The organism is Cohnella soli (assembly GCF_042655525.1).
In the GTDB taxonomy this organism is placed as follows: domain Bacteria; phylum Bacillota; class Bacilli; order Paenibacillales; family Paenibacillaceae; genus Cohnella; species Cohnella soli.
On sequence record NZ_JBHSMI010000068.1, the window covers coordinates 1 to 54,601 of the forward strand.

Here is a 54,601-nt window from a genome sequence, read left to right on the forward strand (position 1 = left end):
GGAGAAGAGTTGGAGATCAGATGAAGGATAACATTCACGTTGTTTTCGGCTTCGATATGGAAACGGACGTGGGCAGCTTTACGCCGTATTATGACGGCGTCAAGAACGGTACCGCGCCGCTTGTCGAGCTGTTCGATAAGAAGGGAATCAAGGGAACTTTCTATTATACGGGGGATGCGGCCCGCCGCAATCCCGAGAGCGTCGAGATCGTCAAGCTGAGCGGCAACGAGGTTGGCTGTCACTCCCTGTTCCATGAGACGGTAGGGGATGAGCTGTTTCCGATTCCGGGCGTCGTGCCGTTGTTGCCGGAGGAAGTTCCGTTGCGCATCGAGAAAGCGACGGAATGGGTGCAGCAGGTGCTCGGCCATCAACCGGTATCGTTCCGCGCGCCTCGTCTTTGGGGATCGACTGCATTATTGAATGCGCTGGAACGGCTCAACTATGTATCGGACGCTTCTTATCCGATGTACTTCTATCGGGAAAGATTCGTTCCTTACCACCCGAGCAAGGCCGATTGGACGAAGGAAGGCGACATGAACATCGTCGAAATTCCGAACTTCGCCGACATGGTCATGCAGAGCAACGACCCGGGCCTGGAGCGGGATCGCGACCAATGGCCGCTATTCCGGACGAAGAGCGCGGACGAACTGATGAAGCGCATTGACGGATTCGTGAAGTTTCTGCAGGAGCGGAATTTGCCGGTCGTGCTGTGCTTCTACTTTCACCCATGGGAGTTTATTCCGATCCAGGAAAGCTACCATTACGGCGAAGCGACGGTAACGCCGGATCGTTTCTTGACGCTTGGCTGCGGGCAGAAGGCGATGAGCGAATTTTCGATTCTGATCGACCGGCTTAAGGATAAAGGCGCGGTATTCCACCGTGCGGACGATTTCGCCGGATTGTGGCGCAAGCAAACCATTCGTCAATAGGATAAGGAGACATGCGATATGACAGCCAGGGTATATATTCCGGATCACGAGTATAAGGAAAGAATTCAGAGGGCGGCCAAACTCGTTGCGGAACGCGGCTTGGACGTCATGATCGTCAATTCCAACGAAGCGGACTATGCGAACGCACGTTACTTCAGCGGCTTCTGGCCGCTGTTCGAACGCGCGGGCGTAGCGATTACGCCAGCGGGCGATGCGGCGCTGATGGTCGGCCCGGAAAGCTCGGTGTACGCGCGCGACTTCGGCAAAATCGACAAGCAGTTCACGCTAATGGAATACCGCGAATCCGCCAACCCGAGCTATCCTGAACTGAAGCCGAACACCTATCGCGAAGTGTTCAAGGCGCTTGGCATTACGGGCTCGAAGCTGAAAATCGGAGTAGCGAGCTTACTCGACACGAGCGTCGTCATGATGGAAGGATTGAAGAATAACTTCCCGGAGGCGGAAATCGTCGGCGCGGACGAAATTATGGTCGCGCTGCGCAGCATCAAGTCGGAGAACGAGATCGCGTGCATGCGCGAAGGGTTCCGCATTACCGAGCTGGCGACGCAGGAAGTGATCCGCACGATCCGCCCTGGCGTGACGGAAACGCAAATGGTCGGTGTCGCGCAGCGAGTGATCTACGAGAACGGTGCGGAGTACGAGGGCTTGCCGATGTACATCTTCAGCGAAAAGTCGACCCGTCATGCGATTTCCCGTTCTTCCCACCGCGTCATCAACAAAGGCGACATCGTGCAACTGAATCTGTCGGCCAAGGTAGACGGCTACTCGCCGAGCATCGGCATGCCGATCAGCCTCGGCAAGCTGACGCCGGAGCGTCGAGCGGTCATCGAGTTCGGGTTGAAGGCGCACGAATGGACGCAGGCGAACTTAAAGGCGGGCGTGCTGGCGAGCGAAGTAGCGAAAGGCTTCCTGCAATTTTTCAAAGATAACGGCTACGAGAAAAACTATCTGTACGGGCCATGTCATGGCACAGGGATGATCGAAGTCGAAGCGCCGTGGATGGAAACGTCGTCGAACTACTTGCTGGAGCCGAATATGACGTTTCAGATCGATACGTTCGTTACGACGGACACGTTCGGCATCCGCTGGGAGAAGGGCGCAGTTATTCGCGAAGGCGGCTGCGAATTGCTGTGCAATCCGATCGGCACGATTCACGAGCTGGAGTTTTAATTTAGGTCGCGAATAAGAAACAGGCACCCTCCAGATGGGTGCCTGTTTGGCTTGCAATCACTTCAGTGTAATAGAAGAAATGCTGCCGTTTGTTTTGAAGTCTTTCGTGAAAACGACAGTCGCTTTCGCGGTAACGATGCCGTTAGGGCCCTTGATCGTTACGGTTGGAGTCGATGAATAGCCCGACCCGGGATTGGTCACGGTTACGCCGGTTACGACGCCGTCCTTGATGATCGGGGTTGCGGTCGCCAACGTTCTTTTCCAGATGCCCCCGTTTTTCCCGTTGTAGCGATAGTAGTTGGATACTTCGTCCAAGCGGTCATTCGTAATCCCGTAGGGAGAGAGAACTTTCATCAGAGCCGCCTTGTTGCTTTGGGCTTCCTCGACGGTCGGCCCTCGGTCCAAACCTGCGGGAGTTACGCCGCTGAATGCTTTCCTGAATACTTCCGTTGGCACTCCCAAGGCTGAGGCAATAAGTACGACTGGCCTTCCGTGATCTTGAGGATCGGTTTCGAATCCTCCGGAAATGAGGACGGTGTAGGCGCCTTGTACAGTTTCGCTAGTGTTAGTGCTAGTGTTATTCCCGGCATTCCCTGCCTTAGGCGCCGGATTGGCGGAGCCGCATTTTCCGTCTTGTTGGGGAGGCTGCTTCGACGATTTCGATACGTCTCCTGGCCACGGAGAGTCCATTGCAATCGGAGCTGCCGCTGTCTCGTTGCTGTGGATCAACGCAACCAGTCCGCCTCCTACCATGACGGTTGCCAGCATGCCGGCGATGACGACTTTTTTCATATTCATCTTCCTTTCGTAAGGGGAGTCTGTTATTTCTTGAAGTCATCGTACTTGAGTTTGGTGAAAAAACGGTGAAAGAGTGGGACGTATCGAATATACTGATGTCAACAATAGGTAAAATGGGAATGAGGCTGCGTAATGAAAATATTGCTGGCCGAGGACGACGTCCGCCTGGGTGAACTGACCGCCCATATGCTGAGGAAAAAAACAGGCGGCGTCGTAGAATGGGTGACGACGGGCAACAGTGCGTTCGATTATGCGACCGCTTCCAGTTACGACGTCGTGGTGCTTGACTGGATGATGCCGGAAGGAGACGGCCGAACAACGTGCGTAAAGCTTCGCAAGGCCGGCTATCTCGGTGCGATTCTGATGCTAACGGCAAAGGATGCGTTGCAGGATCGGGTCGAAGGTCTCGATGCGGGGGCTGACGATTATTTGGTGAAGCCGTTCGAGATGGACGAGCTGCTTGCGCGTTTGCGGGCGCTCATGCGCAGGAATTTCGTTCCCCTGCAGGATGATATCGTCCGGATCGGAGATCTGGAACTGCAGCGGACGAATCAGATCGTGATGCAAGGCGGCCGGGAAGTTCAGCTGTCGCCGCGCGAATATCAAATCCTGGATTTGCTGCTGCAGAATAAGGGGCGCACGTTGTCCCGCGAAGTCATTTTGGACAAAGTATGGGGCCTGGATGCCGACGTAAACCTGAAGGCCATCGACGCCATTGTCAAACTCATTCGCAAAAAGCTGGAGCCTTCCGCTTCGCGGGAGCTTATTCAAAGCGTGAGAGGCATAGGGTACAAAATCGATGCCTAACGGAAGCCCGCCCACTCTGTTCGACCGGATGCGCCTCAAGCTGACGCTGCAATACAGCGGTGTGCTGATGGTATTCCTGACGTTGTTCGTCGTGATCGTCTACGTGCTGCTGTATTTGTTTATTTGGAACGATCAACGTTCCCGTCTGACCAAGCTGGCCGACAGCGAGATTCATATTTTGCAAGACTGGGCGGATCATGACGACAATCCGAACCGGCTGCCTCCACGGGAGATTGAGGACGCCTTCTCGATCAGTACGGACCAGTCGTTCTATTATTTGATTGCGGAGAACGGGAACATGCAGCTGGGAGACGAGACGCAGTCGAAGCTCCGTGCCCAAGTCATGGAGCTCATTGCCAAAGGCCATTTCCAGAAGAAACGAATCGAAAAAGTAACGCTGCAAACATTCGACGATCCGTCCGCGAATGGGTTGGTTGGCACGATAAGCGGAGACAACGCGAAGTTTCTTGTGGTCGACCGCGATTTAATGTGGAACGGGAAACGGATCGGCAAGCTGTATGTGGGAAAGGAAGTAACGTTCCAGCACAACTTGTTCCGATATTTGCTCATTCTGTTGGTCGGGTTGGCATTGGTGTTTTTCGCGCTGGCCTTGTGGCTTAGTCATTACATGTCACGCAAAGCGACCATCCCTGTGGCCAACGCGTACGACAGGCAGCGAGAATTCGTAGCGGACGCTTCCCATGAGCTGCGCACGCCGCTGAGCGTATTGATGACCTCGATTGAGGCGTTGCAATTAGAGACGGGGACGGAGAGCGACCCCTTTGTCACTCGGGTGCTGGACGGCATGAAAGAAGAAGTTCAATTAATCACGAAGCTGACCGGGAATCTGATGCACCTGGCGCGCTCCGATTCGGGCGATTCCGTTCTCGAGTATCTCCCGTTTGATTTAAGGGAAGCGGCCATAAGCGTCGTTGATAAGCTGCAGCCATTGGCCCGGGCTAAAGAAATTAACATGGAGATGCATGTGCCTGATGAGCTGCGGGTGATTTGGGATGCGGAAAAAATGATGCAGTTGCTCGTGCTGCTCATCGAAAACGCGATAAAATATACGCCCACTGGCGGGGCGGTCGTTGTCACGCTGGCAGATATCACGGTAAAAGGGGAAAGATCGCTAACCATCGAGGTCAGGGACAACGGGATCGGCATTTCCCCTGAGGCTCTTCCGCGCATTTTCGACCGTTTTTACCGCCAAGATAAGGCTAGAACGCGGCAAACCGGCGGCCATGGTCTTGGTCTGGCGATCGCCAAAAACATCGTGGAAATGGGCCGGGGCACGATCCGGGTGGACAGCAAGGAGGGCGAGGGCAGCACTTTCACGGTGCGGCTTCCGCTGGCGGGGGAGTGAGGGGGCCACTTAAGGTTCCATTGAAAGAATACCTCACATCTTGGAAAAACTTTTGGTACAATAACAATTGACGAAGGCGCCGCCCAATCTTTATCCGTCGGCGTTCCACAAAACGCGAGGAGGATCCTTACAAATGGAGACAGGAAATAAAGTAACCATTACAGTTGAGACCGTCGTCAACGTACCGGTCGGCGAGGTGTGGAAGTATTGGACAGAGCCGCAGCATATTACGAAATGGAGTTTTGCTTCCGAAGATTGGCACGCGCCGAAAGCCGAAAATGATTTAAGGGCCGGCGGGAGCTTCCTGACAAGAATGGAGGCCAAAGATGGCAGTTTTGGCTTCGATTTTGGCGGAGTTTATGATGAAGTGAAAACGAATGAGCTGATTTCCTATACATTGGGCGATGGAAGAAAAGTTAGAATTGATTTTATTAGCCAAGAAAACGGTACTAAGATCATTGAAGCTTTCGAAGCGGAATCGACCAATCCTGTTGAAATGCAAGAAGCGGGTTGGCAGGCATTTCTGGGTAATTTCAAAAAATATAGCGAGGCTTCCAACGAAGAGTAGGGGCTTGCGCATGAAGAAAGGGCCATCCGACCAAGGATGGCCCTTTCTTGCTGTTGCAGACAGCGATAAGGCAGCATTCCTGCAAATGTGCAGGTTTTTCGGCTAGATCTGGCTAAAATGATCAAAATGCCTGCGAATGTGCAGGAATGTGATAGGAATGTGCCAATAATCGACCCTGGCATGAAAAAAGCCTGCATTTTCGCAGGCGTTGGACGAACAAGGACGAATAGCGATGAAAAAAACTGCAGATTCGCAGGTTTCTTTACCGCGCACCCGCAGGGTGAGGTGCTAAGGCGGCTTTCTTACATTTCGTAAGCGATGGCCCTTACACTTGCCGAGACGGTAGGTTAAGCGTTCCAAGTCCGGCAGCGCCTGGAGGATCGACCGCGGAAGTAGCCTTGTCCGACGCTGGCGTCAAGCGTGTAGAACGTGAAGAACCCAAGCTAAATCCAAGTGATGGCCGACCGGTTGAATTTGTTTATTTTTCTCGGGCTCGTTAACTCATCGGCCGTCTGGCGGATGATCCGGATGCCGTCAGCGATCTCTTGTTCATTTGTGCGAATAATGCTGAGGCGCAAGCTGTTCGCGCTTTCCACACTGGGAAGGTAGCAATGCATCGTAGGGAAAACATACACGTCCTTCTGACGAAGGGCAGCGGCCAGTTCCTCTGCAGGCAGATGACTGGGGAGCTCGAGCTGAGCAAATATTCCGCCGGTTGACTGGCTGAGCCGAAAGCCCTCGTTTAAGTAGGTGCTGCATGCTTCCTGCAGAGCTTTCATTCGAATGCTATAGCGATCCTTCATCATGGCGGCGTGGCGCTGAAACAAACCGCTGTCCAGGTGGATTTCCAAAGCGGCTTGCGAGAGGGCGGCCGTGCTTAAATCGCTTGACGACTTGTACTTTCGAAATAAGGTAATGAACGCTTCGGGAAGTACAGCGACGCCGAGTCGCAGGCCGGGTAGCATGATTTTGGAAAAGCTTCGGATGTAGATGACGTGCCCCGAATGATCGTAGCTGTAGATGGGATCGGATTTGCTGTCCGTTTCCAAGTCTGCGAGATAGTCGTCCTCCACGATATACACATCATATTTCTCCGCCATTGCTGCGATTGCTTCCTTCTCCCGACGTGACAGGCTCGTTCCCATCGGGTTGTGGTACCTGGGGACCGTGTAAAAAAATTTAATGGAATTGTTCCGAAAATGCCGTTCCAGCTCATCCAGATCAACACCTGATTCCGTTCGAGAAATTCCGATTGCGGTTACCCCGAGGAGGCTTAGCAGATTTAACATTCCGGCATAGCAGGGCTGTTCCACCAGAATTGCCGATTTCCCATTCGGGAACGGCATGGAGGCAAGCAGGTGAAGCGCTTGTTGGGCACCGGAGACGACGCAGATCCGTTCGGGTCCGGCGAAAATTTGGGAGGCTACCAAATGCCGGGATATCGCCTCGCGTAGAGAGGGGAATCCAAGCGGATCGCCGTATGTGAAGAGACGATCCCCGTATAACTGAATTGCTCGGTTTAATCCGTGCTGAATTTCTTCATAGGGGATAACCCCCGTATCCGGAGCGGCCGCGGCAAAATCAATCCGCCCTTCCGACCGATCCTCAGACTGGGAGGAGCGAACAATGACGTAGTAGCCACTCTTAGGCACCGAGTAAATCAGGTGTTCTTTTTCCAATTCATCGATCGCTCGGATCACGGTGTTTTTGCTGCATTCCCATTGTTCGCTAAGCTCTCGAATGGACGGCAATTTGCCGCCCGGCTTGATCGCCCCGCTGTTAATCTGTTGCTTCAGAAAGTCCTTCACATTCTCGTATTTCATGAACTTCCACCCCGAATTTGTATGGGTATAGATGAAGAATAATTCATTATCCACTTCCGTCTGTCCCCATTATACTAAACACATGATGTAACGTGAACTATGGGAGGTATACAGATGGAGTGGATTCATGACAGTCTGCCTTACAGAATCAGTGACAGTGTGGATGAGCTGCAGCCGGATGTGATTATCGCTTTATTGAAAGGCAGTTATTGGGCCTCGGAACGGTCGGAAGAAACGATCAGGGCAAGCTGGAAAGAATCGCATTGTTTCGGAGTGTATAACACAGATGGGCTTCAAGTCGGCTTCATGCGGGTTGTAACGGATGGAGCAACCTTTTCGTGGCTGTGCGACGTGATCGTCGACACCGGACATCGCGGAAATGGACTCGGCAAGTGGATGATGGCTGTGTTGGTCGACCATCCTCGCATTCGCCATACATCTATTTGTCTCAATACACGAGATGCGCATGGACTCTATGAGAAGTACGGCTTCGTACGAGTGGAAACGATGGGTCGCCGTGCAACTCAATAATAAAGATAGAGGAGAATAGAAATTTTCACCGAACTAGTCAACATAAGTTAGATTTCTCCCGCGAATGGTGTCAGATCAAGTAGGGGCCGAATTATACGGGACGGGGAGAGCAGGGCTGAAGATGTTGGAGCGGCGGATAAGCGATGAGTGTAACGAGAACGATTGGCGGGGCGAGATGACAGCACCGAGATCGTCCGAGGGTGAATTGGTCGAACAAGCGCGGGCTGGAAATCGTGAAGCATTCGACGAGCTTGTCCGAAAGCATCGGGCGGCAGCGCTTGGGATCGCGAATCGAATGGTTCGAGATGCCCATATGGCTGAAGACGTCGTGCAGGATGCGATCATCCGTGCGTTTATGCACCTGGGGACGCTTATGGACGCAGGCAAATTCACGCAGTGGTTGAGCCGCATCGTAAGGAACCAGGCTTTGCTGAAACTCCGGCGCGGAGGTCCGTATGCGAAAGAACGGCCATTCTCCGGCTTAGCGCCAGGAAGAGGCTCATCGCACGGACCAATGACACGGGACGCGTTCTACGATGCGGATGGCGAAACGGATTGGACGGATATTGACCGTATCCTGTTCCGGTTGCAGTCGGCGGCGACGGAAGAGTCGAGGCGTCTCGCCGACCCGTCTGAATGCTTGGCTCGCAGAGAGATGCTTGAAGGATTGCGATCGTTACTTCATGTGCTGAACAAGCGCGAACGTAGTATATTCGAAGCGCATTTCTTCGGTGAATTGCCGCCCGCGGAAATCGCCAAGCTGCTTGGGACCACGTCCGCCAGTGTGTACAACAGCCTTTCGCGAGCCAGAGTTAAGGTGCGTCAAGAACGCACGCGCGTTACCCTCTCACTTTATGTAAAACGTAGAGCCGAGCTAGGTTTGCCGCGGCGCAAAGTACTCTCCCCGCCTTTGTAACTCAGTGCCCCACCTTTAATGAGGAGGAATGAGGATGTCAGCAATCAAACGCAAGGATAACTGGAACGAAACATGGACATCTGCCGGTTTCGCCCTTCATGGCGCCGTCAGCTATACCGACAAGAAATACTTATCGATGGTGGATGTCATGGGGCTGACAGGGCACGCTTTCCGCATGAACATTGATCCGCAGAAAGTCGATATTGCAGGACCGACTTCGTTTCCTGGCGGCTATATTTTCAGAAGAAATCTGGCCAACCTGGGTTTCATCAGCAACATGGGGGAAGCCGCTGCCCCGCCGACACCGGAACTGCTCGAAAAGACGATGGCGTTAGTTCAGGAGACGATCGATAAGGGAGTTCCCGCTATTGCCGTAGATTTGTTTACTCCAGAGTTCGGGTTAATCTACGGGTATGACGATGATCAGCAGCTATTTTACGCCAAAGAAGCCTCTCGGGACGGTACGATTACCTACGAGAAGTTCGCAAATCCGAAAATCTTCGTGCTTTTCCTCATAACGATCAGCGAAAGCTTGCCGCACTCCAAATACGAGATGCTGCGGATGGCATTGGATATGATTGTGGACCATGCGAGGGGAAGGGAATGGAATCATGCGGAGTTTTTCAACAATCGGTTTGCCATGGGGCTTGCCGGTTACGAGGCCTGGATCAAAGCTATGGAGAATCGGTCGGCGGATGAATTGGGGAACGCGTATAACGTGGAGGTCATTGCCGACGCTCGCGAGTTCGCGGCGCAGTTCCTGCGAGAGCTTGTCATCAAGTGGGACGGAACCAATTTCGTCGAACGCAAAGTTCGGGAGTATGCCGCTGCAGCCGAGGTCCATTACGAAGCAGTCGCCGCCGCGTTCGCGGAGCTGCGCATGATGTTCCCGTTCCCTCAAGGGGGGACGCCGAAGGACCCGGAAACCGCCGATCGGGCGATTGCATTACTGGCGGCAGCTAGAGAAGAAGAAACAAAAGGCGTTGTCATGTTGGAACATTTCCTCGATTTCATGAAGGCCTATCATTCAGAGAAATGGGTGATTTAATGATGAAGATGATCGAATTGAAAGGAATGATGTTAGTCGGGATTCGCATTGTTTGCCCCAGTGATCAATATGCGATTGAAATTCCGAAAGCGGCGATTCAGCTCAAAAACAGGTTGAATGAGATCACGGGGATCGTGAATTGCGATGGCTTCATTGGAGCGTTCGTTGTGGAGGAATTGTCTGAAGCGGACGACGGTTATTGGGTGTGCGTTGAGGTAGACATGTTCGGAGAAATTCCCGCAGGTATGGTCACGCTCACAATTCCCGCACAGAAATATGCGATGATTCGGCATTCTGGGCCGAATACTTCCATTCATGACACCTATGAATCGTTACATCGATGGGAAGCGGAGCAGGGATTAGAACGGCTCAAGGGTGCATGGCACTTGGAAATTTCGCGGAAGTGGTACGAGGCGAATTCGGACGAGATCGAGATCGATCTATACGATACCGTCCGATAACCGAATCGGAACCATATGGGGCGGATGGCCGAAAGAGGAGGCAAGAACATGACTGAACTGATGTTTGAACAGTCACATCCTCAGGAAGACGAAGGTTCGGGGAACGCGATGGACTTCTTATGGTACGGCGGTTTTATTATGGCTCCAAGCGATCGATTTGACGAAGTCATCGAGTGGTATTGCTCCCATATGGGATGGGACTGTAAAGCGAACTTTGAAAATGCCGGACGGATGGCTTTTTTGAAGTTTCCCGGCAAGGGGCAGGTCGTCCTGAAATCGTATGAAAGCCAATACCCGCAGTTTCGTCATGAAGAGGCGCCGGAAAGCCGTAGTCGTCTATGTTTTAGCGTAGAGAACAAAGATAAGGCTGTCGCTTATTTTACGACTCACGGAATAGGTACCTCCAATTTTCAAGTGTTGCCGGACGGTCGGGAAACGTTTGAGATCCACGCTTTTGCCGGAACGATTTTGACCGCTGTCACAACAAAGGACGGCAAATCCAAATATCCAAATTCAAGAATTGCGGGATACTCCGACAACGTGATGCAAATCAGAACGAGAAACTTAACGGATATGATTTCGTTTTATGAAAATGTGGTGGGAATGAAGCGGCTTGAATACGAGGGGCCGGAAGGGTACGCCCGGCTTGGTGCGAAGGATGCCCGCGGCGAGCAGCTTGATCTTGTATGGCTTATCCCTGCGGAAGCGGATCATTCGCCTACGACAAATCAATCTACCCAATCGCACTTTTGGATAGGTCCGGAGAAGAAAGACTTTGTTAAAGCGTGGCAACAGCTGAAGGCTGCAGGACATTCAGTATCCGATCTTTCAGGAAACCCGGAAACATGGGCTGCATTTTATCTGCTCGATCCGGAAGGTAATCGTGTTAATGTTTGGAATTGCAAGTAAGGCATGCAGAGAGGGATGTAACAAGCAGCCGGGAGGCAGCCTGTTACCATCCCTCTTTAGCGTTCTAACTTGTTTTCATCATTCACCCGACGGGGGTAACCAGTCTACTCAATTCGGACTGTAATTGCCGTTGGAGTTCCTCAACGATCGAATAATTCGTAGCTGCAACGTAGATGGCCTTAATGAGAGAATCGATGGCCTCGGCTTCCGCCAAAAGAGAAGTGGCTTCTTTCATTTTGGCGGAATAGCGTTCTTTAATTGCGGCAATTTCGGCTGCATACGCTTCATCTGTACCAGGAGCCGTAGTAAGCATATACATATCAAGGATTTCATCCCCGTCCCGGTCGGGAAAGTATTCATGCGGGGCGGTACTGTCGAAGATAGCCGTTCTGAGCGTCGGGAATATCAACATATCCAGGCTGTTTGGATCAAAACCGCAATGAAACACTTGAACTTCGATTCCTTTCTTTTCGGCAGCGGCGGCAAGCTTCTTAAGCAGCGTCGATTTTCCGGATCCCGGCCTTCCTTTGATGAAAATCCGTCTTTCCAGCTGAACGGTCAAGCTTTGTATGAAATCGAATGCTCCCTTCGGAGTTGCAGCTCCGAAAAACAAGTGACGTCCAATGGTCGGCGAATCGCATTCATGACCGGCGTACAATTCTTGAATCAAATTGTTCGCAATCTGGTCTGCCTTCATAAAATCCATGTTGTCGATATAATATTTTTCCCATTCGTCATGAATCCGTAACGCGGTTAAGAACGTTTCATAGGCTTTTGAATAAGCGCTATTCAGCTTGCCTCTTATATCTTCTATCACCTCGGTTTGTCCCGGTGCAATAAGACTGTTATCAAGCGCGTCCCCGAAATGGATGAAGACGATTTCACCAGCCTCGTTCTCCGAAATTCCTTCGCAGACTCGACCATCGATAATACCAACCTTCAATTCCGTTAAAATGATGCCATCCAACTCGTCGGGACGGAGAGGGGAGTGAAAGCATTGCACATGCTGACCCTGATCCATCTGACGATCCGCCAAGCTGCGAATGACCGTGGATTTCCCCGTACCTTGGGGGCCTGTAAGAACGAATATCTTGTTCAGACCATCAAAGGCGGATTTATACAAGAAATGGGCTCCGTGCGCAGTGTTGCCGCGGGCAAAGTAGTGCGATGATTTTTCCATCAACCTGAAACACTCCTTTATATCGGGATAAGTACCTATATATTTGTATATTCCGCACTGTAAAAAGCGGTGTTTGTTCTCTCCATGATATTTTTGCGATGTCTTTTACCGAAGAAGTTAAACAACCTTAGTTCGGCTGATTACCGAACTAAGGTTGTTTGGTTGTTTAGTGCTTTTAACTAAAATATTATTTATTCCAACGCAAGTAAAATAAGAAGAAAGGATCTAGAACATATAATTTTTGCTCACGCCATTCGAGGATTTGGAACATCTCACCGGTTTCCTGAAGAATTTTTTGAATTTGGGCTAGTGTGTTCGATACAGTTAAAGGATTTGGTGGTTTTTCTCCAACTAATAAAACTTTAGTTATTCGTTGTTGTATCTCAGCTATATCTATGGAGATCAAAGGGGGATCTTCTGCTAGCATTTTAAGTATTACATGGTAAATATCAAGATTAGTTCCATTCCTCAATTTATATTGTATTCTCTTATCTCGTCCTTGAGGGGGGCCAGTAATCAATTTTTGAATTACTGGATTATAATTCTCATAGTCACGAGTTGTTTCTACGAAAGCATTATAAACGTATTTGTTATCATTAATATTAACAACGAGAAGGTCTTCATCTATGTTCAATTCATAAGCTAAATTTAGACAGTTTTGCTGCATTAACTGAGGTGAAGTAATGCTTTCTTCAACAAGAAGATCTACAATGGAATTTGCGACTGTTATGCCCAGCAGTTCAAACCCTTTTTTCGGAATTTGACTTAATTCCTCGGGAGACCAAGGTTCAATATTAATATATCTTACACGACCGATTAAATCAGGATTTAATCGAATAGCGTCATCAGAGCGGTGGGGAAGTGAGACAACAACGGCTTTAAGTCCACGAAAAATTTCGCTTTTAAGGACTCGTGCAATGTATTTCTGGATTTCAGGAGTAACATAATGAAAATCATCAATAACTAGAACATTTTGATTTTGAATCATGTAATCGATCATGCTGCTTTTGCTACGTTGTTGCTTTTCTTTGGTTGCTTCGATATCAATAAATTTTGCACCGGTGGTTCCTTTTAGGCTCAAATCGGCTAAAAGAGGAATGCCGGCTTTTCCTCCTGCTTCTCCACCAAAGCTTGTCTCATTACTTTGCTGGGTAGTCGTCTCTATTTCAACAGGAATCTGAAGTTTTTCAGCAATTTGAATCCAAAAATCATCTAGTGCTCTAATATGAGAGCCACTAATTTCAACAATTTTATCAACCGGAATTACACTATAGCAAAGTACTGTTTTTCCTGATTTCGAAGCACCAGTAATTAACGCAAGAATACCCTTTGTTCTTAATGCTTTATTTAACCGTTCTTTATAAGTTTCTCGTTCATCAAACAATCTATTTACATATGTATACTCAGGGTAAGATGTCGGTTGGAAAATATCTGGTGATGTATAACTCCTCACCATAAGAAAGTTTCACTTCCTTTCTACAAGTAAATACATTTACTAATTATACCACAAAATAAAATTCTGATATCTGAATGTAGTTTGTCACATTTAAGTATTTCTACATAAGGAACAGTCTAAACAATGTTGTGAAAACCGAATGGAAGACATACTTGCAAAGCGTATCAAATTCTAACGGGAACGATCGGAACTGAGGCAATTTATTCGTTCCTGCCGGCACGCCGTGGCCTTGTTAGTAGACGGTTTAGCGAACAAGCTTTAGTATGTTAGTTAATATAGAACCCAAAGGAGGAGCTTCTGAATGAGTTACACCTTGATGTTCTACGAGAGCCAGGAGGACTTTGCGGCAAGAACGGATCCGGCTCGACAACAAGAATATTTAGCAGGCTGGGCACATTACGTGAACGCTTTGCGCCAGGCTGGAATCGTGGTTTACGGCTCGGGCCTTTTTGGGCCTGAGACAGCTGTAACGATGAAGCGTCATGGCGGCGAGACGATGGTTCAGGACGGACCGTTTTCTGAGACAAAAGAGCAGCTTGGCGGGATTATGGTGATTGATGTTCCAGACGTAGATACCGCAATGGAGTGGGCTGCTCGTGCACCCGTCGATGTGGTTGAGGTCAGACAGAACATTCCCGCGCTGTAGGAGGTTGGCCATTGCACAACCCGTTAGCGCTAATGAACATACAAGCAGAAGTGCTCTATGTTCATAACCAATCCGGACGAATGACAACGATTAACGAGTCGACGAATCAACCTGCTCCTCGCCTTTTTTGGGGACAGACTGCTCTTGGTCGCATTATAAGATTTCGCTGCGATGTACCTGATCGTATAGTCGAAGATATCCTGCATATCATGGATCAGGGCGATTCAACCGAGCAACTTGTTAACGTTATCCGCACGCTGGAGAATGACAGAGAAATTAAAAGCTTATGGATGGGCCCTGCTTTTACATTTCACGATACAACAGAGGATTACACAGACGTCACCTTGGTTACTGAAGACAATATCCTATGTTTGGAACCGGGTTTTCCTACTCTTTTAATGGATGTGAGGCACAGAGGGCCTTGCTTTATGGTGACGGAAAACAACATGGCCGTATCGGTATGTTTTAGCGCAAGAAGCAGCGATAAGGCTGCAGAGGCAGGAGTCGAGACGTTAAAAGAATATAGAGGCAAAGGATATGCGTTGCGCGTAACGTCTGCATGGGCCCAAGCGATACGACGATCTGGAAGGATCCCTTTGTACAGTACATCATGGGATAATTATTCATCGCTTTCTATTGCAAGACGCCTGCATCTCCACCAGTATGGTACGGATATTTCTGTATATTGAGTTGAATAAAAATCGTCGAGGAACGTGACTGGGATATGGTTAAAGCAGTGGATCGCCCCTCCTAAAATACAAACATTTTAGGAGGGCGAAAAAATGAAATTCATACCGATTGATATGGCCGTTTGGCCCAGAAAACCTTATTTTGAACACTATCTCAATCGCGTCAGATGCACCTACAGCATGACGGCCGATATTGACATTACCTTGTTGCGAGCGGAACTAAGGCAGAGGGGAATGAAGCTGTATCCGTCCGTGATCTACATGATCGCGAAGGTGGTAAATCGTCACGCGGAATTCCGGACTTGCTTCGATTCGGAGGGAAGGTTGGGTCTCTGGGATCGCATGTCTCCCAGCTTCACCATATTCCATGAAGAGGATAAGACTTTCTCCAGTATATGGACTCCGTATGAAGAGGAGTTTGCCGCATTTTATGCGGGATATCTTCACCGGACGAGCAAATATGAGAATGCAAAGCAGTTATTCCCGGATCCTGACGAACCGCCTAACACGTTCCCAGTTTCCAGCATTCCGTGGGTTAACTTTACCGGATTTAATTTGAACATATACAACGATGGCACTTACTCGCTTCCGATTTTTACGATGGGACAATACTGTGAGCGGGATAACAGGATACGGTTGCCGTTATCGGTGCAATTCCATCATGCGGTTTGTGACGGTTACCATGCCGGTATCATGTTCAATGAGCTTCAAGAATTGGCGGCCGATTGCATGAACTGGCTGACAGACGAGCAACCGCGCACGACAGGAGAAGAATAAAATTAGGGGGGACTGTGGCAGGGCGCCGGGGGGCGGCCGTCGCAGTCCCCTTTTCGTGCAATGCTAACCCCGCGGCAGGACGAAGCCCAGTACTTCCCTGTTGGCTAAGGAAACCTCAAGTGTTATAGTGGTCTGTCGATAGGAGGGAATGATCGTCATGAAGAAACGTATTGCTGTACCCTTATTTATTTTTGTTTTTGTCCTAAGTTTGGTCCTTCCGGGACAAGCTTCGATGGAGGCGCTTAGCCAAGAACCGGTTTTTAAAGATAAAAATCTCGAACAAGCGATTCATTCGTGGATAGGTAAAAAAGGCGATGAACCGCTTACCAAGGCGGATTTAGAATCTCTCGACGTTGTATCTTTATCGGGTAAAGGAATTAAAGATCTGCAGGGATTGGAGTATGCCGTCAATGTGACGGATCTCGATTTAGACATTAATGAAATTACTGATCTTACTCCGCTCAAGAACCTAGGGAAGATCCGCACTCTCAGCCTCAAAGCAAATCAAATCTCATCGATTGACGAGTTGTCAGCTTTGAAGGAGATGAAATATCTGGAAATAAGCTGGAATCAGGTCTCATCCTTGGGTGCAGTGAATCAATTGCCCCGTCTAATCGAGTTGCACGCCGACCACAATCGGATTTCGAATGTGCAAGCTCTCTCCGGAGCCCCAGAATTAGAGTATTTGAAAATGAGCGACAATGCGATAGAAGACATGTCCCCTCTTGGCAACCTAAAAAAGCTGACATTTCTTGATGTGTCTAACAATAAAATAAACAATTTTGCGCCGCTGCGGATGCTGTCCAAAAGTCTAACGTATCTGGGGATTGACGGCGCCCAGGTTACTGACCTTAAGATGCTAGAAGGACTTAACAAACTCGAAGGTCTCTCTGCTAATAACAATAACATCGAGAGTCTCGCCCCTTTAGCGAAATTAACAAACTTGTCTTCGTTGGATCTATCCTCCAACAAGATTAAAGATTTAGAACCGTTAAATCATTTGAACAAACTGACATTCCTCTACTTGGATAACAACCGAGTGTGGAGTTTGGAACCGTTAAGAAATTTGAAATCCCTAAAAATCCTATATTTGAACAACAACCGGGTATGGGATTTGGAGCCGATCCAAAATAATAGCTATGATTTCCATTGGGATACGGGGGCGGAATGGTACGGACTGCAGTTGAACGATAACCACTTGGACTTAAACCAAGGAACCCCAACCTATAAAATATTCCAAAAGTTGAATGCGGATAGGTATGGTGTTAGATCCCAGAGTAAGACTCAGCGCTTGATTATCGGCAACAAGAAGGCCTATTTGGGCGACAGTAGCTATACGATTACGGCAGCGCCATTCATTCAGACAGGTCGTACTTACGTGCCTATTCGTTTCATTTCCGAGAAGCTAGGGGCAAATGTAAATTGGAACCAGAGCACGAAAGAGGCAACGATTCAAAAAGACGGTAAAACGATCCGTTGGCGCGTGGGAAATAAGCAGGTTAAAGTAAACCAGCAAACCGTCATGTTCGACGCACCTTTACTACTGAAAAATAACAGTACTTTCGTTCCCGTACGCTTTGTGTCGGAGCAGCTTAATACTTCCGTTGAGTATTTAGGCAGCAAAAAAATGGTCATCATATTCGAGAATAAGACCGCTTAACGACGAGCTAGGTAATATGCCTTGAAATTAAAGATCGCTTTTGGTAATAATGGAAGTTAAACAACCATTACCCAAAAAGCGATCTCTTTGTAAGTTCCATACACCTTGAACCGGTTGGCGCCTCTTCTATTAATTATCCGTCTACTCTTCCTGCATCCACATCTTCAAATCGCTTGTCGTTTGCAAAATATCTTTACGTTGCTCTTCTCCAGATATTTCGCGCTCGATGATGTATTCGCCTGTGAATCCGATTTCCTTAAGTTTGCGCATGAATACCGGGTAATTCACTTTTCCTTCGCCTGCCCGGACTTCTTCTCCCAGTCGGTCGCCGTTCGTAGGATACAGCCCGTCCTTCACATGAATATTGCGCACATAGGGGCCGATCGTATCAAGCGCGTCAACCGGATTTCCTTTGCCGTACAGGATTAAATTCGCGGGATCCATGTTAATGCCGAGATTGGACGTACCAACCCGTTCGATGGTGCGAAGCAGCACGATTGGCGTTTCTTGCCCGGTCTCGAACCAGAAGCCGATTCCCTTGCTTTCGCAATATTCAGCCACTTCACGAATTGCATCTACGACTTTCGGATATTCCGGATCTGTCATGTTCTCCGGAATAAAGCCGCAATGGGTAATTATTGCAGGAGCGCCGATCCATGACGCGAAGTCCGCCCATCCCTTCAGCGCTTTGATCCGTTCCTCTCGATACTGCTCCGGTACAAGCCCCAGCGTAATAGGGCCCTCTACAAAGTTCCATACCCCAGGGCCCGGAACGCCCGCCCACACTGCGCAAACGCGCACGTTCGCCTCGCGCGCTTCTTTAACTACGCGTTCGGCCACTTCAGGCGTGCAAAGTGCCGTGTCCCACCCGCATAGCTGACAGACGGGGAAGCTGTACTCACTGACAACCTTAAAAATATTATCCTTCGAGCTTGTATCAAGCAAATGAATAACGCCGATATCCACTTGACCTGCCTCCTTAAAAGTTATTCGTTACGAGCGCTTTTGTTAAACCGTCTCCATCATTCACCGATCTGTACGAACTGTCCGCCTCTACCGGATGATTGCCGCTCCGCTTCGACGATTTGCAGCGCAAGAAGAGAATCCTCGGGCGTAGAAGTAAGGATCGCCTCGTCGTTCAGCAGTCGCTCCGCGAAATATTTGATTTCCCGATAATAGCCTAGATTTCCATCGTGCTCATAGACCCACGACGGCTCATCCGTCGGATGGACGGTTAATCGGCCATCTTGTAGCACAAGAGTTGCCGCCTCCATATGAACGCGGAAAGTCATCGCGAACCCGAATCCTCCCGGAAGCGACAAATCCGCATCCGCATGAATGATTTTCCCGTCAGGATAACGAAAGTGCGCGGAAACAATATCATAGCGTTCGCTGCACAGCGCGGATACCGACTCCGGCTTACCAAATAGAAAGTTGATCATATCTACATCGTGAATGTGCAAATCAACGAGCGCTCCGCCGCTCTTATCGACTTGCAGCATCCAATTCTCATAAGACCACGTCGGCGCGCCGCCTCCTCTAAAGAAAGTAGCTGCCTTTACTTTTCCATATTTTTCGCTGTCTACCACGCTTTTTAAATACTCATATTCCGGCCAGAAACGAAGGCAGTGCGCGATCATTAGTTTCTTCCCCGTTGCTGCCGCCGCTTCCACCATGGCCGCTCCGCTGCCCGAGTCCAATGCAATCGGTTTCTCGCACAGGACGTGAAGTCCCTTGTTTAATGATCGAATCGTAAACTCGTCATGCAAATATGTAGGCAAAGTTATATCCACCATATCCATTTCTTCCTGATAAAACAGCTCTGAATCCGTATACGTGTTAATCTCGGACAAGTCGTACGCCGTATTCAGATCGACTACGTTGCTCTCGTGCTTTTTCCCCTTAAACTTTTGCTCGTCGGCATCGAAAATGGCAACCAGCTTAATCGGAAATCCCTCGCGCTCTAACTGAGCGTAAGCATCCAGGTGCACGCGTCCTATCGATCCTAGACCGATCAACCCGACTTTAATCATCGTACCGTCATCTCCTTATCTGGAATTCATCCGACAGCACCATGATAGTGTTTAAATCATTTTCTTGATTTAGATTATGGATTTATTTATTTGCACTTTATGTTGCATTATAGAACCGATTATTTATACTATAAACTCGGAGGGGGACTGCCGATGGACATTATACCTCACAGGTTGAATGAACAAATTGTAATTAACGATATCTACACCTGCTACTATTTCGAGTTGTCCAATCGACAACATTATACCGGGGAAAGCCATGATTTCTGGGAAATTGTTTACGTGGATAAAGGCGAAGTGAACGCGAATACCGAATCGGGCTACTATCGGCTTAATCAGGGCAATATTCTCGTTCATAGTCCGAATGAGTACCATCAATTGGAGAGCACCGGCAACAAAGCCCCTAATTTGTTCATTGTTACGTTTCGATGCGATAATGAGGCTATGAGGTTTTTTGACGAACACAAGCTATTTCGCATTGGACAAGCCGAGCATGCGGTGTTAGCGCGGTTAATGAAAGAAAGTTTGCATTCCTTCGGCCTGAATCTGTTCCCGATCACGCCGCAATTGGATGCGCCGTTCGCCTCGGAGCAGCTTTTCAAAATTTATCTGGAACAGTTGCTCATCTTGATCATTCGCAATGAACGATCGGACATCCCCCAACCCGCGCTGTTATCGACCACGAGAGAAAATCAAAGCGAGCATTTGAGCAAGCAAATCATCGAATATCTGGAACGGAATTTATCGAGTAAAATCAAGCTGGACGACTTGTGCGGTCAATTCAGCATAAGCCGAACGCAGATTAACATCCTGTTTAAGCGAGCTGTCGGGATCGGGATCATCGCCTATCTCAATCAATCGAAAATCGAACATGCCAAAAAATACATCCGTGAAGAAACCTACAATTTGACCGAAGTATCGAATCTGCTTGGATACAGCAGTGTCCATTACCTCTCGCGACACTTCAAGAAAACGGTCGGCATGACGCCGTCAGAGTATGCCAGAACGATTAAAGCAAGAAATGATTAGATTTTCCGATTCCGAATCGTAACTTAATAAGCGCTTACTTTCCATTTCACTGTATGACAAACACCCGGTTGCTGGAATTGGATATAAGCCTTCAGCCTTCGGAGAAAATACGCCGGGTCTACGAGCAATATCGGTGATATCGCCAGCTCGCTCCAGACGCGTGCTGACAAGTTTGCAATGTTAGCTCCCGCCGCTACGTTGAAGCCGAGAGCTCGCAATCGAATAGGCCTCTTGAATCAGTTGTTTCGTTATTTCGACGCTGTCGCCAACCGGATTAAGGATGCACACAAAGTACTGTCGGGAATACTGGGGGTGCGGTAGAAACACGTTCAAGACAGAATAATCGATGTCCCCATCCTTTGGGCCAGCGATGAGGTTGTTAAATGTCTCTTTGCTTACACCGATATTGATGCGAAATACATCTTCCCGATTCAGGTTAGACACATCGTCGTATTCATTGTCCGAGTCAGCAATCGTTACAAACGGAAGGCGATGATCGTCGCCGACGAAAAAGAACGAATATCCGAAAGTCTCTTCTCGTTGCACATTCGGCAATGCCAACATAAATGCTTCAAAATCCGCCTGTTTCATCCTCATTTTCCCTCCAACGAATCCGATTTGAACACGTATTTGCCTGCTTGGACATTGGCTAATATCCTCTCCGTAGCGGTTGCCTCATTCTCGACATATCCCGCCCAGATGCCTACAAGCTCGGGATGCTTGGAAGGCTCGGACGGACATTCCTCCGTGGGCAAACTCTTCAAGAAGCGAATCGATTTCTCCAGTTCAACACGGCGTTGTTGTAAGAGCGCAATCACTCTTGGTCGCGATAACATGTCCATAAAAGCTATTCCTACCGAGAGTTGCTGAATGTCGGCACTGACAAGTGCCGATTCCAACAAAATTCTAAATTCGACTTCTCCTTGTTCGGTGACGATATACTCTTTGCGCGATGGGCCAAGCTTCTCATTGTTCTCTGAATTCACGGACTTCGTCATCCCCTGAGATTCAAGCTTATCCAGGGCATGATAAATAGAGCCGGGCTTTACATCGGTCCAAGTGGCGGCATGCCAAGAGGTAATATCGCTAATCACAGCGTATCCATGGCTAACTCCTCTTCGTAATAGGGAGCCCAACACGAGCAATCTAACGGAAGACAGGTCAATCTTCCTCCTTCCACATGAACAACTAGTCAAATTTGAATACCTTTATGAAGTAGTATATTTCAAGGTTAGCCTCTAGTCAAATTTGAATAGTTCGACATAAATAATGCTGCAAAAAAACTTTCCATAATTCGGTTAAATTGCAATTGACGGAGCATACCCTGCGTGATATATTGTGTATGCACGATATGCACAATTTGATGAGGAGGAACGAGATGCTTGCATTGGACGTTCGCAATTTATATAAGAAATACCCTCATTTTCAGCTGAAAGATGTGTCCTTCCAACTGGAAAAGGGTTATATTATGGGCTTTATCGGCGCCAACGGCGCAGGAAAAACAACAACGTTAAAGTCGATCTTAAAAATGATTCAGACCGATAGCGGCGAGATCCGTATTTTGGGCAAAAACATTGCTGAACACGAACTCGAACTGAAACAAGAAATTGGGTGCGCGTTTGGCGGCACCGATTTCTATACCCGTACCAAAATAAAAACGTTGACCGACGTCGTTAAGAAGTTTTATACGAATTGGAATGATGACACTTATTCCAACTATCTGAGAAAATTCAAATTGGACGAAAACAAAAAAATCGCCGAATTGTCGACGGGTATGAAAGTCAAGTATAACCTGGCCCTTGCTTTATCTCATGGCGCGAAGCTCCTCGTCCTCGATGAACCGACAAGCGGGCTCGATCCGGTTGCGCGAGACGATCTGTTGGATATTTTTCAAGAGCTCGTCCTCGATGGCGAAGTTAGCATTCTTTTCTCTACTCACATTACTTCTGACTTGGAGAAATGCGCTGATTTTATTACCTTTATCGCAAACGGGCAGATCATCGCCAGTGCCGAGAAGGACGATTTCAAGGAATCCTACCGGTTATTAAGCGGCAGTGAGAGCCAATTGCCCCAAGTAAAGGAACAGTTGATTTCTTACAAAGTCAATTCATTCGGATTTACGGGATTGATCCATGCCAACGATTTCGACTCCTCGACAGACATTAAAGCAACGACGCCGAGTCTCGAGGAAATCATGATTTACTTCGCCAAGAAGGAGGATATTCATGCGTAACTTAGTGATGAAGGATTTGAAATTAGGCGTAAATCCGATGTTTTTCCTATTTCCTGTCATCATAGGCGCCTTAATGCTTGTTCCCAGTTGGCTCTATTTTCTAGTCCCTCTCTATTTTTGCTGGATAACGATACCGAACATATTTGGTGGATTTAGAACTCAGAACGATTTGATGTTCACCACGATGATGCCCGTAACCAAAAAAGACATCGTGAAAGCAAGGGTAACAGCGATCGTCATCCTGGAATTGTTGCATATTGTCATTGCCATGATCTATGGCGCGATTACGCTTCGCATATACCCGCATCTGATCTATCATTTCTTCGCACCGCATTTGGGTTTTTGGGGGCTATGTTTTGTCATGATGGGCCTGTTCAACGTCGTCTTTTTTCCCATGTACTACAAGACAGCGTATAAATATGGCGGGGCGACGACCGCATCCATTACAGCCGCGATGCTTTTCGCCGGGGTAGCGCAGTGGGTCGGAATCGAGAACTCTTTTGTCTCAGACACTTTTAATGGTACCGGGGCTGACAATTTGGCGCTTCAACTCTCTATCCTGATCGCGGGAATTGTAATCTTCATGGCATTTACGCTGATTGCTTATCGAATGGCGGCCAAACGGTTCCTGAAAGTGGAGATTTTATGAATGTATCTGTCTCGAACTCCTCAGAAAAACCGATTTATCAGCAGCTTTTCGAACAAATCAGCGCCCAAATTCTGAAAGGCGAACTAGAAAGCGGCTACTGTCTACCGCCCATTCGGCAAGCGGCGCTGGAGCTTCGCGTTAGCGTCATCACCGTAAAGAAAACTTGGGAAGAGCTCGAACGATGCGGTCTGATCAATACGGTAACGGGCAAAGGGTGTTTTGTGGCCGAATTCTCCCCCGAGGAGAAGCTGCGAATACGTAACGAAATGATTTTGAAGCAAATGGATAGCGACACTGCATATTACAAGTCTTTTGGTCTCACGCTGGATGAAGTTGTTGAACTGCTGAAAAAAATTTATTAAAGGAGCTGGTTAGTTGTGAATGGATTAAACAGAATGTTTCTTATCGGTGCTTTGCTGCTGATTGTAGGGGTTGTATGGGCATTTACGATGAACGGCATTGGCGCGAAAGAGTGGAGTTTGCTTCTGGTAGGAACGGCGATGGGCATCATCGGCGGGATCATTCAAGCAAAGGTCATATTTCTGAAAAACCGAGGGAAAATCGGGTCGAGCAAGATGAAAATGTGGATTACCGGCACGATCCTCGTGTTTGTTGCGGTGAAAGTTGCCCTGAATACGATCATTCCGACGTATTTAGCTACGAATATAGATGGAATCTGGGTGTCCATTGTTTTTGCCGTTGGAGGTTTTCTCCTGGGACGTTCTTATTATTCTCGCCTATCCGGTGTCTCGGCGGCTTAATCCGCCACCCCTTCGGGCGCCAGCTCCGCGGAGACTGCAAGGATTATGGCCAGATGTATGCTAAAATTGTCGTTCATCCCTGGTGGTGCACCGCTTTGTACGAAATTTCATACAAACAACCTCCGACGGGCTACCTTGTGCACCGCTCTGTACGAAATTTCATACAAACGTCCTCTGACGGACTACCTCGTGCCCCGCTTTGAACGAAATTTCGTACAAACGCCCACCGACGGGCTGCCTCGCGCACCGCTTTGTACGAAATTTCATACAAACGTCCTCCGACGGGCTACCTCGTGCCCCGCTTTGAACGAAATTTCGTACAAACGCCCGCTGACGGACTACCTCGCGCACCGCTTTGTACGAAATTTCATACAAACAACCTCCGACGGGCTACCTTGTGCACCGCTCTGTACGAAATTTCATACAAACGTCCTCTGACGGACTACCTCGTGCCCCGCTTTGAACGAAATTTCGTACAAACGCCCACCGACGGGCTGCCTCGCGCACCGCTTTGTACGAAATTTCATACAAACTCAAACTTGCGGTGCTCTTTCACATGGTGGTCAATTGTACCGTCGTAGTTTTTTTAAAAGTTTACAACTTTGAAACATGTCGATATCTGTCGGATACATCTCTCTCTTAGTCTAGTTTCATAGACAAGGAGAGATGATCATGAAAAAAAGAATGGCAATCGCTGTTGTCGTCACGGCAATCGTGGCTGGCGGCATCTGGTCGCGGTCGAATGCGATCTATTCTACTGGAAACAATAATACAATTGGGCTGAAGGAGCCCGTAAAGTCGGAGACTTCGGCCTCTCGCACGCCTGAAGTGACTCCACGCTCGCAAAGTAAACCGTCGAAAAATACGGAAATGCCTGCAAAATCGGCCACCGCGCTGGCAGGGATGCTGGCGAACGATTTGCCAGCAATGACGACGAATAAAAACAAAAAGGGCATTGCTATCGTCAATAATATGTCCAGCCTATTCGTTCTCGTCAACAAAGTTCGAGAGCTTCCGTCGACCTATGCGCCGAAGGACCTCGTCATTCCCGACGTTCCATTCTCGTTCTCCGGCGACTCTCCGAAAAAGAAAATGCGCAAGGCTGCTGCAGAGGCGCTCGAATCGTTGTTCGATGCCGCGAAGAAAGACGGAATCAAGCTGAAGGCTGTATCCGGCTATCGTTCCTATGCGACGCAGAAAGCGCTCTTTGCGAGCAACGCAGCCAAGAAAGGCGAGGAAGTCGCTAACCGCACAAGCGCGCGGCCCGGGCAGAGCGAACATCAGACCGGGCTGGCGATGGATGTCTCGAGCGCAAGCGTCGGCTATGCCCTGGAGCAATCGTTCGCGACCACGAAGGAAGGGAAATGGCTAGCCGCTCATGCCGCCGACCACGGGTTTATTATTCGTTTTCTCAAGGGAAAAGAATCCGTAACGGGATACTCGTACGAGCCCTGGCACATTCGTTACGTCGGCAAGGACATCGCGAAAGATATCATGAAAAAGAAAGTGACGTTGGAGGAGTATTTGGATGCGGCAGCCAAAATGCTCGCAACCAAATCGTAAAGGCCTTCCGTCAAGGTGAGCCTATGACCAAACGCATACTCGTCGCCGACGACGAGCCTGGAATCGCCAATCCGATCTCCTATGCTTTCCGCAAGGAAGGCTATGAGGTCGAAACCGTCTACGACGGCCAAGCCGCGCTGGATAAAGCGCTAGGCTTTCAGCCGCACGTCATCGTGCTCGACGTCATGATGCCGAAGTTGAACGGATATGAAGTATGCCGCAAGCTGGATAACCGCTCGAATATGGGCATTATCTTGCTGACGGTCAAGAACGATATCGTTGACAAAATCGTCGGGTTGGAGATGGGTGCTGACGATTACATGACCAAGCCTTTCGATCTGCGCGAGCTGATCGCGCGCGTGAAGGCTCTGCTGCGCCGTCTGGAGAAGAAGGAGCCCGAGACGGGCACGTATACGGTCGGACCGTTGGTTGTGCAACTGAAGCAGCGCATTGTCCTCGCGGACGGCGAACCTGTTGAGCTGACGCCGAAGGAGTTCGACTTGCTTGCGCTGCTGCTCGCTCACCCGGATCGGGTGTACACGCGCGACGAGCTGCTTGATTCGGTATGGGGGCTCGAATACGCGGCAGGCACGCGCACAGTCGATATCCACATGCAGCGGTTGCGCAAGAAGCTGGGATCTTCCGGCCAACACATTCTCCAGACCGTATTCGGGGTCGGCTACAAGGCGGTCGGGGACGGACGATGACACCGATCAGCATCAAAATCAAATTCAGCTTCTTCCTTGCCCTTCTGCTGTCGCTTACCGTGGTCGTACTGAGCGTGTTCGTGCTGCAAGGCATACGCGACCAGCAGCGGGACCGCATGGAGCGGGAACTGCTGCAGCAAACGCGGATTGCCAATCTGAGCATCAAGCAAGCCTATGTGATCTCGCCGCCTACTGAAGCGCAGCCGTTCCTGCGCAACAATGGGCAGCAATTTGCGCTAGATTTGGCAGTGTATTCGGGGCTCCAAGTCGTGCTGTACGATAAGGCCGGCGCCAAAGTGGGGGATTCCGCCCCAATGGCTGGGCCTTACGATGTCGACAATGCGCTCGCATTCGCGCTGCAGGGCAAGATCGCGTACCAGCGCGATGGGCAATCGATGCTTTATTTAACGCCGCTGCAAGGCCCGGATAACCAGATGGGCGTCATTCAATTCAGATACCCCCTCGAGAACGACACCCGTTTCTATGATTCGATCGCCGGCCTGTTCGTACTAACGGGAGCGATCGTGCTGGCTGCCAGCTTTATTCTCGGTTATTTGTATTTCCGGCGGGCGACTTCTGCGATTGTCCGTTTGAACAAGGCTGCCGAGCAAATCCGCAGAGGACAATTTCTCGAAGCCGTGCCGTTGCAGCGTAAAGACGAGCTGGGGCAGCTTGGCCGCAGCATTTTTTACATGAGCTCTGAAATCCGCAATAACATTTCCGCGATGGTCGCGGAGGAGACGAAGCTTCGCCAAGCCATCGACAAGCTGCAAAAGCTGGAAAAGCAGCAGAAGCAATTTATCGGCAACATCAGCCACGAGTTCAAGACGCCGCTTACTTCCATCAAGGCTTATGCCGAGTTGATGGAGCTTTATCCCGGTGACGACAGCATGAAGTCGGACGCCGTCCACCATATCCGGGAGGAAACCGAGCGTTTGCACGAAATGGTCGAGCGTGTGTTAAGACTGGCCGCGTTGGACAAATACGATTTCGAGTACCGTCCCGAACCGATTGATCTTTGCGAGCTGCTGGCGGATCTGGCGAACAGGATGCGAGGAAAAGCGGAAAGATTCGGCGTTGCGATCGACGTCGAGCTTACTCCTTCCTCGATGTGGGGGGATCGGGAGAGTATCATTCATATTTTTGTGAATTTGCTCGACAATGCGATTAAATACAATGTTCCGGGCGGCAAAATAGATATCCGTTCAAGGTTGGACGAATCAGGCGCCTTCGCGATCGTCGACATTGCCGACAATGGAATCGGGATACCGAAGGAGGCGCGGGGTAACATTTTCGAACCCTTCTTCACGGTAAACAACGACCGTTCGCGGCTAAGCGGCGGCACCGGTCTCGGTCTGGCACTCGTGCAGAAGTTGGTCGAGAGGCACCATGGGACGATCGAACTGCTCGATACCGACGTAGGCGCCGCGTTCCGACTCGTATTCCCCGTTAATCTTTCCCTGCCCAAGAAGGAGGATCTTCCGTGAAACGTATGAAAACAACGCTGCGGCGAATCGTTAGACCGTTACTGGCGCTCACGTTACTCCTCCTTCTGCTCATTCTGTCATCTTGTCGGCAGATGCAGATGCCGATGACAGGTTCGGACAGGGAGGAAGTTGAATCCACATCAGGCAAGCGCATAACGGTGCTGGACAATCCAGAGCCGGCGGCTTATGGGAAATCCACTTCCGACGCGATCGTGCGACTGGATGGCGTGCGAGGCATGGATTGGCTAAGTGAAGATAAGATATTAGTCGGCCACCCGAATCGGGACTTCGAGCCGGAGCAAGCTGAGGGCATGGATTGGTATCCGGATAATCTGTACGTCCTCTCCCTCGCCGACAAGTCGGAAAGTCCGTTATTGCCCAAGAATGAGAATCAAGGCTTCGCCCAGGTCAGCCCGGACAGGATGAAAGTATTTTATAAAACCTACTCGCTGCAGGCCAATACCGGGATGGGTCACCTTTACGATTTCTCAACCGGGAAGTCTGTGAGCTTTACGGAACCGGACGCGATGGACATTCAGAACGGCCGGTGGGTGGATAACGACACGGTCGCATACGCGACGATCGACGGGAGTATCTGGCTCGCTCATACGGGAAGCGCCACCCCTCGGAAGTTGTTGGACACGGGCATTCCTTTCGTCACCAATATTGATTATTTGAATAACCGTCTTTATTACTCTTCGCTCAAAGGGGCGATGATAACGGCAACGCTTGACGGCCAGAAGCCTGCCCTGCTGACGACTGATCGAGTCGTATGGATGGTGCCGTCGCCCGACGAGAAAAGACTGGCCGTCGTCCGCAGGCTCAAGAGCGGTTCTATGGAGCTGAACGTCACGGATCTGCAGGGCAATGTCATTCAGGCGATCGCCCAAGATGCGCAAATCTTCGGTGTGGCATGGTCGCCTGACGGCAGTAAGCTTGCTTATGCCGGCATTGCGCCCAATGGCACCGTCCGCAGCATATACGTGGCAGATCCGTCTACAGGGCTGTCCGCGCCGCTCTCGCTCGACGCCAAATTCATGGACGGACTGCTGCGCTGGAGCCCTACGGGCAACCGGATTATGGTGTCTACCAGCCAGCTCGACGAGCAGCAACGCAACCGCAGCGTCACTTTCCTCGTTCGGGCGAGCAACACCGAGAGCACTGAACGCTCGGACAGCACCGAGGGTGCCGACAGTGTCGAGCGGGTGGGGAAGTAAACTGCAAGGTTTCAGTTTGCCACAGATCAATATAGCGGGCAGCAATGATTTTGCGTAGCTTCGAATTTTTCAATCGTTAGAATCGTGATATAATCAAAGCAATTCAATCGGGTGGTGAGTGGGATGGAAAAAGTGCAGACTGAATCGGAGCTGTTCGAACATATTAACCGGATGAGCAGAATAAATTCAGTGTCTCAAGTTTTTATTCCGGGTAAAGGAACCTTTACTATTGTCTTTCAAGAAGAGGACCCGACAACGATCCATGAAGAGGTTGCTTTGAATCCTGCCTTACGTCAGATGATACAGGATAGTCGAGCTGACTATAAATTGGGAAATGGATTAACGACGGAACAGTTTCTTAATTCCATTTCTCCCGCCGATTTTAAATCATGAAGGTGCATCAGGTTTTTTGGCCTGCACCGGTCAGAAACAAGTTAGTTTCTTTCAGAAGCGAACGATTTACGCCTCAAGAAACTTATGATTACATTGTTCAAGTCATTATGGAAACGGAGGATTTATTGCTTAATCCCGTTTTCGGCCGTGCATACGTTGAGCTTGATGGAGAGTACGCTGGGTTAATGCGAGTGGTGATCAGAAAATTTCGATTTTATGTGGAGTGTGCAGCCGACGTTGCAGTTGTAGTCGCTGTTAAGAATCCCGGGGAAAAGTAACGAGTTGTATATAAGGGATGCCTGTCACAATTGCGTGATTGGCATCCCTGTTTTGTGATTTTACATGCCCGTTTGATAAGCTTACGATGCCCATGAAGCGAGGACATTGGCGACCTTCAGGGTGCGCTGATCTACGGCTGGATGATCGATGTTAGAATAGGTAAATAATCATGCGGCTGGATGAATCAACGAGGAGTTAACCACATGCGAGAAGGCTGCAAGCTGATCTTGGTTGAAGGATTGTGTGGCACAGGCAAATCGACGTTAGCGGAACGGTTGCATCGTTTCCTCGTCCAACAAGGCATCTCATCCAGCTTTTATGATGAAGGTGCCGAGGATCATCCGGCGAGCTTGAATTGGCATGCATTCTTCCGGGAAGAAGAGTTTAAGGAACTTCAAAAGCGCTACCCGAACAAGGCAAACGAAATTCGTTCGCGGGCAATAAAGAACGGCGACAGTTACTTGCTCCCTTATCGCGGGGTTAAGGCATTCAGTGAGGTGGATGAGCTTTATACGGAGATCAAGTCTCGCGAATTATGCTGGACAGATTCGCCTGTAGCTACGCTGTCTGAGTTTACAGATTCGATTCAGCGGCATTGGGCGCGTTTCGCTGAGCTAGCCGGCACTTCAGAGAAGGTATATGTGCTCGAAGCGGTGTTCTTCCAGCATCAGATTCATGATTTGCTAGGTAATTACCAAGGTACTGATCTCCAGATTGAGCAACATATTCTTGGGATTGCCGAGCAGATTGCTGTCATGAATCCAATATTGTTTTATTTGACTCAACCCAGTGTTCGGGAGCAGCAAGTTTGGATTTCCGCTATTCGTTCAAAACCCCATTTCGCCACAGATCAGAATATTAGGTTTATGGAAAATCGCAAGCGAATTGAATTGAAGTTGCTTGATACGCTTCCCTTCCCAGCCTACTCGATCGAAAACGCAAATCGGGATTGGGATGATGTCTTTAGCAAAATGGTAGGGGCGATTGGTTCCAATATGGGGTGAGGTGAGGAACGAAGTAGCGGGGGAGGCTTCAACTTTCATGCGAATCTGCAGTTTTTCGCACCTTGAGCGGATGAATTCCCGCTAATTCCTGCAATTCAGCAGGTATTTGGAACGAATTCTCCTAAATACGGGAGAACGGCACCAAAAAACTGTATGATTGCAGGTATTTCTCTGAAATCGTCCACTTACAAGAAAAATGCCTGCACTTTTGCAGGTATTGCGGGCTGATGACGAATTTCACAAGGAGAACCGAAGCAAAACGTCGAAACAAAAAAACAGAATAAACACGCTAACGCCTGACGATCGGAATATGTGCACATGTGCTATTCTACGAGAATCAGGCGATTTTTTACGTTTTTTAGGCATGGCGCTGCAACCTGTCCCCCATCCCACGCATAATAGAAAGTATACCGATCGTTAGGAGGAGACGGATGCGTTCAAGGCTGACAAACCCGCTGACCAAAATGAACGTCCGTCAACAGCTTATTTTGCTGTTCCTTGTGCTCGTCAGTCCCGTATTTCTGCTGAACTGGTACGCGAACGCGAAGACGGAAACGATTCTGAAGGAACATGTGACAAGTGCCTACGAGGAACTGGGCAAGCAAAACCATTACTTAATCAACAGGGACATCGACACGATCAATAGAATTATGTCCACGATCATCCAGAATCCGATCACGCAAAGCATGATTATTACGGATCAGGCAGAAACGGACTTTGATCGTGTCATCAAATACGATCAGATGAACAAACTGCTCAGCAACAACTCCGTCGGCCTGTTCGGCGGCGAGGCCGTCTATTATTTCCTGTTCGTGTACGACCCGGGCAACATTCATTCTTTCGCGCCGGCAGTACCCGATATCGATCGTAAGAACAGCTCGGCTTCCGTGTTCTTCTACTCCGATAAAGCGAAATATCCATGGATGGAAGGTGCGCTGAAGGCGAAAGGCAAAGGCGTTCTTGAACTGATCGACAGTTTCGGTCCCAAAAGCAATCAGGAAACGCTTGCGTATATACGCGCGGTGAACAGCATTACGACCGGCAACAGCGTCATCGGCGTGCTCGTCGCGACGAAGATGGACAAGAAAATCGACGAATCGTTTAACACGGTCGGCTTGCCGGAAGGCGGAGAAATGTATTTGACCGATTGGTCCGATCGTATCCTTGCTGCGACGAACGGCACGAGAGGTCAGCTGCTGAAGCTGCCGAAAGAGATGGATTCGAGCGCCGGCGCCGATGAGAAGATGAACACGATAACGGATGAGTCGATTTTCGTCGCGCATATGAACAGGACGCTTAACCAGAAGCTCGTCTATACGATTCCAACGAAGTCTCTCTTGCAGCAACAGAGCGCCTTAAAACAAGTGATTCAGATGATCTCGATCGTCTATTCGCTGTTCGCGATCGTCGTCATGATGTACTTCTGGCGATCGCTGATGAACCCGCTGCGCAAGCTGGCGATGTTCGCACGCTCACATGAACCTGGCAAACCGCTCGCACGAACGCCGAACAGCGAACGCAACGATGAAGTGGGAGTGCTTATTTTCTCCGTCCACAATATGGCCAATCGGATCAACGACATGATCCACAACCAATACGACATGGAAATCAAGCAGAAGGAATCGCAATTGCGACTGCTTTACCAGCAGATTAATCCGCACCTGCTCTACAATACGCTCGAAAGCATTTACTGGAAAAGCTCCCTCGAAGGCAACACGGATTCCGCGGAAATGATCAAGGAGCTGTCGAAGCTGATGCGCATCAGCTTGAGCAGGGGGCGCGAATTGATTACGATCGAGGAAGAACTGGAGCATGCGATGGCGTACACAAGCTTGCAACAGAAACGATACGAGTACACCTTCTCAATCAGGTGGCGGATCGAAGACGGCATCAAAGATAATCTGATTCCGAAAATCACGTTGCAGCCGCTCATCGAGAACGCGATCATCCACGGTGTTATTCATATGGGCGAGGACGGAGAAATTGAAATAACCGCTAGGCAAAACGGGGACAACGTAATGGTGACGGTGGAGGACAATGGCTATAAGCCGGTCGATTACGCCGCGATCAATCGGCAGCTTGTGACGGATCGTTCGGAGACGCCATCCGGCTACGGGATTAGAAACGTCAACAAACGCATACAACTTCATTTCGGCGGCGGGTACGGACTGCGCTACGAGGCCAACGAGCCGGAAGGCGTGAAAGTAATCGTGCTGCTGCCCAGAAGAACGAGCGAAACCGCTGGAGACGAATTCAAAGAGGAATAGGAGGGCTAAGCATGTATAACATTCTTATCGTGGATGACGAACCTCTCATTTGCAAAGGCTTAGCGAAGCTGCTGGACTCTTCGGGTTTAAATATTCATCAGGTGTATACGGCGAACAACGGATACGAAGCGCTTGATTATTTGAAAATGGAAACGATAGACCTGCTGATCACCGATATTCAGATGGGGGCAATGAGCGGCATCGAGCTGATGCAGCAGGCGAAAATCATTAAGCCGTGGGTACAAGTCATCGTCATCTCCGCGCATGAGACATTCCAGTATGCACAGCTTGCGATTCGCCTCGGGGCGAGAGATTATATCGTCAAACCGATCAACAGCGAGCAACTTCTCAATTCCGTCCGGCACGTGCTGCTGCATATGGACCGCCCCGTTCAGGATCAGAGCGAGATGTTCTCGGACTTGCGCGAACATTTCCGCATGGACGTGCCGGCGCCGCAGCGCATGGCGGAGCTGAACCGAATCGTGACGGCGCCGTACCCCGGGGACGAAGCGGCTTTCGCCAAGCTGGAGGAAGCTCATCGCATCCGGCTACGCGGCCCGTATTTCGCCATGGTCAAAATCCGACTCGATCTCGACTCGGGCGCCAAAGGTCCGATCAAGAACGAGAAAGACGCAAGGTTGCTGCAATATGCCGTTCTGAACATCGTCAACGAGCTGCTCGACAAGGAGTGGGACCATCACTCGTTCTATGCGGACGGACAGGACGTAAGCATGATCGTGCAATGGGACGAAGCGAAATATAGCGATTCAAGCGCGGGCACAATCAATCAGCTTGAAATGCTCGGCCGCAGCCTGCACTTTAACGTGCACAAGTTTCTCGGCTTCCAGAGCGTCGTCGGCATCAGTCAAATTTTGAAGGGGCGCGAGTTTCTGCCCGAACTGAACGACCAGGTGAACAAGGCGATCGTCTGGAACCGACAGCATAAAGACCATCACGTGTTTTATTTCGGCGACTTCAAATGGAATCCGCTTGGCGACGACCCGTCGGAGGAAGATCTGGCAGCCCAGAACAATATGATCGTGGAGCGGGCCCAGGCGTACATTCACGAGAACTATGCGCAGAAGGGGCTAACGCTGAACGAGATCGCGCAGAAAAACCATGTCAGCCCGAATTATCTTAGCTACTTGTTCAAGAAAAATGCCGGCATCAACTTGTGGGAATTCGTCATCAAGCTGCGAATGGAAGAGAGCAAGCGACTCATCCAGCACACCGATCTGCGCAGATATGAAATTTCGGAGCGCGTGGGGTACGAATCGCCCGAACATTTTAGTAAAATTTTCAAAAAGTATTTCGGCATTAGCCCAAGCGAAATGAAGAAGTAGGATCGCCCATGATCCGCATAGATACGCACATGTTCACCTCGAGCTCCTTTTCCTACAATTAAGGTTATAAGTAGAGAAAGGAAAGAGGGAGACATAATGAGCCAAACGACAGCTATTCCGAGCCTGCCCTTGGACACGCAACCGAAGAAACCTCCCGCCAAATGGAGGAAATATTTCTGGGGGTATGCTTTCTTGGCGCCCGCCCTGGTCGTTTTTGCCTTGTTTTTGTGGCTGCCGATCGGGAAAGGCATTTATTTGAGTTTCTTCCACGTCGATCCCGTCAAAGGCAATCTGTTCGTCGGGTGGGACAACTACAACCGCATTTTCGACGATCCCGATGTCGGGAAATCCGCGCGAAATACGCTTTACTACATGGGGCTCGGCGTCTTGATCGGATTCTGGGTTCCGATTGTGTTCGCGCTCGCCATATCCGAGATGAGAAAACTCCAAGGCTTTGCCAGAGCGGCGGCCTATTTGCCATACGTCGTTCCCTTAGTCGTACTGTACGGCTTGTGGAGATGGCTGTACGACCCGGTCGGTCCGCTGAACTCGTTCCTGTCCTGGTTCGGCATTGATCCGATTCTGTTCCTGACGGATACGAAATGGTCGATGATCTCGATCGTCATCATGGAGACATGGCAAAGCTTCGGATCGGCGCTGCTTATCTATATTGCCGCAATCTCGAGCATCCCCCGCGACATGTATGAAGCAGCGGAAATCGACGGCGCCGGCATCTGGAAAAGAATCCGGTATATTACGCTGCCGGCGATCAAAACCCAGATCGTACTGCTGTTCCTGTTGCAGTTGATCGCGACGTCGCAAGGCTTCCAATCCCAGAAGGCGTTGCTTGACGGCGGTCCGAACAACGCGACGCTGACCTATGCGCTGCATGTCGTCAATTACGCGTTCAAAAACTTTGATACGGGCACCGCATCCGCGATGGGCGTTCTCATGTTCCTCGTGCTCTGCTTGCTGGCGGTAATCCAATACCGGTTGTCCAACAAGAAGGAGGCATAAGAGGTGAAATCCATCGACAGAGGCATCATATCGGATTACGATTTGAAAAAACCTGGCGTTAAATTCGGCTATGCGCTAATGTTGCTCGTCATTCTCGTCATGGTGTGCACGATGCTGTATCCGCTGCTCATCATCTTCTTTAACGGACTCAAGCTGAATACGGAGGTTAACTCGTTTCCTCCGACTTTTTTTCCGCACGAGGTTCATTTCGAGAACTACAGCAAGGCGTGGCACTACATTAAGCTGCCGCAGTTCGCTCGCAATACATTGTCGATCTTCGCGGGCAACATGGTCATGACGATTGTTGTCGTCGGGTTCGCGGCGTTCAGCCTGTCTCGCATGAACGTGCCGTACAAGAAGGCCATTCAGTACTTTTTCCTGATCACCTTGTTCATTCCGCCCACGACCTACATCATTCCGAACTTCGTGAACCTGGTGGATTTGGGGTTGAAAAACACGTTCTGGGCGCTTTGGCTTCCGGCCGGAGCGAACGCATTCTTTCTTCTGCTCTTGAAGTCGTTTTTCGACGGCATCAACATGGAGATGTTCGAATCGGGCCGCATCGACGGGGCGTCCGAGCCGAGATTGTTTTTCCAGATCGCGTTTCCGCTCTCGGTTCCGATATTCGCGACGCTTTCGATTTTCGTATTTGCAACCGCTTGGAACGATTGGTATTGGCCGTCTCTGATCATGTCCGACGACAAGCATTATCCGCTTGCGACGGCCATCTACAAGTACGTTATCGACGTGCGAAGACTCGATCAGAACATTCGCTTCACGATCTTGTCGATGGTGACGGTTCCGCCGATTCTCGTGTTTCTGCTGTTCCAGAAATATATCGTCCGCGGCCTCCACGTGGGCAGTGTCAAGGGCTGATCGCCTTCGACAGCATGCGTAAAACTGCACACAATCGAAATAGGAATGCACATTTCCATGGCGAATACGCCTCCATTATGATGAGCGTGTAAGGAAAACACCACACGAAAAGGGGATTAGCAAATGCGCAAGATATCAACGGTTATTACGGGCCTTCTCGCATTCAGCGTTGTGCTGGCGGCTTGCGGCAAGAACAATGACAACGGCGCCTCTTCGTCACCGGCGGCTTCTCCGTCGGCGGCATCGCCGTCCGCAACGACGCCGGCATCGCCTTCGAGCGACACGCCGGAAACGACAGACCTGACGAAAGTGAAGGCGACGATCAGCATCTACTATCCGACGCCTGACCAAACCGAGAAACGCGCGCTGGAAGACGACAAAATCAAACGTTTTAACGAAGTTTATCCTAACGTCGAGATCGTCAAGAGCGACTGGCAATACAATCCGAACGAAATCGGCATCAAGATGGGCGCGAACGAAGCGCCGACATTGTTCAACACCTATGCGACGGAAGGCAAGTTCCTGGCGGAGAAAGGTTGGGCGGCCGACATTACGGACCTGTTCAACGCGTATGACAAGAAAGATCAGTTGAATCCGATTCTGCTCGACCAATTCAACATCGGCGGCAAAATCTTCGGCATTCCGCAGCAAGGTTATGTCGTCGGTACGGTCGTGAATACGAAAATGCTGAAAGACAAAGGCGTCGCCGTTCCATCGCTCGACTGGACATGGGACGATGTGCTGAACACGGCTAAAGGCGTCGCCGATCCGAAGAAGGGCATCGCGGGCATCGCGCCGATGGGCAAAGGCAACGAAGCCGGCTGGAACTGGACGAACTTCCTGTTCGAAGCGGGCGGCGAAATCCAGACGGTAGACGGCGGCAAAGTAACGGCGGCGTTTAACTCGGAAGCCGGGCTGAAAGCACTTGAGTTCTACAGCAAGCTGAAAGAAGCTAAAGTCATCCCGGGAGACTGGGCGCTCGGATGGGGCGACGCGGTAGGCGCGTTCGCGCAAGGCAGAACGGCAATGGTTATCGCCGGTCCTGACGGTCCTGTCGATCAAGCGCTCAACCAAGGCGGCATGAAGCCGGAAGACGTAACCGTCTATCCGATGCCTGCGGCGCAAGCTGGCGGCAAGCATACGGGTGTTCTCGGCGGCGACTTCCTCGTCATCAACCCGAACGCTACGAAAGACGAACAGCAGCTCGCGTTCCAATACGCCGTGTTCGACTACTTCTCCGACAAAGGTCTCGCTTCGACGGAAGAGTCGATCAAGCAACGCAAAACGGAAAACAAATATTTCGTTCCGCCGGTTATCCAATACTTCAAGCAAGACTCCGAATACGGCGCGAAAGTCAAAGCGGTATACGACAAATACGACAACGTATACCAATACAGCAACGAGCTGATGGCGCTGCTCGACGGCAAACCGGAAGCGCAGTTCAACACGCAAGAGTACTACGGAGAAATGACGAAAGTCATTCAAGAAGTATTCTCCAAGTCGAACGTTGATCTGAAAGCGCAATTGGACGTTGCCGCGAAAACGATGCAAGACAAATTCTACAACAACATCAAGTCTTAAAATGGTCGGAAGAGGGTTGCCCGGGGCAAACGACAGTTTGCAAGGGGCAGCCCTCTCCCTTATCAGAGGTGAATTGCATGCTGACTAGTGAAGAGATTTTGCCGGACAAACCGGGAGACGCGAAAGAAACGGCCATATATGGAACAATCGGCGCGGTCGTCCGAATAGACGAAATGAATGGCGATACGATTGTGCGAGGCGAGAATGCGAATGTGTTATTTCGCTTCGTGCGCGACGACATCGTGCGCGTGAAGCTGTTTTTCGGAGACGTGCCCGATACGGCTGTAACGCCGGCGATTGTTGAAGGCGACCGTCCCGGTATTCAAACAACAGTGGAGGAGAAGGACGGGCAGATCGTCATTTCCTCTGGCCAGTTGCGTGCGGAGATCGGTACGAGACCGTTCTCGCTGCGTGTGCTGAACGCAAACGGTGTTGTGTTGATGGATGAACAATCGATTGCATGGGACGGCAAAACCCAAGTTGCATTTTCGGCGGCGAAGTCGGCGGAATCGCATTTTTACGGACTCGGAGAGAAAACCGGGTTTCTGGACAAAAACGGCGAACGTTACGAGATGTGGAACAGCGACGTATACGAGCCTCATGTGCAGGATACGGATGCGTTATATCAATCGATTCCTTTTCTGATCCATTTCGAATACGGCAAACCCGCATACGGCCTGCTGCTCGATAATCCGGGCAGAACGACGTTCGATATGCGCAGCCGCGAAGACCGGTACACGGTAAGCACGCAGGCGGGCGAGCTGGATTTGTACGTGCTCGGCGGCCCGTCGCTCAAAGACGTTGTCATGCGTTTGACGGATTTGACCGGCAAGCCGTACATGCCTCCGCTCTGGTCGATCGGTTATCAGCAATCCCGCTACAGCTACATGAACCAGGAAGAAGTGTTGGACATCGCGCGCACTTTCCGTGCGAAGCAAATCCCTTGCGACGTTATTTATGTGGACATTCATTATATGGACGAATACCGCGTGTTCACGTGGGACGAGAAACGTTTTCCGAAGCCGCTTGCCATGATCGCCGAGCTGAAGGAGATGGGCTTCGAGCTTGTCCCGATCGTTGATCCGGGCGTCAAGAAAGACCCCAAATATCCGGTATATGTGGAGGGCGTCAAGAACGGCTACTTCTGCCGGAAGCTGGAGGGCGACATTTTCATCGGGAAAGTATGGCCGGGGTTTAGCACGTTCCCGGATTTCACGGAGGACTCCGTTGCCGAATGGTGGGGGGACCACCATCGGTTCTATATCAAGCAAGGCATTCGCGGTATATGGAACGACATGAACGAGCCTTCGGTGTTTAACGAGAGCAAAACGATGGATCTCGATGTCGTCCACAGCAACAACGGCAAGCCGAAAACACACGGGGAATGGCACAATTTGTACGGTTTCCTCATGTCCAAGGCGACATTTGAGGGGATGCGGCGGAACATGGACGGGGAAAGACCGTTTGTGCTGACGCGTGCAGGTTATGCCGGCATACAGCGCTACGCGACCGTATGGACGGGCGACAATCGCAGCTTCTGGGAGCATATGGCGATGAGCATCCCGATGGTGCTGAATCTCGGTATGTCGGGCATCGCGTTCGCCGGTCCGGACGTCGGCGGCTTCTCCCATCACGCTTCCGGGGAGCTTGTTGCCAGATGGACGCAGATGGGGGCCTATATCCCTTTCTTTCGCAATCACAGCGCCATCGATACGACGCGCCAGGAGCCTTGGCGGTTCGGCGAGCAGGTGGAGGCGATTTGCCGCAATTATATTGGCGAGCGCTACCGGCTACTGCCGTATTTGTATTCGTTATTTTACGAGGCACATCGCAGCGGCTTGCCGATCGTGCGTTCGCTGGTGATGGAATATCCGGAAGACCGTAACGTCTACAACGTATGCGATCAATTTCTGCTCGGAGAGAGCTTGCTGATCGCACCCGTCTATCGTCCTGGCGTCGTCTCTCGTGCGGTTTATTTGCCGGAAGGCGTCTGGTATGACGAGAGGTCGGGAGAGCGCTTCGAAGGCGGCAAACATGTGCTGGCCGACGCGCCGCTGGAATCGATGCCCGTATTCGCCAAAGCCGGCGCGATCGTTCCGCGTCAAGCGCTGCGTCAATCGACGGGCGAAGCGTCGAACGGGGAACTGAGCGTGATCGTCCATACGGGCGGCGGCGAACGGACTTCCGGACGTTTCGTGCAATACGAGGACGACGGCCGCACGTATGCATTCGAATCGGGCGCTTATCGAGTGCGCGAATGGCGATTCGAGGAGACGGAAGAGGAGCTTAAGCTGGCGTGCGGGCTTGCGCATGACGGCTTGGCCGATGACGCAGCGCAAGCGATCGTACTGGAATTTCTGCATGTTGCGGCCAAGCCGCGGGAAGTTGCGAGTGTTGGAGGCGCGGTGGTCGAATGGGCGTACGACAGCGACAAAAGAGTGTTGCGGGCGACGGTCCGTTTAGAGAATGCTTTCGAGCTTGTTATTCGATTGTAGGAGGAGATGAGCTTGTCCAAACGCAGCGCGGCATTCAAGCGTCTCGCCGGCGTATCCGTCGGCGTCGTTGTCGTCGCGGTGGCTGTCGCGTCCTATTATTTGCTCCTGGCGCCGGATGAAGCGAAAGCGAGCTTCAAGACCAAGGACGGGCTGCTTGTCGTCGACAACCCGCAATACGAAATCGCGTTCCACGAGAGTAACGGCGCGATCGCTTATTTGAAAAACAAAGCTTCGTCGGTTACGCTGACGTCGGGCAACCGCGAGCAAGCGCTTTGGTGGGCTTTCATGCAGGATGACACTTCCGCGAACGGCAAGAAGAGCGACAGCTTCTCTTACGACTGGAGCGGCAAAAAAGGCGAGCTTGTTCTTCATTACGGCGGGCAAGTGAAAGTCGACGTGACGGCGAAGTTCGACGATTCCAATCGGGTCGTGCTGAATGCGGCGGTCGACAACCGGTCGGCGCAGACGATCAAATCGTTCCGGTTCCCGTACGAGCTGAACGTCGATTCGGCATCGGTAGACGACGGCCTGCTGCCGCTCTTGCCGGGCGCCAAGCTGAATCAGGCGTTTTTCACGGAAAGCAACTCGTTCCAAGACCAGTACCCGGGCGTTATGTTTGCGTCGTATGTCGGGCTGCGGACGAAGGGCGGCGGGCTTGCGGTGTACGACCTCGATCGCGGCGTGACGGCGACGGTCGATCTCGGTTTCAAGAGTCAAGTTAAGGAAGCCGGGAAAACGGGCATCATACACGATTACAAGACTTGGATCGTTCCGAATAAGCAATGGAGCAGCCCTTCCGTCGTGCTGGAGATCGGCGATTACGAGGCAACGATCGCCAGCTACCGGGAACTGAACCGCATTGGCGAATACAAGTCGCTGGCCGACAAGCTCGGAGAGGCGAAGACGGCGTTTTTCTCCGAGCCGTTCTACAAGCTGGACATTTCGGCGATTCAGAACGGAAGCTGGAACAACCTGACCGCGAACTACGTGGACAAAATGAACTACAACGGCGTCATCCATCTCGTTGGCTTTCAGAAGGGCGGACACGACGAGAATTATCCGGACTTCTATCCGCCGGCGACGGACTGGGGCGGGGAGAAAGCGTTCCTCGCATTCATGCAGGACGCGAAGATCAAGGGCAACAAAGTCGTGCCGTACACGAACATGAGCTGGTGGGGCAATCATTCTCCGACGCTCGCCAAGCTGCCGGAAGGCGTGACGATGGACGACTTGGTCGTTGTTAAGGAGAACGGCACGATCACGCAGGAGGATTACGGCAAACATAGCGGCTACGTCGTCAACACGGGCCACCCGTTCTTCATCCAGCGAACGTCGGAAGAGCATCAGAAATTATTTGAGGTGGCCGGCTTCGACGGCTTGTTCGAGGACCAATGGGGCATTCGCAATTCCCCGTACGTCTACAACAAAATCATTCCGGAAGGCACCGATCCGTCTTCGGCGTATTTTCAGGGTGTCCGAAATTACTTCGGCGGCCTGACGAAGCCGATGTACATGGAGGACGGTACGGACGTACTCGCGAAGGATGCCGTCGGCTTTATGGGTTCGAACTATTTGTGGGATCAACTCGGCTACCGGAAAAAGACGGCGACGTACACGGAATATTACCCGATGGCCGGCATGCTGTTCCGCGACAAGGTGATGCAGTTCCAGCATGACCTGGCCGCGGAGACGATGACCGACGATCAGGATATGCTGCACTGGAACTTGGCGATGGGCTACAACTTGAGCGCCGACTTCTTCAATGGCGTCGCGAATCCGTGGGTCGATGCCGTCGGCGCGTTCCAGAAGCTTGTGCTGTCTCAGTATGCGGACAGTCTGGTGAAAAGTTTCTCGTCTCCCGCACCGGACGTATCGAAGACGGACTTCGGCAGCTACATGGTAACGGCGAACTGGAACAAAGAGAAGGCGTACGCGCTTGGCGGCGACGATTCGCTTGCGCCGGGCGGTTACGAGATTGCCGCCGCGGACGGCAGCCGCAGGGCGGGTAACTTTGCGAAGCTGAACGGGCGGGACCTCGATCTCGGGGAGCATAATCTGATCGAGGTAAGAGAGAAGGACGCGATTCGCGTCTACCAGCCGATCGGCTCGGACACGACGCTGGCTATCCGCAAGGGGCAAGACTGGACACACGTCGTCGCTGCCGCCTATGAGGCGAACGGAGCGAAGATCGTCGATCTTCCCGTCAAGGAAGAAGGCGAGTTGGCGATATTTGATTATGTCGGCCTCATTAAGGAACGGAAGGTTGCCTACGTAGAGCTGAAAGCTTCCGCAGAGTTGAGCAGGGTGACAGAGACATTCCCTAAGGTGAAGGTACAAATCAACCTCGCGCTCGGGGCGAAGGCGTTCGCGACGTCATCTACGGCGGAGGCGTTCGAGCCGGCGCTGACCGTGGACGGCGACCCGTACACGTACTGGGAAAGCACGCAGAAAGTATTCCCGCAGGCGTTGACGCTTGATCTCGGCACGGAGAAGAAATTCGGGCGCATCGTGCTGAAGCTTCCGCCGCAGGACGCGTGGGCGACTCGCGAGCAGACGATCGAAGTGCTGACCAGCGCCGATGGCGAGAACTTCAAGTCGATCGCCGCAGCGAAGCCGTATGCGTTCGATCCGGCGAAAGCGAACGAAGTCGCGATTGAGATAGGCGAGACGTCGGCGCGGTTCGTGCGGGTGACGATTACCGGCAACACCGGCTGGCCGGCCGCCCAGATTTCCGAATTCGAAGTGTATTAGGGGACTGTCCCAATTGTGCCCCACGTTTTTCTCGTCCACATGCCCCGTCCGGTTGCCGATCTGCCCGATTTTGTACGAATTTTCATACACACACGCTCACCCAGTTGCCGATCTGCCCAATTTTGTACGAATTTTCATACACATACGCTCGTCCGGTTGCCAATCTGCCCGATTTTGTACGAATTTTCATACACATATGCTCGTCCAGTTGCCGATCCTCCCGATTTTGTGTGAATTCTCATCCATATATGCTCGCTCGTCCAGTTGTTAATCGTTCGACGCTCAGACGCTCATTCGAAGCAATCGTCGGTTGTGCGTCGATTGTACCGTCGTAGAAAGGACCTCAGCCCCCACTTTGAAGTGGTGGAAAATGAGGTCCTTTCAAGTGTGAAGAGGGACGTTCCCATGTCATGCGAACACTTTTGGGACATCACCTGTATATCTAGTAATCGTGGCGACCACACCAGCTTTCATTGATGACGGGAACAGCCGATGATAAGATAGCTGTATGTATACGCCCATAATGGCCACCAAATTTTATATCCCGCCGCGGCGGCCGAATGCGGTACCTCGCATCCGGTTGATGGAGAAGCTGCAGCATGTTTGGCAGAGTAAGTTGACCCTTATCTCCGCACCTGCCGGCTATGGCAAAACAACATTGGTATGCGAGTGGCTCGCCGATTGCGGGCGGCCTGCGGCATGGTTGTCGCTGGAGGAAGAGGATAACGAAATATCGCGGTTCCTCACTTGCTTCATCTACTCTCTGCAAACTGTTGAAGAGGGGGTAGGAGCAGGTGTGCTTGCTGTGCTCCAATCTCCCGAACCGCCGCCAATCGAAACGCTGCTTGCCATTCTCCTTCAGGAGATTGCCGCAATTCCGTCTCCCCTTATACTTGTCCTGGACGATTATCATGCTGCAAGATCGAAACCGGTCGATGATGCGGTATCCTTCCTGCTTAACCATCTTTCTGCGCAAATGCACCTTGTCATGACGACCCGCGAAGATCCGCAAGTGCCGCTTGCCCGACTACGGGCTCGCGGCCAATTGACGGAACTGCGTGCGGCCGATATGAGATTCACGTTGTCCGAAGCCGAAAGTTTTCTGAACCGGACAATGGAGCTTAACCTGCCTCTGGACCAGATAGCCTCTCTGGAAATGCATACGGAAGGATGGGCCGCCGGTCTGCAGCTCGCTGCTCTCTCTATCGAGGGAGATCGGGGCAACGGACGTTTTATTCGAACGATCACCGGCAGCCATCATTTTGTGTTGGATTATTTGGTAGAAGAAGTGTTGCATCGGCTACCCGATGACGTACAGAGCTTTTTAATGCGGACGTCCATTCTCGACCGCCTGTGCGGTTCACTTTGCGATGATGTCTTGTTTACTCCCGAGCCTACCGGCGTACCAAGCTTAATAGATCTGGAGCGCAGCAATTTGTTTGTCGTTCCGTTGGACAATGAAAGACGCTGGTATCGCTATCACCACCTGTTTGCGGAATCTCTGCGCCGGAGGCTGCAAGAAAGATTGGATGGAAGCAACATCGCGGAACTTCACAAGAGGGCAAGCGAATGGTACGAACGCCATGGCTTCGAGATCGATGCGTTCCGACACGCGGTGGAAGCTGAGGATATTGCACGAGCCGCACGATTGCTGGAAGGCGGAGGATTGCCGCTGCATCTTCGCGGTGCTGCAAGTCTTACGCTGCAGTGGCTCAAGTCGTTGCCGGTCGCCGAACTGGATGCTAGACCCTCGCTATGGGTGATGTATGGTTCGGCGTTGCTGATAGCGGGCAAACCGACAAACGTCGAGCCCAAGCTGCGAGCGGCAGAAGCTGCTCTTCAAGGCGCATCGCAGGATGTTCGCAATAAAGACCTGATCGGACTGATTTCTGCAACGCGGGCTGCCCTGGCATCGTTGATGATGGCCGGTAAACCTGACGATGGCCATCGTAAGCTCCAGGCAGCCGAAGCGACCATGCAAGTTACGGAGCTGGAGGATAAGACCAATGAGCTTGTCGAGCTCATTGCCCCTGCAAGAGAGGGCGGGGTCGACAGAAGAAATGAGATCGAAGCCGTTATTTTCCAGTCACGCCGAGCATTGGAGTACCTCCATCCGGATAACCTTCCTGTTCGGGCGGCAGCCGCTTGGATGTTAGGTGTTGCTTGCCATCGCAGCGGAGACCGTGCCGGTGCGCGTAAGGCCTATCATGAAGCGATAGCCTACAGCCATACGTTGGGTCATGAGCTGATGGTTGTGACATCGCTTATCGGACTTGGTCAAATTCAAGAGGCGGAAAACGATCCAGAACAGTCGGCGGAATATTACGAAGAAGCGCTGCGGCTAGCCGGCGATCTGCCTCTTCCTGCTCTCCGCGAGGCTCAGCTTGGTCTGGAACGGATTCGCATTGTTCAGAATCGCAGAACAAATGGCAATCTCATCGAACCGCTCAGCCAACGCGAACTCGAAGTGCTGGAGCTTATCGCCGATGGGTACTCGAATCGGGAAATCGGCAATAAACTTTTCTTGGCATTGGATACGGTGAAAGGGCACAATCGCAGAATTTTCGAGAAGCTGCAGGCTTCAAGGCGCACGGAGGCGATTAAACGCGCCATTGAGCTGAACTTGCTCAAGAACTCCCCCAAAGGACACTAAAGTGTCTACAGGCCCAATGGCTCAGTCGGCTATACTTCCCCTAACACAGGCTAAAGGGGAGAACGACATGAATGCAATGGCAAGAATGGCGGGGATTTTGTTTCTAGTGGCAACGGGTGCTTTCATGGCGGGCAACGGGATTCTGGATTCTGTTTTACAGCGGCCGGATTTTCTGTCCGGCCTTTTTCCGGACCGATCACGCGTGGTTGCAGGGGCGGTTTTGGAATTCGTTAACGCCATGGCGGTTATAGGAATCGCGATGCTGTTGTTCCCGATACTGCGGAAGCATAACGAAGCGTTTGCGCTAGGGTATTTCGGCTCGAGAATGATCGAGTCCGTCTTGCTGATCATCAGTTTAATCTGTCCGATTGTGCTGATCGGGTTAAGCGAAGATTACTTGGCGTCAGGAGCTTCCGATCGCGTATACTTCCAGGCGCTCGGAAATTCGGCTGTAGAGATTCGGCTAATATTCTTCAATATTGCGATGATCGTGCTTGGCGTAGGCAGCTTGTTATTATGTTTTGTACTCTATCGATCGAAACTGATCCCGCGTTGGCTGTCCGTGATTGGCTTCATCGGTTATGCGGCATTGTTGGCAAGCAGTTGTCTCTCCATCGCAGGCGAAGATGTTGGAAGTGTTCTGTTTATCCCCGGGGCGATATTTGAAATTTTGTTTCCGCTTTGGCTCATTATTAAGGGGGTTGAACCGGGGAAAAGGGCGACCCAGTGACACCAAGTTCTGTAGATCTTCCATGCAAGCGCTCTATAATCGAATTTGGATGTTAAGACGCTTACACTGGAGGCTACCCTATGCCGTACGTCAGACCATTGAAGACAACCATTATGCAATCTATAACAAATAGCCCTTTCGAGTCTTGTCATCATCAGGCGCTGGACCAAGGTCCGTGAATCCTCCAAGCGAAGGTCCAGCCCCGCTACCCAACTGCCGCCAGATGGCTAATTTTTCACTTGCTGTTATCTTTAATGCAGGAAGAGAAATTAACCGGAGGGAGCACTTGTAAATGAAAACGGCGTTACGCGTCATTATTTATGCAGTCATTATTGCAGTAGTTGTAGGAGGGGTTGGGACGCTTGGGTTCATCAGCACCATGAATGAATCCATGTCGGTTTACAACAAAACCGCCCCTGAACTCAAAAACGTACAAGTAGCGGAGTATGATGCCAACAAACCGACAGTAGCCGTGCTGCTGGCCAACGAAGTAACGGAAGTATTCGATTTTCTCGTCCCGTATGAAATGTTCGCGATGACGGGGGCTTACAACGTGTACGGAGTTGCTCCTGATCGGGACATTAAATCGTTAACCGGCGGACTCGATGTCGTCCCTCATTATTCATTTGACGAGATGGATGCCAAACTCGGCAAAAGTCCGGACGTTATCGTCATTCCTTTTATGCCGATGTTGAAAGAGAAAAAATATGCGCCTGTTCGCGAATGGATTCGGAAGCACTCCGGCGCCGAGACGACATTGATCTCCATCTGTAACGGAGCCGAGAATCTGGCGGATACCGGCTTGTTGAACGGCAAATCGGCTGCGACCCACTGGGGAGATATTAACCGGCTTATCAAGAAGTATCCGGAAATCAAATGGGTTAAAGATCAGCGTTACGTCCCGCAAGACAATATTGTCACATCTGCCGGTCTGACGTCAGGAATCGACGCCACGTTATATGTCATCTCCCGTCAATTGGGCGAAGCTGCGGCGAAGAAAGTGGCCGACGAGATGAAATATCCCTCTTACGACTATGTAGCCAACCCGCAAATGGAACCGTTCAAAGTCGGAGTAAGCGATATAACATACGTTCTGAATAATGCTTATCAATGGAACAAGGTTAAAGCGGGCGTGCTGCTGTACAACGGCGTAGACGAGTTGGATTTGTCCGCCGCATTCGACACATATGGCGCTTCAGGTACGACAACGACGTTAACCGTGTCCAGCGCGAACGAACCGATCGTGACGAAGCATGGCCTGAACCTGGTTGCGCGTTATCAGATCAAGGATGTGCCGAAGCTGGCGAAAATGATCGTTGTCGGCGCCGATGCCGAGTCTGCAGCCGCCGACAGCATCAGTCAATGGAACAACAGCGGCAACGGCGCGAAGTTGCTGTTCTTGCATCGGGATGCGGCGGATCGGTTCGCAATGGATCCTGCATTCGAGGATTTGGCCAGGCAGGAGGATGTTCGGACGGCGAAGTTTGCCGCCAAGCGGCTCGAATACCGCGCGACCGACCATTTGAAATTGAAAGGTAATCCCTTCTCCTTCGAAGCGGTTGGCACGCCGTTGTTGCTCGCGATCTTAACTCTGCTTATCGTCTATTTCATTGATCGGCGGTTTATTCGCAGGAAGAAAGCGAGTACTCGTACTAATCAAATATAAAATTTTACCTATCTACGTTCTTCCGCAATGTTTCCGATAACATTCCTTATTTACAATGGTGGGGCACGGCATTCGATAAAGCAGAAAGGAGCGGAAAATAGACAAGCCGTGTCCAAATACAAATACACCAATGGATGGGAAGTGCGATCGTATAATGTTTACTAGAGAAGCGAAAAGATGGGTAGCGACCGCAACTGTACTCACGCTGATCGTTGGAGGGGGGCTGCCTTTCAAGAAGGTCGAGGCCGGAGCGGGCCCTAAAGTCATTGATATTTTGCAAATCCCCGATTTTCACGGTAAGCTGATCGACGACGAGAATCATCCGATTGCTGCGGTTATGGGCAAAAATATCGAAGAACTGAAGAATAATAATCCGGCAGGTACACTCGTGCTTGGCGGCGGAGATAATTATGCAGGGAGATACGTGCCGGAAATTTCCGAACTGACGCGCGGAGCGGCGGTTATGAGAGTGTTTAACGCCTTCGGAATGGAAGCTTCGACCGTTGGCAATCACGAGTTCGACTGGGGACTTGAAACAATCTATAAGAACGTTCCCGCTCAGTACCCGCTACTTGCGGCTAATATTTACAGCAGGGCGACGGGGAAACGGGTTTTCGAGCCCTATAAAATTTTCAAGAAAGACGGCGTCAAAATTGCCATCGTAGGCGCGGCTACGGAAGATTATACGCAATACGAAGTTCCAGGAACGATCGACGCGTACGAACTGAAGGATATCGCTAGCGAGGTCAATGCTGCAGCCGCTGACGCGAGAGCCAAGGGTGCCGAAATCGTCGTGGCGAACATTCATGAAGAGCACGACACAGATACCAATGGACGGATCTTTGATGCCGTCGCAGGTTTAAAGGGCGTTGATGCCGTTCTCGGAGCACATGCCCACCGGGATTTGAATACTACCGCCAAGGATGCGAACGGCAACAATATTCCGCTTCTTATCGGCAGAGACCGCGGCCAAAACATCGTGCACATGCAGATCACGGTAGCGGCAGACAAGTCGCTTTCTTTTGCTAACGAACAAATTCCGATAAAGACGGAAAGCGGAGTCTTTCCTTACGGCTGGCTCGCTGCTCAACCTGTGATTAGCACCAACGTGCAAGCGATTATCGATGATGAGCTTGCGGATATCGCCGCCGCGAAAGCAGACAAGATTGCGATAGATCTGGGACCCGTTTCCGAAGTGACCAAAAACATTAAACTTCCGTCCAAAGGGGCTAACGGTTCGAAAATTCAGTGGATTTCTAGCAACCCTAATGTTATCGAAAACAATGGACATGTGCGCCGCCCTGCCAAAGGTTCCGAAGATGTCACATTGACTTTGACGGCGATGGTGACCAAAGGCGATGCGACGGTTACACAATCGTTCTCAGTCACGGTCAAGCCGAAGGGCGTCAAAGTCGATCAATGAATTGAACAATGAACTTAATAATGAACTGCCGAAAGCACCCTGCGAAGCTAGACACGAGCCCGTGTCCCTTCGCGGGGCGTTTTTTGTCATATGGAGGTAATGGGACAACGGGTGGAGAAGAGAGTAAGGGAATATATTCCAATGCGAAGGGTTGTCTTTCATTTGCGCCGATCGGCATTCGTTAAATTGTGTGTCGCGTTCATGGTTTTTGTAAGCTTGTGCGTTTCCAGTTGGAGCGTTTCCGCAAGCGAAGTAAAGTCCGCTCCGCTATTTGTCATCCAGCAGAAAGGCAAATACGGTTTTATCGATAAGTCCGGAAAAATAAAAATTAAACCGCAATTCAGCTATGCGGAAGATTTCTCTGAGGGCAGAGCCTTGATCGAGCAAAAATTCGGGGACTCTATGAAGTCCGGGTTTATCGATGTTACGGGAAAAATCGTTGTGAAACCCGTATACGACCATGCGATAACATTTCATGAGGGATTGGCTGCAGTCTTTACGTTCGAGAATGGAAAGATGACCTCCCATTATATCGACGCATACGGCAAGGTTGTCATCGACTTAAACGGGGGGATTTCATTTGGTTTCAACGAGGGGGTGGCCTTGTTGTACCAGGAAAGTATTAACGACTTGTCCAAGAACTCCAAATATGGCTTTATCGATAAGAAAGGGAATGTTGTGATTGAGCCGCAGTACGAAGGGGTGCCGGTGAGTATACCGGGAGCTTTCCAGGAAGGGCTGACTCCGGTTCGGTTGGAAGGGAAGTACGGCTACATCAATAAGAGCGGCCAGTTGGTGATCGCGTACCAATTTGGCGACGCAACTTTATTCAAAGAGGGCCTGGCAGCCGTCGAAGATGATCAGGGGCGTTGGGGCTATATCGACAAAACGGGACGTTATGTTATCAAGCCGAAATTTCAATCGGCGGTGGAATTCAACGAAGGTTTGGCGGCAGTACTGCTAGATAAAAACAAATGGGGATTCATAGATAAGAAAGGTAAACTCGTGATTCCGGCCAAATACGAGAGCGTTGAAGAGTTCCATGAAGGGCTCGCACCTGTCAATTTCGGAAGCGATGAAAACGAGCAATGGGGATACATTGACAAGAAGGGAAAGACGGTCATAAAGCCGCAATTCGGCTCCGTCGAGCCTTTCATGAACGGCTTGGCTCGAGTGACGATTGAACAATATAAAATCGGAGCTAGCAATCCGCCTTTCGGTTATATTAACGCGCAGGGGAAATTTGTGTGGAAACCCAGCTTGTAGTTTCAGCCGTAGCAAACAAATGGAAAAGCCCCTTCCAGCTGTTGAGTGGAAGGGGCTTCTCAGCGTCCCCTTTATAAGGGAGAATGGGTGCAGTTATTTTCCAATGATAGTATTTTTAGTGCTGTCAAATTTGACTTTACGATCGCGGGCAGGTTTTCCATGTTCAATGAAAATAAAGTTTTAGACTGAAAAATAAAGTATTGGACCGAGATTATATAGTAGTAGACAAGGAAAATACTTACGCGGCGGCATTAAGCTAACGGGCAGGATAGTTAAGTGGATAATAAAGGAAAATGTTGAGCGCATGTCGAAGTAAAAAAATTCAGATCTATTTTTAATTCGAAGGGGATATGAGAATGAGCTTAAAGGTGGAGCCATTGGATTTGCAAAAGGCAGATATTTCAGGGTCTAAGTGGCAGGAGGTTAGAGCTGAGGAACTTGACATTGACAATGTCAGTTTGGCGAAGACGAAAATTAATAACGTGAATATGAGTGAAATGACTTTGAATGATGTTAATATGAGTGGAATTAACATCTCGAACGCAAACTTGTCAGGTTTAGGCATTCAGCATGCTAACTTTAGCCACGCTGTTATTGACCACGTCAAATTATTTGGTACAGAATTTCATAATGTGTTTCTTCCTAAAGAGGGGGACAGAAATTATAATCCCGATGGGCAATATAAACCAGTAAGTTTTCATAACTGCAACCTATCTAATGGGCAATTAAGAAATTGTGATTTATCAAATGTTGAGATAACTGATTGCGACATTACTGGATTGAAAATAAACGGTATCCTGATTGCGGTATTAATCAAGAACAAATAAAGGACAAAAATGGCTGCCTAATCAGCCATTTTTATTTACTTCACTAACGGGTACGATAGTGAAATGACGGTTGCTTCGGCAGCCGCTTTTGCTTCGCTAACGGGCAGTTTAACGCTGAAGCTATTAGGGTATTAGCAACAAATCGGGATTAATTTCCAAGAAAAAGAAAATGGATTATAATAGCGGTATTGTTATGTTGTGGAGGCGAAATAATTTTGCTTTTAGGGGAAATCAGTGAAATAACACGCTATCCTGTAAAATCGTTTGCGGGAGAAAGTTTGGAAGCTTGTAGAGTGGATACATACGGGTTGTTTGGTGACCGTTTTTGCGCTTTTTATGATGAAACAAAAGAAGGCTGGAATAGTTTTATTACTGCTAGAGATATCCCTAATATGATCGGTTATACGGCTAAACTAGTTGATAACGAAATATGTGTTACATCGTCAAACGGAGAAATCTTCAAAGATACTCCAATAGAAAAATATCTATGGCGGACTATAAAGCACCGAACCCTGAAGACCCCAACCTTATGTCTGTTGACCTTGCTAGTATTCTTATCATTACAGACTCTTCTTTACGCAGACTTGAATCGATATGGGGAAAGAAATTAGATAAACGGCGATTTAGAGCTAACATTATCGTGTCATTAGATGAAAACACATTTGACGAAACTGCTTGGATAGGAAAGCAATTATCATTTGGGGATGCAGAATTAAAGGTTGAATCTTATTGTGAGCGTTGTTCAATAATTACGCTTGATCCTGATACATTTGAACGGGATGCCACTCTGCTAAAGAAAGTAAATGAGCAAATGAATTTATGCTTCGGCTTATATGCATCTGTTATTAAGCCAGGGCAAATTCGTATTGGTCAGAAAGTTTATTTATTTGATTGAACAAGTGTTGAACAAGTTCGTATTGCGCTAACGGGACACGATTGTTCAGAAAAGCTAGAAGAAATATTGATAATGGAACCTCTGCGATCTTGTTTTTAGCAGCTGTTGAATTTAATGCAAAGCACCGTATGTGCCTGCCTTTAATGACGGCAACAAAGCCGCCAATCGGCGGCTTTATTCATTCTGAATTACTTCGATTTTTTCTTGGCTGCGGATCTGCCTTGCTTCTTCGGATCATCCGAAGGCGGTGCCGCATACTGTGAGCCGTTAGGTTTAATCACATCAGTCATTGTCCAGTGCTCCTTTCCTAAGAATTGTCATTAGTTATATGTAGATATCACTGCTTTATCCGAAAAGCTCCGCAAGTTAGCCACTCAACAGTCATTGCGCTAACGGAGAACGATAGTGCAACGAACAACAGGCTACCAGTAAATCGGCAACCTGATTAGCTAAGATATAATTCTACTGTTCATTTATAGCCATGAGCCTTCCTCGATAGTATCCAACTTATCTATAGAATCGGACAACTGCTCTTCGACTTCTCGAATTGTCCCGTTGTTTGTTGCTAAATTGAGTTTACTTAATTCGGAACGTATTCGATTAATTTCTTTCCTTAATTTACGCATTTGCCGAAACTGTTCTTCGTTCAAATCTAATTCCCCCTGTGATGTATCGTATGTTTTAGTATTTCCAAAATGAATAATTTGGCGCACGCTCCGTTCCCTAATGGGCAGTATAACGTAACTATTTCATTTGATTCGATGTCAATGTAGTGACATATTTGAGGAGGTCATTTACTAAATGCCTGCTAATGAACTTTTGAACTTTCCTTTACTGCCTGAAGACGAAGTCATATTACAACCACTCATTCTCCCACCGTATGCGACTCAAGCTGACAAAATGTTTTGGGAGGATGATCGCGACAACAGAGATCCATTTTACGAAAATTCAATCTTGCTTCATTACCCTACAATTCGTAATCGCATGGGTTATGACCTAACTAATGGGTCAGGCAACGCTATCGTGGCGGAAGATCTTGCGGCACAACTTCAAGATGAGGGTCTCGCTCCCTATACTGCGGAATTTTTTCAGCAGTATCATGATCATTATTTCGAGAAAATTTCAACATTATGGGCTTGGCGTCATACAAGCGATAAGTCGAACAAGACCAAAATAAAGAAATGTCAGACGTTTGCTCATGCGTTATATGACAGCAGCTTAGTTGGCTTAATCGATGGGGAGTACCCAGACTTCATAAGCAAAACTCATGAAGATGCTTTCACTGCATTACTAAAACTACTTGATAGGGAAGGTCCAGCCTCATCATATCGCAGTTTGCAAATTATGTATTCCCTATTGGAGTTTTGTAACCTCACAAGGAAAGTAATGACACATCCTTAATGGGTACGATAGCACAATTAAGCCGCTGATTGGGGGATACTCAGATGGGATGGAAACCTGATCCCTCTACACCGTTATTAAATCGGATTATGTTCTTGTTTGTTGATATTCAATGTAGTGTCAATCATGTTCGTGAACGATGTTTGCATTTGGGTTATTCGTCAGAGGAAATCGAAAAAGCTATAACAGAGGCATTTGAACTGACCTTGCATCGAAAGAGTAGACACAAAGAATGACCCTCGAAAATCCATTATCCTAACGTCATTCAGGAGATTTAACCTTAAATGGCGGGACATATTG

49 protein-coding genes and 1 pseudogene are annotated in these 54,601 nt (G+C 50.0%); 41 read left to right on the top strand and 9 right to left on the bottom strand.

The window, feature by feature from the left end; translation table 11 throughout:
• Both ACFPOF_RS33300 and ACFPOF_RS33305 read left to right on the top strand, forming a co-directional pair.
• Window positions 1-929: polysaccharide deacetylase family protein (locus tag ACFPOF_RS33300; protein ID WP_378140482.1), on the top strand; the 929-nt coding region annotated here is incomplete at its 5' end.
• 18 nt (window positions 930-947) lie between these two features.
• The gene (locus tag ACFPOF_RS33305) at window positions 948-2,120 is read left to right on the top strand and encodes a M24 family metallopeptidase (RefSeq protein WP_378140484.1); all 1,173 of its coding nucleotides are present in this window, start codon (window positions 948-950) and stop codon (window positions 2,118-2,120) included.
• Window positions 2,121-2,177: 57 nt separating this feature from the next.
• Here the strand turns inward: ACFPOF_RS33305 and ACFPOF_RS33310 are convergent, their stop codons facing one another.
• Window positions 2,178-2,912: a hypothetical protein gene (locus ACFPOF_RS33310; RefSeq protein ID WP_378140486.1), complete on the bottom strand. Its 735-nt coding sequence runs from the start codon at window positions 2,910-2,912 to the stop codon at window positions 2,178-2,180.
• A 138-nt stretch (window positions 2,913-3,050) separates the two neighbouring features.
• On the opposite strand from ACFPOF_RS33310, the gene ACFPOF_RS33315 reads away from it, so the two are divergent.
• The 3 genes from ACFPOF_RS33315 (at window position 3,051) to ACFPOF_RS33325 (ending at window position 5,659) form a co-directional block, all read left to right on the top strand.
• Window positions 3,051-3,725, top strand: a complete 675-nt coding sequence (locus tag ACFPOF_RS33315; RefSeq protein ID WP_378140488.1) for a response regulator transcription factor — start codon at window positions 3,051-3,053, stop codon at window positions 3,723-3,725.
• Window positions 3,718-5,091 (top strand): sensor histidine kinase, encoded by a 1,374-nt coding sequence (locus ACFPOF_RS33320; RefSeq protein WP_378140490.1) that lies wholly within the window; start codon window positions 3,718-3,720, stop codon window positions 5,089-5,091. Before ACFPOF_RS33315 ends, ACFPOF_RS33320 begins: the two co-directional genes overlap by 8 nt.
• Window positions 5,092-5,224: 133 nt before the next feature.
• A complete protein-coding gene (locus ACFPOF_RS33325) occupies window positions 5,225-5,659 on the top strand; it encodes an SRPBCC family protein (RefSeq protein WP_378140492.1) in 435 nt (144 codons plus the stop codon).
• A 443-nt stretch (window positions 5,660-6,102) separates the two neighbouring features.
• Here the strand turns inward: ACFPOF_RS33325 and ACFPOF_RS33330 are convergent, their stop codons facing one another.
• The gene (locus tag ACFPOF_RS33330) at window positions 6,103-7,482 is read right to left on the bottom strand and encodes an aminotransferase-like domain-containing protein (RefSeq protein ID WP_378140494.1); all 1,380 of its coding nucleotides are present in this window, start codon (window positions 7,480-7,482) and stop codon (window positions 6,103-6,105) included.
• A gap of 114 nt (window positions 7,483-7,596) precedes the next feature.
• On the opposite strand from ACFPOF_RS33330, the gene ACFPOF_RS33335 reads away from it, so the two are divergent.
• The 5 genes from ACFPOF_RS33335 to ACFPOF_RS33355 all read left to right on the top strand — a co-directional run bounded on the left by ACFPOF_RS33335 (window position 7,597) and on the right by ACFPOF_RS33355 (window position 11,347).
• Window positions 7,597-8,013 (top strand): GNAT family N-acetyltransferase, encoded by a 417-nt coding sequence (locus tag ACFPOF_RS33335; RefSeq protein ID WP_378140496.1) that lies wholly within the window; start codon window positions 7,597-7,599, stop codon window positions 8,011-8,013.
• Between the two features lie 175 nt (window positions 8,014-8,188).
• Complete coding sequence (locus ACFPOF_RS33340) at window positions 8,189-8,929, top strand: RNA polymerase sigma factor (protein ID WP_378140498.1); 741 nt, start codon at window positions 8,189-8,191, stop codon at window positions 8,927-8,929.
• Window positions 8,930-8,963: 34 nt separating this feature from the next.
• Complete coding sequence (locus ACFPOF_RS33345; protein WP_378140500.1) at window positions 8,964-9,977, top strand: hypothetical protein; 1,014 nt, start codon at window positions 8,964-8,966, stop codon at window positions 9,975-9,977.
• Complete coding sequence (locus tag ACFPOF_RS33350; RefSeq protein WP_378140502.1) at window positions 9,977-10,438, top strand: GyrI-like domain-containing protein; 462 nt, start codon at window positions 9,977-9,979, stop codon at window positions 10,436-10,438. The genes ACFPOF_RS33345 and ACFPOF_RS33350 overlap by 1 nt, the downstream gene beginning before the upstream one ends.
• Before the next feature lie 48 nt (window positions 10,439-10,486).
• Window positions 10,487-11,347, top strand: a complete 861-nt coding sequence (locus tag ACFPOF_RS33355; protein WP_378140504.1) for a VOC family protein — start codon at window positions 10,487-10,489, stop codon at window positions 11,345-11,347.
• Window positions 11,348-11,429: 82 nt separating this feature from the next.
• Here the strand turns inward: ACFPOF_RS33355 and ACFPOF_RS33360 are convergent, their stop codons facing one another.
• Together ACFPOF_RS33360 and ACFPOF_RS33365 are read right to left on the bottom strand one after the other, a co-directional pair.
• Entirely contained in the window at window positions 11,430-12,527 is a 1,098-nt protein-coding gene (locus ACFPOF_RS33360) for a nucleoside-triphosphatase (protein ID WP_378140506.1), read from the bottom strand.
• Window positions 12,528-12,714: 187 nt separating this feature from the next.
• Window positions 12,715-13,983 (bottom strand): ATP-binding protein, encoded by a 1,269-nt coding sequence (locus ACFPOF_RS33365; protein ID WP_378140508.1) that lies wholly within the window; start codon window positions 13,981-13,983, stop codon window positions 12,715-12,717.
• 301 nt (window positions 13,984-14,284) lie between these two features.
• Between ACFPOF_RS33365 and ACFPOF_RS33370 the strand changes: the two genes are divergently transcribed.
• The 4 genes from ACFPOF_RS33370 to ACFPOF_RS33385 all read left to right on the top strand — a co-directional run bounded on the left by ACFPOF_RS33370 (window position 14,285) and on the right by ACFPOF_RS33385 (window position 17,755).
• Window positions 14,285-14,629 carry a YciI family protein gene (locus ACFPOF_RS33370; protein ID WP_378140510.1) on the top strand — a complete coding sequence of 115 codons (345 nt, stop codon included), beginning with the start codon at window positions 14,285-14,287 and terminating at the stop codon, window positions 14,627-14,629.
• Window positions 14,630-14,640: 11 nt separating this feature from the next.
• Window positions 14,641-15,318, top strand: coding sequence for a GNAT family N-acetyltransferase (locus tag ACFPOF_RS33375; protein WP_378140512.1), 678 nt, complete (start codon window positions 14,641-14,643; stop codon window positions 15,316-15,318).
• Window positions 15,319-15,411: 93 nt separating this feature from the next.
• Window positions 15,412-16,095 carry a type A chloramphenicol O-acetyltransferase gene (gene catA / locus ACFPOF_RS33380; protein ID WP_378140514.1) on the top strand — a complete coding sequence of 228 codons (684 nt, stop codon included), beginning with the start codon at window positions 15,412-15,414 and terminating at the stop codon, window positions 16,093-16,095.
• Window positions 16,096-16,252: 157 nt separating this feature from the next.
• Window positions 16,253-17,755 carry a leucine-rich repeat domain-containing protein gene (locus ACFPOF_RS33385; RefSeq protein ID WP_378140516.1) on the top strand — a complete coding sequence of 501 codons (1,503 nt, stop codon included), beginning with the start codon at window positions 16,253-16,255 and terminating at the stop codon, window positions 17,753-17,755.
• 141 nt (window positions 17,756-17,896) lie between these two features.
• Here ACFPOF_RS33385 and ACFPOF_RS33390 read toward each other — a convergent pair whose 3' ends face one another.
• Window positions 17,897-18,721: a sugar phosphate isomerase/epimerase family protein gene (locus ACFPOF_RS33390; protein ID WP_378140518.1), complete on the bottom strand. Its 825-nt coding sequence runs from the start codon at window positions 18,719-18,721 to the stop codon at window positions 17,897-17,899.
• Window positions 18,722-18,777: 56 nt separating this feature from the next.
• On the bottom strand, window positions 18,778-19,788 hold the full coding sequence (locus tag ACFPOF_RS33395) for a Gfo/Idh/MocA family protein (RefSeq protein ID WP_378140520.1): 1,011 nt from the start codon (window positions 19,786-19,788) through the stop codon (window positions 18,778-18,780).
• 153 nt (window positions 19,789-19,941) lie between these two features.
• On the opposite strand from ACFPOF_RS33395, the gene ACFPOF_RS33400 reads away from it, so the two are divergent.
• A complete protein-coding gene (locus tag ACFPOF_RS33400) occupies window positions 19,942-20,817 on the top strand; it encodes an AraC family transcriptional regulator (protein WP_378140522.1) in 876 nt (291 codons plus the stop codon).
• Between the two features lie 180 nt (window positions 20,818-20,997).
• On the opposite strand, the gene ACFPOF_RS33405 is transcribed toward ACFPOF_RS33400, so the two are convergent.
• Window positions 20,998-21,408, bottom strand: a complete 411-nt coding sequence (locus tag ACFPOF_RS33405) for a DUF6194 family protein (RefSeq protein ID WP_378140523.1) — start codon at window positions 21,406-21,408, stop codon at window positions 20,998-21,000.
• 2 nt (window positions 21,409-21,410) lie between these two features.
• Entirely contained in the window at window positions 21,411-21,956 is a 546-nt protein-coding gene (locus tag ACFPOF_RS33410; protein ID WP_378140575.1) for a PadR family transcriptional regulator, read from the bottom strand.
• A 239-nt stretch (window positions 21,957-22,195) separates the two neighbouring features.
• On the opposite strand from ACFPOF_RS33410, the gene ACFPOF_RS33415 reads away from it, so the two are divergent.
• The 25 genes and pseudogenes from ACFPOF_RS33415 to ACFPOF_RS33535 all read left to right on the top strand — a co-directional run bounded on the left by ACFPOF_RS33415 (window position 22,196) and on the right by ACFPOF_RS33535 (window position 52,900).
• Entirely contained in the window at window positions 22,196-23,050 is an 855-nt protein-coding gene (locus ACFPOF_RS33415) for an ABC transporter ATP-binding protein (protein WP_378140525.1), read from the top strand.
• Window positions 23,043-23,699, top strand: a complete 657-nt coding sequence (locus ACFPOF_RS33420) for an ABC-2 transporter permease (protein WP_378140527.1) — start codon at window positions 23,043-23,045, stop codon at window positions 23,697-23,699. The genes ACFPOF_RS33415 and ACFPOF_RS33420 overlap by 8 nt, the downstream gene beginning before the upstream one ends.
• Window positions 23,696-24,061 (top strand): GntR family transcriptional regulator, encoded by a 366-nt coding sequence (locus ACFPOF_RS33425; protein WP_378140528.1) that lies wholly within the window; start codon window positions 23,696-23,698, stop codon window positions 24,059-24,061. The genes ACFPOF_RS33420 and ACFPOF_RS33425 overlap by 4 nt, the downstream gene beginning before the upstream one ends.
• 15 nt (window positions 24,062-24,076) lie before the next feature.
• Window positions 24,077-24,460 (top strand): hypothetical protein, encoded by a 384-nt coding sequence (locus ACFPOF_RS33430; protein WP_378140530.1) that lies wholly within the window; start codon window positions 24,077-24,079, stop codon window positions 24,458-24,460.
• A gap of 672 nt (window positions 24,461-25,132) precedes the next feature.
• The gene (locus tag ACFPOF_RS33435; protein ID WP_378140532.1) at window positions 25,133-26,023 is read left to right on the top strand and encodes a M15 family metallopeptidase; all 891 of its coding nucleotides are present in this window, start codon (window positions 25,133-25,135) and stop codon (window positions 26,021-26,023) included.
• A 23-nt stretch (window positions 26,024-26,046) separates the two neighbouring features.
• Window positions 26,047-26,730, top strand: coding sequence for a response regulator transcription factor (locus ACFPOF_RS33440; RefSeq protein WP_378140534.1), 684 nt, complete (start codon window positions 26,047-26,049; stop codon window positions 26,728-26,730).
• Window positions 26,727-28,217, top strand: coding sequence for a sensor histidine kinase (locus ACFPOF_RS33445; protein WP_378140536.1), 1,491 nt, complete (start codon window positions 26,727-26,729; stop codon window positions 28,215-28,217). The genes ACFPOF_RS33440 and ACFPOF_RS33445 overlap by 4 nt, the downstream gene beginning before the upstream one ends.
• Window positions 28,214-29,434, top strand: a complete 1,221-nt coding sequence (locus ACFPOF_RS33450; RefSeq protein WP_378140538.1) for a hypothetical protein — start codon at window positions 28,214-28,216, stop codon at window positions 29,432-29,434. The genes ACFPOF_RS33445 and ACFPOF_RS33450 overlap by 4 nt, the downstream gene beginning before the upstream one ends.
• 123 nt (window positions 29,435-29,557) lie before the next feature.
• Entirely contained in the window at window positions 29,558-29,827 is a 270-nt protein-coding gene (locus ACFPOF_RS33455; protein WP_378140540.1) for a hypothetical protein, read from the top strand.
• 482 nt (window positions 29,828-30,309) lie between these two features.
• On the top strand, window positions 30,310-31,110 hold the full coding sequence (locus ACFPOF_RS33460; RefSeq protein WP_378140542.1) for a P-loop NTPase family protein: 801 nt from the start codon (window positions 30,310-30,312) through the stop codon (window positions 31,108-31,110).
• 431 nt (window positions 31,111-31,541) lie between these two features.
• Window positions 31,542-33,377, top strand: coding sequence for a cache domain-containing sensor histidine kinase (locus tag ACFPOF_RS33465; protein WP_378140544.1), 1,836 nt, complete (start codon window positions 31,542-31,544; stop codon window positions 33,375-33,377).
• An 11-nt stretch (window positions 33,378-33,388) separates the two neighbouring features.
• Window positions 33,389-34,720: a response regulator gene (locus ACFPOF_RS33470; protein ID WP_378140546.1), complete on the top strand. Its 1,332-nt coding sequence runs from the start codon at window positions 33,389-33,391 to the stop codon at window positions 34,718-34,720.
• A 96-nt stretch (window positions 34,721-34,816) separates the two neighbouring features.
• Window positions 34,817-35,737, top strand: coding sequence for a carbohydrate ABC transporter permease (locus ACFPOF_RS33475; RefSeq protein WP_378140548.1), 921 nt, complete (start codon window positions 34,817-34,819; stop codon window positions 35,735-35,737).
• Window positions 35,738-35,740: 3 nt separating this feature from the next.
• A complete protein-coding gene (locus tag ACFPOF_RS33480) occupies window positions 35,741-36,613 on the top strand; it encodes a carbohydrate ABC transporter permease (RefSeq protein ID WP_378140549.1) in 873 nt (290 codons plus the stop codon).
• A gap of 123 nt (window positions 36,614-36,736) precedes the next feature.
• Window positions 36,737-38,194 carry an ABC transporter substrate-binding protein gene (locus tag ACFPOF_RS33485; protein ID WP_378140551.1) on the top strand — a complete coding sequence of 486 codons (1,458 nt, stop codon included), beginning with the start codon at window positions 36,737-36,739 and terminating at the stop codon, window positions 38,192-38,194.
• A 77-nt stretch (window positions 38,195-38,271) separates the two neighbouring features.
• Window positions 38,272-40,689 (top strand): glycoside hydrolase family 31 protein, encoded by a 2,418-nt coding sequence (locus ACFPOF_RS33490; protein WP_378140553.1) that lies wholly within the window; start codon window positions 38,272-38,274, stop codon window positions 40,687-40,689.
• A gap of 12 nt (window positions 40,690-40,701) precedes the next feature.
• Window positions 40,702-43,440, top strand: coding sequence for a discoidin domain-containing protein (locus tag ACFPOF_RS33495; RefSeq protein WP_378140555.1), 2,739 nt, complete (start codon window positions 40,702-40,704; stop codon window positions 43,438-43,440).
• A 508-nt stretch (window positions 43,441-43,948) separates the two neighbouring features.
• Entirely contained in the window at window positions 43,949-46,093 is a 2,145-nt protein-coding gene (locus tag ACFPOF_RS33500) for a winged helix-turn-helix domain-containing protein (protein ID WP_378140557.1), read from the top strand.
• A 67-nt stretch (window positions 46,094-46,160) separates the two neighbouring features.
• Window positions 46,161-46,823: a DUF4386 domain-containing protein gene (locus tag ACFPOF_RS33505; RefSeq protein ID WP_378140559.1), complete on the top strand. Its 663-nt coding sequence runs from the start codon at window positions 46,161-46,163 to the stop codon at window positions 46,821-46,823.
• A 292-nt stretch (window positions 46,824-47,115) separates the two neighbouring features.
• Window positions 47,116-48,489, top strand: a complete 1,374-nt coding sequence (locus ACFPOF_RS33510; RefSeq protein WP_378140561.1) for a DJ-1/PfpI family protein — start codon at window positions 47,116-47,118, stop codon at window positions 48,487-48,489.
• Window positions 48,490-48,643: 154 nt separating this feature from the next.
• Complete coding sequence (locus ACFPOF_RS33515) at window positions 48,644-49,912, top strand: immunoglobulin-like domain-containing protein (RefSeq protein ID WP_378140563.1); 1,269 nt, start codon at window positions 48,644-48,646, stop codon at window positions 49,910-49,912.
• A gap of 141 nt (window positions 49,913-50,053) precedes the next feature.
• Window positions 50,054-51,178: a WG repeat-containing protein gene (locus ACFPOF_RS33520; protein WP_378140565.1), complete on the top strand. Its 1,125-nt coding sequence runs from the start codon at window positions 50,054-50,056 to the stop codon at window positions 51,176-51,178.
• A gap of 356 nt (window positions 51,179-51,534) precedes the next feature.
• A complete protein-coding gene (locus ACFPOF_RS33525) occupies window positions 51,535-52,005 on the top strand; it encodes a pentapeptide repeat-containing protein (protein WP_378140567.1) in 471 nt (156 codons plus the stop codon).
• 278 nt (window positions 52,006-52,283) lie between these two features.
• Window positions 52,284-52,388 (top strand): annotated as a pseudogene (locus ACFPOF_RS33530) (MOSC domain-containing protein); the annotation flags it as partial.
• Window positions 52,389-52,492: 104 nt separating this feature from the next.
• On the top strand, window positions 52,493-52,900 hold the full coding sequence (locus ACFPOF_RS33535; RefSeq protein ID WP_378140569.1) for an MOSC domain-containing protein: 408 nt from the start codon (window positions 52,493-52,495) through the stop codon (window positions 52,898-52,900).
• Between the two features lie 473 nt (window positions 52,901-53,373).
• On the opposite strand, the gene ACFPOF_RS33540 is transcribed toward ACFPOF_RS33535, so the two are convergent.
• Complete coding sequence (locus ACFPOF_RS33540; protein WP_378140571.1) at window positions 53,374-53,550, bottom strand: hypothetical protein; 177 nt, start codon at window positions 53,548-53,550, stop codon at window positions 53,374-53,376.
• Window positions 53,551-53,701: 151 nt separating this feature from the next.
• Between ACFPOF_RS33540 and ACFPOF_RS33545 the strand changes: the two genes are divergently transcribed.
• Entirely contained in the window at window positions 53,702-54,301 is a 600-nt protein-coding gene (locus ACFPOF_RS33545; RefSeq protein ID WP_378140573.1) for a hypothetical protein, read from the top strand.
• Window positions 54,302-54,601 lie beyond the last annotated feature (300 nt).

Coding starts and splice junctions, on each gene's coding strand:
- ACFPOF_RS33440 (WP_378140534.1), top strand. CDS start 26,047: ATGACCAAACGCATACTCGTCGCCGACGACGAGCCTGGAATCGCCAAT.
- ACFPOF_RS33425 (WP_378140528.1), top strand. CDS start 23,696: ATGAATGTATCTGTCTCGAACTCCTCAGAAAAACCGATTTATCAGCAG.
- ACFPOF_RS33355 (WP_378140504.1), top strand. CDS start 10,487: ATGACTGAACTGATGTTTGAACAGTCACATCCTCAGGAAGACGAAGGT.
- ACFPOF_RS33330 (WP_378140494.1), bottom strand. CDS start 7,482: ATGAAATACGAGAATGTGAAGGACTTTCTGAAGCAACAGATTAACAGC.
- ACFPOF_RS33520 (WP_378140565.1), top strand. CDS start 50,054: ATGCGAAGGGTTGTCTTTCATTTGCGCCGATCGGCATTCGTTAAATTG.
- ACFPOF_RS33315 (WP_378140488.1), top strand. CDS start 3,051: ATGAAAATATTGCTGGCCGAGGACGACGTCCGCCTGGGTGAACTGACC.
- ACFPOF_RS33515 (WP_378140563.1), top strand. CDS start 48,644: ATGTTTACTAGAGAAGCGAAAAGATGGGTAGCGACCGCAACTGTACTC.
- ACFPOF_RS33445 (WP_378140536.1), top strand. CDS start 26,727: ATGACACCGATCAGCATCAAAATCAAATTCAGCTTCTTCCTTGCCCTT.
- ACFPOF_RS33510 (WP_378140561.1), top strand. CDS start 47,116: ATGAAAACGGCGTTACGCGTCATTATTTATGCAGTCATTATTGCAGTA.
- ACFPOF_RS33400 (WP_378140522.1), top strand. CDS start 19,942: ATGGACATTATACCTCACAGGTTGAATGAACAAATTGTAATTAACGAT.
- ACFPOF_RS33395 (WP_378140520.1), bottom strand. CDS start 19,788: ATGATTAAAGTCGGGTTGATCGGTCTAGGATCGATAGGACGCGTGCAC.
- ACFPOF_RS33305 (WP_378140484.1), top strand. CDS start 948: ATGACAGCCAGGGTATATATTCCGGATCACGAGTATAAGGAAAGAATT.
- ACFPOF_RS33420 (WP_378140527.1), top strand. CDS start 23,043: ATGCGTAACTTAGTGATGAAGGATTTGAAATTAGGCGTAAATCCGATG.
- ACFPOF_RS33350 (WP_378140502.1), top strand. CDS start 9,977: ATGATGAAGATGATCGAATTGAAAGGAATGATGTTAGTCGGGATTCGC.
- ACFPOF_RS33535 (WP_378140569.1), top strand. CDS start 52,493: ATGGCGGACTATAAAGCACCGAACCCTGAAGACCCCAACCTTATGTCT.
- ACFPOF_RS33505 (WP_378140559.1), top strand. CDS start 46,161: ATGAATGCAATGGCAAGAATGGCGGGGATTTTGTTTCTAGTGGCAACG.
- catA (WP_378140514.1), top strand. CDS start 15,412: ATGAAATTCATACCGATTGATATGGCCGTTTGGCCCAGAAAACCTTAT.
- ACFPOF_RS33370 (WP_378140510.1), top strand. CDS start 14,285: ATGAGTTACACCTTGATGTTCTACGAGAGCCAGGAGGACTTTGCGGCA.
- ACFPOF_RS33335 (WP_378140496.1), top strand. CDS start 7,597: ATGGAGTGGATTCATGACAGTCTGCCTTACAGAATCAGTGACAGTGTG.
- ACFPOF_RS33340 (WP_378140498.1), top strand. CDS start 8,189: ATGACAGCACCGAGATCGTCCGAGGGTGAATTGGTCGAACAAGCGCGG.
- ACFPOF_RS33525 (WP_378140567.1), top strand. CDS start 51,535: ATGAGCTTAAAGGTGGAGCCATTGGATTTGCAAAAGGCAGATATTTCA.
- ACFPOF_RS33485 (WP_378140551.1), top strand. CDS start 36,737: ATGCGCAAGATATCAACGGTTATTACGGGCCTTCTCGCATTCAGCGTT.
- ACFPOF_RS33345 (WP_378140500.1), top strand. CDS start 8,964: ATGTCAGCAATCAAACGCAAGGATAACTGGAACGAAACATGGACATCT.
- ACFPOF_RS33325 (WP_378140492.1), top strand. CDS start 5,225: ATGGAGACAGGAAATAAAGTAACCATTACAGTTGAGACCGTCGTCAAC.
- ACFPOF_RS33465 (WP_378140544.1), top strand. CDS start 31,542: ATGCGTTCAAGGCTGACAAACCCGCTGACCAAAATGAACGTCCGTCAA.
- ACFPOF_RS33455 (WP_378140540.1), top strand. CDS start 29,558: ATGGAAAAAGTGCAGACTGAATCGGAGCTGTTCGAACATATTAACCGG.
- ACFPOF_RS33365 (WP_378140508.1), bottom strand. CDS start 13,983: ATGGTGAGGAGTTATACATCACCAGATATTTTCCAACCGACATCTTAC.
- ACFPOF_RS33320 (WP_378140490.1), top strand. CDS start 3,718: ATGCCTAACGGAAGCCCGCCCACTCTGTTCGACCGGATGCGCCTCAAG.
- ACFPOF_RS33545 (WP_378140573.1), top strand. CDS start 53,702: ATGCCTGCTAATGAACTTTTGAACTTTCCTTTACTGCCTGAAGACGAA.
- ACFPOF_RS33435 (WP_378140532.1), top strand. CDS start 25,133: ATGAAAAAAAGAATGGCAATCGCTGTTGTCGTCACGGCAATCGTGGCT.
- ACFPOF_RS33385 (WP_378140516.1), top strand. CDS start 16,253: ATGAAGAAACGTATTGCTGTACCCTTATTTATTTTTGTTTTTGTCCTA.
- ACFPOF_RS33360 (WP_378140506.1), bottom strand. CDS start 12,527: ATGGAAAAATCATCGCACTACTTTGCCCGCGGCAACACTGCGCACGGA.
- ACFPOF_RS33460 (WP_378140542.1), top strand. CDS start 30,310: ATGCGAGAAGGCTGCAAGCTGATCTTGGTTGAAGGATTGTGTGGCACA.
- ACFPOF_RS33475 (WP_378140548.1), top strand. CDS start 34,817: ATGAGCCAAACGACAGCTATTCCGAGCCTGCCCTTGGACACGCAACCG.
- ACFPOF_RS33470 (WP_378140546.1), top strand. CDS start 33,389: ATGTATAACATTCTTATCGTGGATGACGAACCTCTCATTTGCAAAGGC.
- ACFPOF_RS33405 (WP_378140523.1), bottom strand. CDS start 21,408: ATGAAACAGGCGGATTTTGAAGCATTTATGTTGGCATTGCCGAATGTG.
- ACFPOF_RS33310 (WP_378140486.1), bottom strand. CDS start 2,912: ATGAAAAAAGTCGTCATCGCCGGCATGCTGGCAACCGTCATGGTAGGA.
- ACFPOF_RS33490 (WP_378140553.1), top strand. CDS start 38,272: ATGCTGACTAGTGAAGAGATTTTGCCGGACAAACCGGGAGACGCGAAA.
- ACFPOF_RS33415 (WP_378140525.1), top strand. CDS start 22,196: ATGCTTGCATTGGACGTTCGCAATTTATATAAGAAATACCCTCATTTT.
- ACFPOF_RS33500 (WP_378140557.1), top strand. CDS start 43,949: ATGTATACGCCCATAATGGCCACCAAATTTTATATCCCGCCGCGGCGG.